60 protein-coding genes (2 of these 60 cut by a window edge) are annotated in these 53,821 nt (G+C 71.8%); 30 read left to right on the forward strand and 30 right to left on the reverse strand.

The annotated features are described in order from the left end of the window. Positions 1–1,965, forward strand: partial view of a TOMM precursor leader peptide-binding protein gene (locus AA23TX_RS30985; protein WP_155546300.1) — the 3' portion only. Its footprint begins 288 nt before the window's first position; only the last 1,965 of its 2,253 coding nucleotides appear in the window; the start codon falls outside the window, past its left edge; the stop codon is at positions 1,963–1,965. On the opposite strand, the gene AA23TX_RS30990 is transcribed toward AA23TX_RS30985, so the two are convergent. Then, entirely contained in the window at positions 1,962–3,161 is a 1,200-nt protein-coding gene (locus AA23TX_RS30990) for an extracellular catalytic domain type 1 short-chain-length polyhydroxyalkanoate depolymerase (RefSeq protein WP_155546301.1), read from the reverse strand. The two genes, AA23TX_RS30985 and AA23TX_RS30990, sit on opposite strands and share 4 nt — an antisense overlap. A 189-nt stretch (positions 3,162–3,350) precedes the next feature. Between AA23TX_RS30990 and AA23TX_RS30995 the strand changes: the two genes are divergently transcribed. Beyond that, positions 3,351–4,688, forward strand: coding sequence for a 3-hydroxybutyrate oligomer hydrolase family protein (locus AA23TX_RS30995; protein WP_155547422.1), 1,338 nt, complete (start codon positions 3,351–3,353; stop codon positions 4,686–4,688). Here AA23TX_RS30995 and AA23TX_RS31000 read toward each other — a convergent pair. Then, on the reverse strand, positions 4,675–5,625 hold the full coding sequence (locus AA23TX_RS31000) for a glycoside hydrolase family 6 protein (protein WP_155546302.1): 951 nt from the start codon (positions 5,623–5,625) through the stop codon (positions 4,675–4,677). The two genes, AA23TX_RS30995 and AA23TX_RS31000, sit on opposite strands and share 14 nt — an antisense overlap. A 312-nt stretch (positions 5,626–5,937) precedes the next feature. Between AA23TX_RS31000 and AA23TX_RS31005 the strand changes: the two genes are divergently transcribed. After that, on the forward strand, positions 5,938–6,345 hold the full coding sequence (locus AA23TX_RS31005; RefSeq protein WP_155546303.1) for a hypothetical protein: 408 nt from the start codon (positions 5,938–5,940) through the stop codon (positions 6,343–6,345). Between the two features lie 68 nt (positions 6,346–6,413). Further along, a complete protein-coding gene (locus AA23TX_RS31010; protein WP_155546304.1) occupies positions 6,414–6,998 on the forward strand; it encodes a dihydrofolate reductase family protein in 585 nt (194 codons plus the stop codon). Here AA23TX_RS31010 and AA23TX_RS31015 read toward each other — a convergent pair. Genes AA23TX_RS31015 through AA23TX_RS31025 form a run of 3 tightly spaced genes read right to left on the reverse strand, consistent with a single transcriptional unit; the run spans position 6,973 to position 10,099 of the window. Then, positions 6,973–7,977: a TolB family protein gene (locus AA23TX_RS31015; protein WP_155546305.1), complete on the reverse strand. Its 1,005-nt coding sequence runs from the start codon at positions 7,975–7,977 to the stop codon at positions 6,973–6,975. The genes AA23TX_RS31010 and AA23TX_RS31015 overlap by 26 nt on opposite strands. Beyond that, positions 7,974–9,218, reverse strand: a complete 1,245-nt coding sequence (locus tag AA23TX_RS31020) for an MFS transporter (RefSeq protein ID WP_196425600.1) — start codon at positions 9,216–9,218, stop codon at positions 7,974–7,976. Before AA23TX_RS31020 ends, AA23TX_RS31015 begins: the two co-directional genes overlap by 4 nt. 5 nt (positions 9,219–9,223) lie before the next feature. After that, complete coding sequence (locus AA23TX_RS31025) at positions 9,224–10,099, reverse strand: alkaline phosphatase family protein (RefSeq protein WP_155546306.1); 876 nt, start codon at positions 10,097–10,099, stop codon at positions 9,224–9,226. 236 nt (positions 10,100–10,335) lie between these two features. Here AA23TX_RS31025 and AA23TX_RS31030 point away from each other — a divergent pair, with 236 nt between their 5' ends. From AA23TX_RS31030 to AA23TX_RS31055, 6 genes are read left to right on the forward strand one after another with little or no spacing between them, the layout of a single operon-like run. Continuing rightward, a complete protein-coding gene (locus AA23TX_RS31030; protein WP_155546307.1) occupies positions 10,336–10,587 on the forward strand; it encodes a hypothetical protein in 252 nt (83 codons plus the stop codon). After that, complete coding sequence (locus AA23TX_RS31035) at positions 10,584–11,561, forward strand: FAD:protein FMN transferase (protein WP_155546308.1); 978 nt, start codon at positions 10,584–10,586, stop codon at positions 11,559–11,561. Before AA23TX_RS31030 ends, AA23TX_RS31035 begins: the two co-directional genes overlap by 4 nt. Then, positions 11,558–12,127: a ferric reductase-like transmembrane domain-containing protein gene (locus tag AA23TX_RS31040; RefSeq protein WP_155546309.1), complete on the forward strand. Its 570-nt coding sequence runs from the start codon at positions 11,558–11,560 to the stop codon at positions 12,125–12,127. Before AA23TX_RS31035 ends, AA23TX_RS31040 begins: the two co-directional genes overlap by 4 nt. After that, complete coding sequence (locus tag AA23TX_RS31045) at positions 12,124–13,254, forward strand: NADH-ubiquinone oxidoreductase-F iron-sulfur binding region domain-containing protein (protein WP_155546310.1); 1,131 nt, start codon at positions 12,124–12,126, stop codon at positions 13,252–13,254. The genes AA23TX_RS31040 and AA23TX_RS31045 overlap by 4 nt, the downstream gene beginning before the upstream one ends. Beyond that, the gene (locus tag AA23TX_RS31050; protein WP_230862774.1) at positions 13,251–13,445 is read left to right on the forward strand and encodes a ferredoxin; all 195 of its coding nucleotides are present in this window, start codon (positions 13,251–13,253) and stop codon (positions 13,443–13,445) included. Before AA23TX_RS31045 ends, AA23TX_RS31050 begins: the two co-directional genes overlap by 4 nt. Positions 13,446–13,499: 54 nt before the next feature. Further along, complete coding sequence (locus AA23TX_RS31055; RefSeq protein ID WP_155546312.1) at positions 13,500–14,237, forward strand: SIR2 family NAD-dependent protein deacylase; 738 nt, start codon at positions 13,500–13,502, stop codon at positions 14,235–14,237. Positions 14,238–14,291: 54 nt separating this feature from the next. Here AA23TX_RS31055 and AA23TX_RS31060 read toward each other — a convergent pair whose 3' ends face one another. Then, on the reverse strand, positions 14,292–14,864 hold the full coding sequence (locus tag AA23TX_RS31060) for a TetR/AcrR family transcriptional regulator (RefSeq protein WP_196425601.1): 573 nt from the start codon (positions 14,862–14,864) through the stop codon (positions 14,292–14,294). Between the two features lie 50 nt (positions 14,865–14,914). Between AA23TX_RS31060 and AA23TX_RS31065 the strand changes: the two genes are divergently transcribed. Then, positions 14,915–15,775 carry an SDR family oxidoreductase gene (locus AA23TX_RS31065; RefSeq protein ID WP_155546313.1) on the forward strand — a complete coding sequence of 287 codons (861 nt, stop codon included), beginning with the start codon at positions 14,915–14,917 and terminating at the stop codon, positions 15,773–15,775. A 48-nt stretch (positions 15,776–15,823) separates the two neighbouring features. Here AA23TX_RS31065 and AA23TX_RS31070 read toward each other — a convergent pair whose 3' ends face one another. Next, a complete protein-coding gene (locus AA23TX_RS31070) occupies positions 15,824–17,029 on the reverse strand; it encodes a glycosyltransferase (protein WP_155546314.1) in 1,206 nt (401 codons plus the stop codon). Between the two features lie 295 nt (positions 17,030–17,324). Between AA23TX_RS31070 and AA23TX_RS31075 the strand changes: the two genes are divergently transcribed. Then, positions 17,325–17,648 (forward strand): STAS domain-containing protein, encoded by a 324-nt coding sequence (locus AA23TX_RS31075; RefSeq protein ID WP_155546315.1) that lies wholly within the window; start codon positions 17,325–17,327, stop codon positions 17,646–17,648. A gap of 5 nt (positions 17,649–17,653) precedes the next feature. Here the strand turns inward: AA23TX_RS31075 and AA23TX_RS49695 are convergent, their stop codons facing one another. The 6 genes from AA23TX_RS49695 to AA23TX_RS31100 form a co-directional block, all read right to left on the reverse strand. After that, positions 17,654–17,962 (reverse strand): protease inhibitor I42 family protein, encoded by a 309-nt coding sequence (locus tag AA23TX_RS49695; RefSeq protein ID WP_196425602.1) that lies wholly within the window; start codon positions 17,960–17,962, stop codon positions 17,654–17,656. Then, positions 17,959–18,372, reverse strand: coding sequence for a hypothetical protein (locus AA23TX_RS49700; protein ID WP_196425603.1), 414 nt, complete (start codon positions 18,370–18,372; stop codon positions 17,959–17,961). The genes AA23TX_RS49695 and AA23TX_RS49700 overlap by 4 nt, the downstream gene beginning before the upstream one ends. Positions 18,373–18,382: 10 nt before the next feature. Continuing rightward, positions 18,383–19,513 (reverse strand): C1 family peptidase, encoded by a 1,131-nt coding sequence (locus AA23TX_RS31085; protein ID WP_155546317.1) that lies wholly within the window; start codon positions 19,511–19,513, stop codon positions 18,383–18,385. A 143-nt stretch (positions 19,514–19,656) separates the two neighbouring features. Then, complete coding sequence (locus AA23TX_RS31090; protein WP_230862775.1) at positions 19,657–19,884, reverse strand: hypothetical protein; 228 nt, start codon at positions 19,882–19,884, stop codon at positions 19,657–19,659. Positions 19,885–20,205: 321 nt separating this feature from the next. After that, the gene (locus AA23TX_RS31095) at positions 20,206–21,993 is read right to left on the reverse strand and encodes a serine/threonine-protein kinase (protein ID WP_155546319.1); all 1,788 of its coding nucleotides are present in this window, start codon (positions 21,991–21,993) and stop codon (positions 20,206–20,208) included. Positions 21,994–22,073: 80 nt separating this feature from the next. Continuing rightward, positions 22,074–23,021, reverse strand: coding sequence for an SDR family NAD(P)-dependent oxidoreductase (locus AA23TX_RS31100; protein ID WP_155546320.1), 948 nt, complete (start codon positions 23,019–23,021; stop codon positions 22,074–22,076). A gap of 106 nt (positions 23,022–23,127) precedes the next feature. Here AA23TX_RS31100 and AA23TX_RS31105 point away from each other — a divergent pair, with 106 nt between their 5' ends. Next, positions 23,128–23,667 (forward strand): DUF6069 family protein, encoded by a 540-nt coding sequence (locus AA23TX_RS31105; RefSeq protein ID WP_155546321.1) that lies wholly within the window; start codon positions 23,128–23,130, stop codon positions 23,665–23,667. A 2-nt stretch (positions 23,668–23,669) separates the two neighbouring features. Further along, on the forward strand, positions 23,670–24,101 hold the full coding sequence (locus AA23TX_RS31110; protein WP_155546322.1) for a nitroreductase/quinone reductase family protein: 432 nt from the start codon (positions 23,670–23,672) through the stop codon (positions 24,099–24,101). Positions 24,102–24,120: 19 nt separating this feature from the next. On the opposite strand, the gene AA23TX_RS31115 is transcribed toward AA23TX_RS31110, so the two are convergent. The 6 genes from AA23TX_RS31115 to AA23TX_RS31140 form a co-directional block, all read right to left on the reverse strand. Next, entirely contained in the window at positions 24,121–24,924 is an 804-nt protein-coding gene (locus AA23TX_RS31115; RefSeq protein ID WP_155546323.1) for an ABC transporter permease, read from the reverse strand. Next, on the reverse strand, positions 24,921–25,892 hold the full coding sequence (locus tag AA23TX_RS31120) for an ATP-binding cassette domain-containing protein (protein ID WP_155546324.1): 972 nt from the start codon (positions 25,890–25,892) through the stop codon (positions 24,921–24,923). Before AA23TX_RS31120 ends, AA23TX_RS31115 begins: the two co-directional genes overlap by 4 nt. Positions 25,893–25,954: 62 nt before the next feature. Continuing rightward, positions 25,955–26,470 carry an OsmC family protein gene (locus AA23TX_RS31125; protein ID WP_155546325.1) on the reverse strand — a complete coding sequence of 172 codons (516 nt, stop codon included), beginning with the start codon at positions 26,468–26,470 and terminating at the stop codon, positions 25,955–25,957. 93 nt (positions 26,471–26,563) lie between these two features. Next, positions 26,564–28,849 carry a M4 family metallopeptidase gene (locus AA23TX_RS31130; protein WP_155546326.1) on the reverse strand — a complete coding sequence of 762 codons (2,286 nt, stop codon included), beginning with the start codon at positions 28,847–28,849 and terminating at the stop codon, positions 26,564–26,566. A 319-nt stretch (positions 28,850–29,168) separates the two neighbouring features. Further along, on the reverse strand, positions 29,169–29,684 hold the full coding sequence (msrA, locus tag AA23TX_RS31135; protein ID WP_155546327.1) for a peptide-methionine (S)-S-oxide reductase MsrA: 516 nt from the start codon (positions 29,682–29,684) through the stop codon (positions 29,169–29,171). Between the two features lie 91 nt (positions 29,685–29,775). Further along, entirely contained in the window at positions 29,776–29,982 is a 207-nt protein-coding gene (locus tag AA23TX_RS31140; protein WP_155546328.1) for a tautomerase family protein, read from the reverse strand. Between the two features lie 117 nt (positions 29,983–30,099). Between AA23TX_RS31140 and AA23TX_RS31145 the strand changes: the two genes are divergently transcribed. Both AA23TX_RS31145 and AA23TX_RS31150 read left to right on the forward strand, forming a co-directional pair. Next, a complete protein-coding gene (locus AA23TX_RS31145; protein WP_155546329.1) occupies positions 30,100–30,777 on the forward strand; it encodes a TetR/AcrR family transcriptional regulator in 678 nt (225 codons plus the stop codon). 111 nt (positions 30,778–30,888) lie between these two features. Further along, the gene (locus AA23TX_RS31150; protein WP_155546330.1) at positions 30,889–31,272 is read left to right on the forward strand and encodes an STAS domain-containing protein; all 384 of its coding nucleotides are present in this window, start codon (positions 30,889–30,891) and stop codon (positions 31,270–31,272) included. Positions 31,273–31,373: 101 nt separating this feature from the next. Here the strand turns inward: AA23TX_RS31150 and AA23TX_RS31155 are convergent, their stop codons facing one another. Continuing rightward, complete coding sequence (locus AA23TX_RS31155) at positions 31,374–31,676, reverse strand: hypothetical protein (RefSeq protein WP_155546331.1); 303 nt, start codon at positions 31,674–31,676, stop codon at positions 31,374–31,376. Positions 31,677–31,685: 9 nt separating this feature from the next. Next, positions 31,686–31,922 carry a three-helix bundle dimerization domain-containing protein gene (locus tag AA23TX_RS31160; protein ID WP_155546332.1) on the reverse strand — a complete coding sequence of 79 codons (237 nt, stop codon included), beginning with the start codon at positions 31,920–31,922 and terminating at the stop codon, positions 31,686–31,688. A gap of 149 nt (positions 31,923–32,071) precedes the next feature. Here AA23TX_RS31160 and AA23TX_RS31165 point away from each other — a divergent pair, with 149 nt between their 5' ends. Continuing rightward, on the forward strand, positions 32,072–32,992 hold the full coding sequence (locus tag AA23TX_RS31165) for a hypothetical protein (protein WP_155546333.1): 921 nt from the start codon (positions 32,072–32,074) through the stop codon (positions 32,990–32,992). Positions 32,993–33,061: 69 nt separating this feature from the next. Further along, positions 33,062–33,502, forward strand: a complete 441-nt coding sequence (locus AA23TX_RS31170; RefSeq protein WP_155546334.1) for a L,D-transpeptidase — start codon at positions 33,062–33,064, stop codon at positions 33,500–33,502. Here AA23TX_RS31170 and AA23TX_RS31175 read toward each other — a convergent pair. After that, positions 33,457–33,927, reverse strand: a complete 471-nt coding sequence (locus AA23TX_RS31175) for a hypothetical protein (RefSeq protein ID WP_155546335.1) — start codon at positions 33,925–33,927, stop codon at positions 33,457–33,459. The two genes, AA23TX_RS31170 and AA23TX_RS31175, sit on opposite strands and share 46 nt — an antisense overlap. A gap of 13 nt (positions 33,928–33,940) precedes the next feature. After that, positions 33,941–34,381: a hypothetical protein gene (locus tag AA23TX_RS31180; RefSeq protein ID WP_155546336.1), complete on the reverse strand. Its 441-nt coding sequence runs from the start codon at positions 34,379–34,381 to the stop codon at positions 33,941–33,943. Between the two features lie 110 nt (positions 34,382–34,491). On the opposite strand from AA23TX_RS31180, the gene AA23TX_RS31185 reads away from it, so the two are divergent. After that, on the forward strand, positions 34,492–35,853 hold the full coding sequence (locus AA23TX_RS31185) for an NAD-dependent succinate-semialdehyde dehydrogenase (protein WP_155546337.1): 1,362 nt from the start codon (positions 34,492–34,494) through the stop codon (positions 35,851–35,853). A 73-nt stretch (positions 35,854–35,926) separates the two neighbouring features. Here the strand turns inward: AA23TX_RS31185 and AA23TX_RS31190 are convergent, their stop codons facing one another. Beyond that, on the reverse strand, positions 35,927–37,213 hold the full coding sequence (locus AA23TX_RS31190) for an ABC transporter substrate-binding protein (RefSeq protein ID WP_155546338.1): 1,287 nt from the start codon (positions 37,211–37,213) through the stop codon (positions 35,927–35,929). Between the two features lie 127 nt (positions 37,214–37,340). Between AA23TX_RS31190 and AA23TX_RS31195 the strand changes: the two genes are divergently transcribed. Together AA23TX_RS31195 and AA23TX_RS31200 are read left to right on the forward strand one after the other, a co-directional pair. After that, positions 37,341–38,363 (forward strand): LacI family DNA-binding transcriptional regulator, encoded by a 1,023-nt coding sequence (locus AA23TX_RS31195; protein ID WP_155546339.1) that lies wholly within the window; start codon positions 37,341–37,343, stop codon positions 38,361–38,363. A 102-nt stretch (positions 38,364–38,465) separates the two neighbouring features. After that, positions 38,466–38,840 carry a DUF742 domain-containing protein gene (locus AA23TX_RS31200; protein WP_155546340.1) on the forward strand — a complete coding sequence of 125 codons (375 nt, stop codon included), beginning with the start codon at positions 38,466–38,468 and terminating at the stop codon, positions 38,838–38,840. Here AA23TX_RS31200 and AA23TX_RS31205 read toward each other — a convergent pair. Beyond that, a complete protein-coding gene (locus AA23TX_RS31205; RefSeq protein ID WP_155546341.1) occupies positions 38,827–39,657 on the reverse strand; it encodes an alpha/beta fold hydrolase in 831 nt (276 codons plus the stop codon). The genes AA23TX_RS31200 and AA23TX_RS31205 overlap by 14 nt on opposite strands. Before the next feature lie 39 nt (positions 39,658–39,696). Further along, positions 39,697–40,302, reverse strand: coding sequence for a TetR/AcrR family transcriptional regulator (locus AA23TX_RS31210; RefSeq protein WP_155546342.1), 606 nt, complete (start codon positions 40,300–40,302; stop codon positions 39,697–39,699). Between the two features lie 32 nt (positions 40,303–40,334). On the opposite strand from AA23TX_RS31210, the gene AA23TX_RS31215 reads away from it, so the two are divergent. The 8 genes from AA23TX_RS31215 (at position 40,335) to AA23TX_RS31250 (ending at position 49,911) form a co-directional block, all read left to right on the forward strand. Further along, positions 40,335–41,198, forward strand: coding sequence for an SDR family NAD(P)-dependent oxidoreductase (locus AA23TX_RS31215; RefSeq protein WP_155546343.1), 864 nt, complete (start codon positions 40,335–40,337; stop codon positions 41,196–41,198). A 103-nt stretch (positions 41,199–41,301) separates the two neighbouring features. Next, a complete protein-coding gene (locus AA23TX_RS31220; protein ID WP_155546344.1) occupies positions 41,302–42,630 on the forward strand; it encodes a purine-cytosine permease family protein in 1,329 nt (442 codons plus the stop codon). 12 nt (positions 42,631–42,642) lie between these two features. Further along, positions 42,643–44,193 carry a hydantoinase/oxoprolinase N-terminal domain-containing protein gene (locus AA23TX_RS31225; RefSeq protein WP_155546345.1) on the forward strand — a complete coding sequence of 517 codons (1,551 nt, stop codon included), beginning with the start codon at positions 42,643–42,645 and terminating at the stop codon, positions 44,191–44,193. Next, the gene (locus AA23TX_RS31230) at positions 44,193–45,263 is read left to right on the forward strand and encodes an S-methyl thiohydantoin desulfurase family protein (protein WP_155546346.1); all 1,071 of its coding nucleotides are present in this window, start codon (positions 44,193–44,195) and stop codon (positions 45,261–45,263) included. The genes AA23TX_RS31225 and AA23TX_RS31230 overlap by 1 nt, the downstream gene beginning before the upstream one ends. Then, positions 45,260–46,354 carry an S-methyl thiohydantoin desulfurase family protein gene (locus AA23TX_RS31235; protein ID WP_155546347.1) on the forward strand — a complete coding sequence of 365 codons (1,095 nt, stop codon included), beginning with the start codon at positions 45,260–45,262 and terminating at the stop codon, positions 46,352–46,354. The genes AA23TX_RS31230 and AA23TX_RS31235 overlap by 4 nt, the downstream gene beginning before the upstream one ends. Beyond that, complete coding sequence (locus AA23TX_RS31240) at positions 46,351–47,061, forward strand: SDR family oxidoreductase (RefSeq protein ID WP_155546348.1); 711 nt, start codon at positions 46,351–46,353, stop codon at positions 47,059–47,061. Before AA23TX_RS31235 ends, AA23TX_RS31240 begins: the two co-directional genes overlap by 4 nt. A gap of 21 nt (positions 47,062–47,082) precedes the next feature. Then, a complete protein-coding gene (locus AA23TX_RS31245) occupies positions 47,083–48,150 on the forward strand; it encodes an S-methyl thiohydantoin desulfurase family protein (protein WP_155546349.1) in 1,068 nt (355 codons plus the stop codon). A gap of 282 nt (positions 48,151–48,432) precedes the next feature. Next, the gene (locus AA23TX_RS31250; protein ID WP_155546350.1) at positions 48,433–49,911 is read left to right on the forward strand and encodes a PucR family transcriptional regulator; all 1,479 of its coding nucleotides are present in this window, start codon (positions 48,433–48,435) and stop codon (positions 49,909–49,911) included. On the opposite strand, the gene AA23TX_RS49705 is transcribed toward AA23TX_RS31250, so the two are convergent. The 3 genes from AA23TX_RS49705 to AA23TX_RS31265 are packed head-to-tail and all read right to left on the reverse strand — an operon-like array spanning position 49,912 to position 52,465. Next, positions 49,912–51,636, reverse strand: a complete 1,725-nt coding sequence (locus tag AA23TX_RS49705; RefSeq protein ID WP_196425604.1) for a hypothetical protein — start codon at positions 51,634–51,636, stop codon at positions 49,912–49,914. It abuts the gene before it with no gap. Next, positions 51,636–51,950: a hypothetical protein gene (locus AA23TX_RS31260; RefSeq protein WP_230862776.1), complete on the reverse strand. Its 315-nt coding sequence runs from the start codon at positions 51,948–51,950 to the stop codon at positions 51,636–51,638. Before AA23TX_RS31260 ends, AA23TX_RS49705 begins: the two co-directional genes overlap by 1 nt. Beyond that, complete coding sequence (locus tag AA23TX_RS31265; RefSeq protein WP_155546351.1) at positions 51,947–52,465, reverse strand: YbaB/EbfC family nucleoid-associated protein; 519 nt, start codon at positions 52,463–52,465, stop codon at positions 51,947–51,949. The genes AA23TX_RS31260 and AA23TX_RS31265 overlap by 4 nt, the downstream gene beginning before the upstream one ends. A gap of 185 nt (positions 52,466–52,650) precedes the next feature. Between AA23TX_RS31265 and AA23TX_RS31270 the strand changes: the two genes are divergently transcribed. Beyond that, positions 52,651–53,661, forward strand: coding sequence for an aldo/keto reductase (locus AA23TX_RS31270; RefSeq protein ID WP_155546352.1), 1,011 nt, complete (start codon positions 52,651–52,653; stop codon positions 53,659–53,661). Here the strand turns inward: AA23TX_RS31270 and AA23TX_RS31275 are convergent. Then, positions 53,658–53,821: the end of a hypothetical protein gene (locus tag AA23TX_RS31275; protein ID WP_155546353.1), read on the reverse strand. It continues 301 nt past the right edge of the window; the window shows 164 of its 465 coding nt (coding positions 302–465); its start codon lies off the right edge, out of view; its stop codon occupies positions 53,658–53,660. The genes AA23TX_RS31270 and AA23TX_RS31275 overlap by 4 nt on opposite strands.

Consider the following 53,821-nt stretch of genomic DNA (forward strand, 5'->3'; position numbering starts at 1 on the left):
GCGCTGGCCTACTGGGACGCCATCGGCGGCGACGGTGAAGCCGCGACGGCCGCCGTCGCGCGCGGCCGGGTCGCGCTGGCCGGTGCGGGTTCCACTCCGGCCGCGGCGGAAGCCTTGCGCGCGTCGGGCCTGACCGTGGTCGAGCGAGCCGAGGACGCGGACCTGTCCGTCGTGCTGTGCCGGGACTACCTCGAGGCCGGTCTGTCCGAAGTGGACGCACGGCAGCGGGCGGCCGGACGGCCCTGGCTGCTCGCCAAGCCGACCGGGTCACGGCTGTCGATCGGCCCGTTCTTCACCCCCGGCGACGGCCCCTGCTGGCACTGCCTGGCCACGCGGCTGTGGGGCAACCGGCCCGCCGAAGCGCACGTCCGGGACACCCTCGGCCTGCCGGGACCGCTTCCGCGCCCGGAGGTCACGCTCGCCCCGCTGGCTGCCCTCGCGGTGAACCTCGTCGCGTTGGAAGCGGTCAAATGGCTGGCCGGGCGGCGAAATCCCGGCCAGTGTGCACTGTGGACGTTCGACAGCGGTGACCTGACCGGGGAACGGCACGAGGTTCGCGCCCGTCCGCAGTGCGCCTCTTGCGGGAACCCGGAGCTGGTGCGTGAGCGGACCCGCCGGCCCGTGCGCCTGGAACCCAGGACGAAGACCGACACCGCGGGCGGCGGGCACCGCGCGGTAGCGCCGGAGCAGGTGCTCGGCACCTACCGGCACCTCGTCAGCCCGCTGACCGGCGTGGTCAAGGAGCTGCGACGCGACACACGCGGTCCGGCCCTGTTCGCCTCCTACCGCTCCGGGCCCAACATCGCGCTGGGCCGTCGTGGCGCCGACCGGTTGCGCACGGCCCTGCGGAGCCAGAACGGCGGCAAGGGCGTCACCCCGGTCCAGGCCGAGGTGGGAGCGCTGTGCGAGGCCCTCGAACGGCACAGCGGTCACTACGACGGCGACGAAGAACGCGTACGGGCCAGCTTCCGTTCGCTGGGCGAAGCGGCGGTGCACCCCGACACCTGCCAGCTGTTCCACGAGCGCCAGTACCCCGGCCGGGTGCGGGCCCGCGAGCGCCACGGCCCGTTCCAGTTCGTCTGCGACCCGTTCGACGACGACGCCGAGCTGGACTGGACGCCGGTGTGGTCGCTCACCCGCGGCGAGCACCGGTTGTTCCCGACCGCGTTGCTGTACTTCGGCGTGCCCGCCGGACCGGGGCCGGTGTCCGTGTTCGCCGACTCCAACGGCAACGCGGCGGGAAGCACGCTCGAAGACGCCGCGCTGCAGGGGATGCTCGAGGTCGTGGAGCGCGACGCCGTCGCGCTGTGGTGGTACAACCGCACCCGCCAGCGGGGCGTCGACCTCGACGCGTTCGGTGATCCGTGGCTCGGCGAGCTTCGCCGCACGTATGCCGGAGTGGGCCGGGACGTCTGGGTGCTGGACGTGACCTCCGACATCGGGATACCCGTGTTCGCCGCGCTGTCCCGGTGCGTCGGCGGGCCGTCCGAGAAGATCATGATGGGCTTCGGTGCGCACCTGGACCCGGCCGTCGCCCTGCGGCGCGCGCTGACCGAGCTGAACCAGATGATGCCCGCCGTCCTCGACGGGTGGGACGGCGGCGACGACCCGGACGCGGCCCGGTGGCTGCGCGAGGCCGCGGTGGCCGAGCAGCGGTACCTCCTCCCCGATCCGGCGCGACGGGCCGTCGGACCGGCGGACCACGGCTACGCGTACTCGGCCGACCTGCTGGCGGATCTGGGACTGGTGCGGGCGAAGATCGAGCGGGCCGGACTGGAGGTGTTCGTGCTCGATCAGACGCGCCCGGACATCGGCCTCCCCGTCGTGAAGGTGCTCGTCCCCGGGATGCGCGGGCTCTGGGCGCGGTTCGCGCCCGGCCGGCTCTACGACGTGCCCGTGCGGCTCGGCCGGCTGGCCGAGCCGCACGGCTACGACGATCTCAACCCGTTCCCGATCTTCCTCTAGCACTGCCCGTCGGCGAGGACCCAGTACCCCGGGGACGTCTCACGCAGGGCGTGCGTGGTGAACGTGTTCCACAGGCCCATGGCCTGGTCGGAGCCGTTCGCGTACGTCTGGCCGCCGCTCTGGTGCGCCCGGCCGGCCTGCGTGTGGGCGTAGTTGCTGGCGTTCACGCAGGTGCCCGACGGCTGGGTGGACGTCGGCGTGGTCGTGGTCGTCGTCGGTGGTGTGGTCGTGGTGCCGCCGGAAGCCAGGCCCCAGAACACGCCCGTGTAGTAGCTGGAGCAGATGCCCGCCAGGAAGTACGCGCCGGTGCTGCCGCACTGCGTCGTGCCGGTGCCCGGGTCGACCGCGGTGCCGTGGCCCATGCCGGCGATCGAGTACAGCTGGACCTTGTCGGCGTAGGTCGTCAACGTCGTGCCGCCGGGCAGGGACTGCGTGCTCGTCGGCGTCTGGGAGACGCCGTGGACCGCGGTCCACTGGTCGCGCAGCTCGGTGCCGTTGACCGGGTAGACCGTGTAGTCGCCGGTGCCCTGCCAGATCGCGACGCGCGGCCACGGCCCGCTGTAGCCCGGGTTCTGCGCTGTCACCTTCGACGCCCACTGTGCGGGTGTCAGGTTCTGGTTGTTCTGCTGGCAGCTCGTCGCCTGCGTGACGCTCGTGGCGCACTGCGCGGGCAGCCCGGCGTCGATGCCACCGCCGGCGAAGACGTCCGGGTACGCGGCCAGCAGGTCCGCCGTCATGCCGCCACCGGCCGACAGGCCCGTCACGAACACGCGGGAGCGGTCCGAGCCGTGGTCGCCGATCGCCTTGTCCACCATGGACTTGACGGACGCGGCCTCGCCGTTGCCCCGGGTGTCGTCGGCCGTGGAGAACCAGTTGAAGCACTTCAGCGAGTTGTTCGCGGTCGACTGCTGCGGGAACACGACCTCGAAGCGCCACCGGTCGGCCAGTTCGGGCCAGCCGGAGTGGGCGTAGTAGTCGGAGGCGCTCTGCGTGCAGCCGTGCAGGGCGACGACCACCGGGCGGCCGGCTTCGAGCCCGGACGGCGTGTAGGTGTACATCGCGAGGGCACCCGGGTTGGCGCCGAAGTTCGCGACCTGGACCAGGGACGACGGTGGCGGGTCGGCGGCGGCCACGCCGACGGTGGTGAGCACGGCGGCGGTGATCGCGGCGAGTCCGGCGAGGGCGAGCTTGCGCATGGGCGAGTCCTTCTCGTCGTTGAGAGGGTTTCCAGCGACGCTAAATCGGCCCGCTGGTTCGGACCATGTGGCCGTCCACCACATCCCCGCGGCGATTCATGGTGACCGGCGGGATGGCTCTCCCCGGGCGCACGCGCTTGGGTTCTGGTGCATCGAGACCGGAGGTGGACCGTGCGCAGATGGCTGGTTGTGGTTCTGGCGGGGGCGCTCGCGGCGGCGCTGCCCGCGTCGGCGTCGGCTTCGGCCGGGAGCTGCCGGGTGGACGTGCCCGGGGCCCAACGTCAGGTCGCCGTGTGCCTGGACGACCTGACGACGACCGGCACGCTCGCGTCCGGGCACACCGTCGAGGCGGACTGGGCCGGGCTGACGTCGGCCGGGCTGCCGACGTACGGCCGGGTGCCCGGCGTCCAGGTCGACGGGTACTTCCCGGACACCTCGACGGCGAACACCAACCACGGCTGGAACCACGACTCGCAGTTCGTGCTGCGCCTGCCCGCGCGGTGGAACGGCGGGCTGGTCGTCTCCGGTTCGCCGGGTGTGCGGCGGCAGTACGCGAACGACCGCGCGATCGGCGACCAGGCCCTGGCCGAGGGCTACGCGTTCGCCGCGACCGACAAGGGCAACACCGGCGCCGCGTTCTACGACGACGGCGTCCGGCCGGGCGACGCGCCGGCCGAGTGGAACACGCGCGTCACGCAGCTGACGCTGGCCGCTCGTTCGGCGGCGGCCCGGCACTACCACCGTCCGGTCACGCGGACGCTGGCCGCCGGGCTGTCCAACGGCGGGTACCTCGTGCGGTGGCAGCTGGAGAACCGGCCGTGGCTCTACGACGGGGGCGTCGACTGGGAGGGGACGCTGTGGCGTGCCGATGGACCGAACTTGCTGACGTTCCTGCCACCGGCTCTGCGCGCGTACCCGGCTTACGCGGCGGGGTCGTCCTCGGCGCACCAGTCCATTTTGGACGCCGGGTTCGCGCCGGGGTCGGAGTTCTTGTGGGACTACCACTACCGCGTCTACTGGGACCTGACCCAGCGGATCTACCGGGAAGAGGTGGATCCCTCGTTCGACGGTGCTCTTTCGGCCGGAACTCCTTTCTGCGCTTCGGGAACGCCGTCGTGTGACGCGGACTACGCGTACGCGTCGCGCCCCGCTTCGGTGACGCGGGCGGTGGAGCGGATCTCGCTGACCGGGCGGATCGGCAAGCCGCTGCTCACGCTGCACGGGACGTTGGACACGCTGCTGCCGATCACGCGGGACTCCGACGTGTACGAGAAGATGATCGATTCCGCGGGACGCGGGTCGCTGCACCGGTACTACCGGGTGGTCGACGGCAACCACGTCGACGGGCTGGCCGACGTCTACCCGGACCGGCTGCGGCCGCTGGGGCCGTGCTTCCGGACGGCGTTCGACGCGCTGGGCGGGTGGCTGCGCGGGGTGCGTCCGCCGGCTTCGGGGACGATCGCGCGGCCGGCCGGCGCGACTCCCGCGGAACTGGCCACCACCTGCTCGCTGGTCAGTCGCCCTTGATCAGGTGGTCGGCCAGGGCCGGGCTGAACGTGCCCGCCGGGATGCCCGTGCCGTAGCCGCAGCTGCCGTCCGAATCGCCCGGAACCTTGATCCACAGCTGCATCTCCGGGCCGCCGCCGAGCTGGGAGGGTGCTCCCAGCTTGCGCGCCGGCGGGTTGCACCACTCCGAGTCCGTCCCGTGGCCGCTCCCGTTGCGGCTGGTGTCCACGACGAACGGCGCCGCGTAGCCCAGGGCCGCGTCGACCGCCTTGCCGTAGGTCGTCGAGTCGGCGGTCGTGTGAAAATTCGACACGTTCAGCACGAACCCGTGGATCGACTGCACGCCCGCCGACTTCAGGCGCGAAGCCATCGTCGGCGCCGGGATCCACGTCGCGTTGCCGCCGTCCAGGTAGGCCCATGTGGTGGGTGCCTTGGCCGCGAACTGCGCCGCCGCGTAGTTCAGCAGGTCGAGGCGGGTCTGGCGGGCGTCGCCGGGGAGGCAGTCGAGCTGGGCGAGCACGTCCGGCTCGATGATCACCACCGCCGGCTTGCCGCCGATGCCGTCGGCGAACGCCGAGATCCAGTCGCGGTAGGCCTCGGGGCTGCCCGCGCCGCCGGTCGACTCGCCGCCGCAGTCGCGGCCCGGGATGTTGTACGCCACGAGCACCGGCAGCTTGTCGGCGACGTCGGCGGCGTAGGTGTACTCGTCGACCGCCGCGCGGACGTCCCCGCTCCAGCTGCCGAACCAGCGGGCGCCCGGCTTGGTCGCGATGGCCGTCCGGATCGGGCCGGCGAGGCTGTCGTCCGGGTGGTCGCGGACCCACGCCGCCGGGTTGGAGCCCGGGTCGACGTAGAAGCCGTTCGTCTTCTCGAGCGGGTTGCCGCCGGCGGCGAGCGCCGGGGACGCGAGCCCGGCGAGCGCCAGCGTCGCGGCCACGAGGATGGTCGGAATACGCATTTCGCGAGTTTGCCGCGGAGGCGTACAGGGAACGTACAAAAAGAAAAGTGAACCGGACGCGGCCGGCGCCCGTACTACTGGGTGAGGGGCCCCGTCGCTGCTACCCTGAAACCGGTTCCCACCTGCGGTTTCACCGTCCGGACGGACCACCCCGTTCGGCCGCTTGCGGGAGCGTTGCCCGTCGTTCATGATGGGGTTCCGGGGTCCGCGAAACATTCGTTCACGTCGAATATCCAGGTGTCGGCCATGCTTCGGAAGAACCGCAAGTCCGGAAGTGAACGCCATGCTGCTACCCGTCGCCGAGGCCTCCTGATGGCCGCGGCCCTGTCCGGTTTCGCCATCATCGCGGGCCTGCTGCTGCCCGCGCTCGCCGCGGCGGCCTGGGCCATCACGCTCGAACGCCGGCCCCGCCGGGCGACCGTCGGCTCGGAGCCGGACCCCGAGCCGGACTGGACCGTCGCCGGGATCCAGGCCCGCCTCCGCTTCGAGCAGGCGGCCCGGCGGTTCGCCGAGGCGGGCACGATCGCGCTGCCGACCCTCCCGATCCCGGAACAGACCGGGCGCGACACGTCCCCGGACCGGCTGCCGTGGCGCGTGCCGCGCACGATCCCGCCGGCCAGTCCGTCCTCGGGCCGCTTCCCGGCGCCCCGGCTGGCGTTCGCGGCCCCGGACGGCGAGCTGATGCGGCGCATCCTCGAGGGCCTGCGCAAGCTGGACTGACTCGCTGTCGATCCGCGGCGTCGCCGTTCGTTCAGGAGGGGAACCACCCCTGGACGAAAGGACACCCGATGCGTTCGATCAGCGTCACCATGAGCGTCACCCTCGACGGCGTCGTGCAGGGCCTCGGCCGGCCCGACGAAGACACCCGCGGCGGCTTCGCCCACGGCGGCTGGGGCAACCGCTACCAGGACGAGGTCATGGCCCGCGAGATGGGCCAGGGCATGAGCCGCCCCGGTGACATGCTCTTCGGGCGGCGGACCTGGGAAGACTTCATCGGCGCCTGGGCCGGGCGCGACGACGGCAACCCCTTCACCACCCACATGAACGCCGTCACCAAGTACGTCGCCTCGACCACCCTCGAGGGGGCCGATGCCTGGCAGAACTCCGTGCTGCTCGCCGGCGACGCCGAGAAGACCGTCGCCGAGCTGAAGAGCCGTCCCGGGAACGACCTGTCCGTCATCGGCAGCGCCTCGCTCGTGCACTCGCTGCACGCCGCCGGCCTGGTCGACCGCTACACGCTGCTGATCCACCCCCTGACGCTCGGCGGCGGCCGGCGCCTGTTCGAGGGGCCGGCGCCGCTGACCGAGTTCACGCTCACCAGCAGCGTCACCACCACGAAGGGCGTGATCATCGCCCGGTACGAGCGTCGCTGAGTGCCGCGGGGGACTCCGCCTCCGGGATCAGCAGCCGGGCCGCGCCGGACCCGTCGGCCGGGACCGACCACACGTCCGCGTGGCCCGGCCCGCGGGGCACGCCGTAGCCGATGGTGCGGTCGTCGAGCCACGCCGGCTGGTCGTCGACGCTGCGGGTCTCGGCCAGCGGCGTCACCTTCGACGTCGCCAGGTCCACGACGGACAGCCGCCAGCCCTTCGCCGGATCGTCGTCCACAGCGGACTTGAACGCCACGCGGGTTCCGTCCGGGGAAAGGGACGGGCATTCGACGTTTTCCCGCAGCGCCCGGATCGTGTGCGCGGCTAAGTCGCCCGCGACGAGGTAGCGGTGCCCGGCCGTCGACATCGTCGCGTAGAAGTGACGGTCGTCGCGGGTGAACGTGACGCCCCAGAAGTTGAGGTCCGCGGCCTGGTACGGCTTCCCGTCGAGCGTCACCGCGTAGTCCTCGAGGGTGCCGGCCAGGTCACCGGTCGCCGTGTCGAGGATGCCGGCGCGGGTGGAGAACATGCCGCCGTTGTAGGAGTCGCCGGTGACGAACACCGTCCACGCGAGCATCCGGCCGCTCGCCGACACCCGCGCCCGGTTCGGCAGCCCGACCAACGGGATCTCCCGGCTCACCGCGAGGCCCGCGTCGAGCACCGCCAGCTGGTAGGTGGTCAGGTCGCCGTCCTGGCGCAGGCAGAGCCCCGTGCCGCCGGCGGCGTACACCCGTGCGCACGACAGCGGCGACACCGTCCGCGGGCCGCCGGGGTCGGTGACGGACACCGTCGCGACGTGGCCGCGGTCGGCGTCGGCGGTGCTGCGGAACAGCAGCCGCGGGCCGGGGGAGAGGCTCACCGCGCCGGTGGCGGCGGTGTTGGCGGCGCCGTGGCTGCGCGCGCTCGCGAACCCGACGTAGGCGACCGCCACCCCCGCCAGCACGAGGACACCGGCGACGGCGATCAGGATCCGGGTTTTCACGCGGCGACCTTCCTGGGGGAGAGCACCACGAACGTCACGGCGATCGCGACCAGCGCCCCGCCCGCGGCGACGCCGACCGCGAGCCCGGCGCCCCAGAACTGCCAGGCCAGTCCGAAGAGGACGGACGAGGCGAAGTACGCAAGCGCTTGCGCCGTCTGGACCAGGGAAATCCCCGTGGTGCGCAACGACTCCGGCAGCAGCGGACCGGCCAGCGCCATCAGGACGCCGTCGGTCGCCGCGTAGAACGCGCCGTACAGCGCGAGCGCCAGCACGAACAGCGGCCAGCCGGACACCGGGCCGGCCAGCAGCAGGTAGACGACCGCGAGCGCGCCGTAGCCGCCGAGCACGACCGGCAGCCGTCCGACGCGGTCGGCCAGTGCGCCCAGCGGCGCGGCCAGCAGCAGGTAGCTCAGGTTGGTGCCGACCGCGAGCAGCGGGAACCAGCCGGTCGCGATGTCCTCCTTGTGCTGCAGCAGGAGGTAGACGAACCCGTCCCCGACCGTCGCGAGCCCGAGCACGCACGCCGCTACGAGCAGGCGCCGGACGCCGCTGCCGCGCAGGAGGGCGGCCGCGGCGCGGGGCGAGACCGTGTTCGCCGCGGCTTTCGGCGTCCGGTGGTCGCGGACGAACAGCACGAGCAGCAGCACGCCGATGGCGGCGATGCAGAAGCTGACGACGAACACCGCGTCGAACGCCTCGGGGTCCGTCGCGCCGACCGCGGCCAGCACGGCGAGCGCGACCAGCGGCCCGGCGAACGCGCCCATGCTGTCCATCGCCCGGTGCACGCCGAAGGCGCGGCCGAGCAGCGGTTCCGGCGCCGAGAGGGTGATCAGCGCGTCGCGCGGCGCCGTCCGCAGGCCCTTGCCGGTGCGGTCGATGGTGATCGCGGCGCCGATCGCGGCCGCCGACGCCCCGGCCGCGAGCAGGCCGAGCTTCGCCACCGCGGACAGCGCGTAGCCCGCCCCGGCGACGACCTTGCGGCGGCGGACCCGGTCGGCGACGTACCCGCCGACGATCCGCAGCAACGCCGTCGCGCCGGTGTAGAGGCCGTCGACCAGGCCGTACGCGGCGGGGCCGAGGTGCAGGCCGAGCACGAGGTAGACCGGCAGGACCGCGGTGACCATCTCCGACGAGACGTCGGTGACCAGGCTGACCGCGCCGAGCGCGAAGACGTTCGCGCCGACCGCCGAGAGCTTGCCCTTCGCGGCGTGCTCTCGGCGGCCGATGGTGGAGAGGTACACGCGGGTTACTGCCAGACGTCGAGGATCGGCGACTTGCTCGCGGCGCCGCCGATGCCCGGCAGGCCGTAGGACGCCTCGATCGTGCGCAGCACGGTGTAGTGGTTGATGGACTCGCTGTAGCTGCCGACCTTGACGTGCGCGCCGGTGAAGCTGGTGAAGATCTGGTTCACCGACGTGCCGCTGTCCTCGTCGAAGGTGGTGATCAGCAGGCTGTTGTGCGTCTTGGCCCACTGGGCGTAGGCGTCGAGGTGGTTCTTCAGCCAGGTGTCGCCGGTGCCGATCGAGCAGTCGTGCATGTCGTTGCACATGTCGGGCGTCACGAAGGCGACGGTCGGCAACTGGGTGAAGTCGGTGGGGAAGCTCGAGTAGCGGACGTTGCTCGCGGCCGGGACGTTGGAGAAGTCGACCCAGCTGTTGTGCTTGCGGCGGTAGGTGCCGCTGGAGCAGCCGGTGTAGCCGTCCGAGGGCATGGCCTCGGAGTAGCCCGTGAAGGTCTTGCCCGCGCCGATCAGCTGCTGGCCGAGGTTGGCCTTGGCGCCGAGGTTGGCCGGGCAGGAGTCGTCGGTGACGCCCTGCGTGGCGCCCGAGAAGAGGGCGACGTAGTTGGGCTGGCTCGGGTGGGTGATCGCGAAGGCGTTGGTGAACTTCGCGCTCTGCGAGGCGAGGGTGTTGAAGTAGGGCGCGCTGGAGCTGCCGTTGATCGACGAGTACTTCTTGTTCTCGAACATCACGAGGACGATGTGGTCGAACGCCGGCACGGCCGAAGCGGTGGGCTTGACCGCGGTCGGCTCGTCCGTTCCGGTGACGACGGCTGCCGTGACGACACCGGCTGTGACCAGGGTGGCGGCGGCGAACGCGGCGAAGATCCGCTTGCGGATCATGGGTCCTCCAACGGTGGCGGGTGAGGGCGCCTCATGGTGCCCACTCCACGAGGCCGGAACGTGGGCGTGTCGTGGTCCGGTTCGTGAACACCAGGAAACCTCCGGCGGACAACGGAAAGAGTGGGTTAATGGCTTTCCGCTGTCAACCTCCTAAGGTAGGTGTCTACTGTGGACAGCCAGGGACTTGACAGGTCGCTCCCAGGTCGTTCAAAGGAACGGCGCCGAGACTCGGTCCCATGGAACCCACCACGACAGGCGGAGCGGCTCGCCGCGAGCACGGCAGGCGCAAGGCCGCGCTGGTCACGGCGACGGTGGCGGTGCTGGGCGCGGCCACCGCCGGCGCGATCGGCTTCGGCCTTTCGACGGCGTCCGCCACCACTTCGACCAGCACTTCCGACTCCACCGGTACCCAGGACCAGCTCCAGTCGTCGGACAGCGGCGTGAGCGCCGGCTCGGGCAGCGCGCACACGGGCTCGGGCGCGTCGTGACCACGGCGGCGAGGACGTTCCCCGCGCTGGGCACGACGGCGTCGGTGGTCGTCACCGACCCGGGGCAGGTGGCGGAGGCGGCTTCGCTCCTGCGGGCGGAAGTCGACGCGATCGACCTGGCGTGCAGCCGGTTCCGCGCGGACTCGGAGATTTCCCGGCTGCACGAGCGGGCCGGGCGTCAGGTCCGGGTCGGGGTGCTGCTGGCGGAGGCGCTGGGAGCGGCGTTGCGCGCGGCTCGGCTGAGCGGGGGATTGGTGGACCCGACGGTCGGGGCCGCGGTGCGGGCACTCGGGTACGACCGGGACTTCGCGCTGGTCGCGGGGGTCGTGAGTGAGAAACAGTGTTCTAACCCTGTTTCCCACTCACGACCTGCCGCGGCAGACCGCTCGACCGCCGGCCTGGTTCCCGCGCCCGGGTGGCATCGCGTGCTCTTCGATCCCGCTCTCCGCCTGGTCGTCCTCCCGCGCGGCGTCCACCTCGACCTCGGCGCCACCGCCAAAGCCCTCACCGCCGATCGGGCCGCGCGCCGGATTCACCTCGCTCTCGGGTGCGGTGTTCTCGTCAACCTCGGTGGTGACCTCCGCGTCGCCGGGCCGGAACCCGCCGGGGGCTGGCAGGTCGCGCTCGGCGACGACCACGCCGACGCCGTCACCCACCCGGCCGCGAGTGTTGCCCTCAACACCGGCGGTCTCGCCACCTCCGGGACCACCCTCCGGCGCTGGCGCCACCGCGGGCGCGCCGTGCACCACATCGTCGACCCGCGCACCGGTGATGCCGCGGAACCGCTGTGGCGCACCGTCACCGTCGTCGCGAAGTCCACTGTGGACGCCAACACCGCGAGCACCGCCGCCATCGTCCTCGGCGCGGAAGCGCCGGCCTGGCTGGAAGAACGACGGCTGCCCGCGCGACTCACGGCCGACGACGGCGACGTCGTCACCACGCCGGGCTGGCCCGCGGAAAGGAAAGCCGCATGAGCTCCGCCGTCTGGTACTTCAGCCGCGCGACCGGCCTCGTGTCGCTCGTGCTCTTCACCGGCGTCGTCGTCCTCGGCGCGCTCGGCGCCGGCCGGTTCGCGACCCCGGCGTGGCCGCGGTTCACCGTCGCCGCCCTGCACCGGAACCTCGCGCTGACCAGCCTCGCCTTCCTCGTCGCGCACATCGCGTCGGCGATCCTCGACGGCTACGTCTCGCTGAGCTGGCTCGACGTCGTCGTCCCGTTCGGCTCGGCCTACCAGCCGCTCTGGGTCGGCTTCGGTGCCGTCGCGATCGATCTGCTGCTCGCGATCGTCGTCACCAGCCTGCTGCGCACGCGCATCCCGCCGCGGGCCTGGCGCGCCGTCCACTGGCTGGCCTATCTCTGCTGGCCGGTCGCGCTGGTGCACGGCTTCGGCATGGCCGAGAACGACGCCGCGTACGGCTGGATCGTCGCCTTCGACGTGCTCTGCGTGCTGGCCGTCCTCGGCGCCGTCGCCTTCCGCGCGACCCGCCACGACGCCGACACCGCGACCCGCAAGCTTTCGCCGCTCGGAGGTACCCGATGACCATCCTGCCGCCCCACCGCCTCGACCTGGCCGGCCACCGGCGCCGCACCGGCGTCGTGCCGTGGGTCGCCTACCACGGTGACGACGGCCGCGACCGGCTGATCGAAGCGGTCGCCGCCGCGGACCTGCGCGGCCGCGGCGGCGCGGGCTTCCCGACCGCGGTCAAGCTGCGCTCGGCCCGGAAACCGCGCTCGGTCGTCGTCGCGAACGGCTGCGAAGGCGACCCGCTCAGCCACAAGGACGCCGCCCTGCTGACGTTGTCCCCGCACCTGGTGCTGGACGGCCTGCAGCTCGCCGCGCACGCCGTCGGCGCGGGCGAAGCCATCCTTTGCGTGCACGCCGGGAGCCCGGTGCTGCCGAGCGTCTTCGCGGCGCTCGCCGAACGCGACGATCTTGTGCCGGTGCGCGTCGAGGAGATCCCGCGCCGGTACGTCGCCAGCGAGGAGACCGCGCTCGTGCACCACCTGACGTCCGGGGACGCGCGGCCGCTCGGCAAGTCGCCGCGGCCCGGAGAACGCGGGGTGCGCGGCCGTCCGACGCTCGTGGACAACGTCGAAACGCTGGCCCAGCTGGCTTTGGTGATCCTGCTGGGCCCGCAGCACTACCGCGCGGCGCGGGCCGAGCTGGTCACCGTGACCGGCGCGGTCCGGCGGCCCGGGGTCGTGGAGACGCCGCCCGGCGCGTCGCTCGCGGCGGTGCTCGCCACGGCGGGCGGCGAGGCCGAGCCGGTCCAAGCGGTGCTGGCCGGCGGCTACGGCGGGAACTGGACGTCGGACCTGACGGCCGGCGTGTCCGGGATTCCGGCGGTGTACGCGCTTCCGGCCCGGGCGTGCGGGCTCGAGTACACCGCGAAGGTGCTGGCGTTCCTGGCGGCGGAGTCGGCCCGGCAGTGCGGGCCGTGCATGTTCGGCCTCCCGGCGATCGCGGCGGACTTCGCGGAGCTGGTGCGTGGCGGCCCGTCGACGGCCCGGCTCGCGCGTCGTCTCCCGTTGCTCACCGGCCGCGGGGCCTGCGCGCACCCGGACGGCGCGGCCCGGCTCGCGACGAGCGCGTTGCGGGTGTTCGGCGCCGATGTGGCGGCGCACGCGGCCGGTGGCCGGTGCCGGGTCCCGGAGCGTGTGGCGTGAAGGTGACGGTGGACCCGATCGGGTGCCGCGCGCACGGGCTGTGCGCGGACCTGCTGCCGGAGGTCGTGCGTTTGGACGAGTGGGGCTACCCGATCGTGGCGTCCGGCCCGGTGCCGCCGGGGCTGGTGGCGGAGGCCCGGCGCGCGGCGGCCGCGTGCCCGGCGCTGGCGTTGCGGCTGCGGAAGGACTGAGCGGCGAGGGAAATCCGGTCGTCGCGTCGCGGGCGGGCCGTTAACCTCGCGGGTATGAAGCTCCACGACCGGATCCGCGGTGCCCGGCTGATCGGCGTGCTGACCGGCGCCGGGATCTCCACGGCGTCCGGCATTCCCGACTACCGCGGGCCCGACGGCGTCTGGACGCGCTCACCGGATGCGGTGAACGCTTTCACGCTCGAGAACTTCATGGCCGATGCCGCTGTGCGCCGCGAGTTCTGGCGCGGCTACGCCGGGCACGCCGCGTGGCGAGCCGAGCCGAACGCGGCTCATCGCGCCCTCGCGGAGCTGGACGGTTCGGGGGCCGCGGTCCGCGTGCTCACCCAGAACGTCGACGGCCTGCACCAGAAAGCCGGCCTCGCCGCGCGGAAAGTCCTCGAGCTGCACGGAACCATGCACATGACGCGGTGCACGTCCTGCCCGCTGCGGGTGCCGACCACCGAGGTGCTGGAGCGCGGCGAGGAAGAACCGCGGTGCCCGGAGTGCGGCGGCGTTCTCCAGCTCGACATCATCCTTTTCGGACAGAAGCTGGACGGCGAGGTTCTCGGGCGGGCACGCCACGTCGCCGCGGCCGCCGAGGTCTTCCTGGCCATCGGCAGCTCGCTGCAGGTGGAGCCGGCCGCGTCGCTGTGCGCGATCGCGGTGCAGGCCCGGGCGACGCTGGTGATCGTCAACCACCAGCCGACACCGTACGACGAGGACGCTGATTTCGTGCTGCGCGGTGACATCGAGACGGTGGTCCCGGAACTCTGCGCGGCGATCAGCGCTTAGGGCGGTGGTCATGCGGGTCCCGCCCGCCCGCGGCGTGGCTGCTGCCCGGGGTGATCAGCCGGCCTGGATGGCGTCGACCAGCAGGCGCACGACCTCGTCGCCGCCGATCGTCCACTTCTCCTTGGCCAGGTGGCCGCTGAGCTCCAGTCCGGCGATGCCGTGCGCGCTCGACATCAGCAGCGCGCCGTAGCGGCGGGCGTCGGACTCGCCGACCACGTCGGCCACGAGGGTGAGGAACTCGTTCTCCACACGGGTGGCGGCCGCGGCGGCCACCGGGTCGCCGCCCACCGGGGTGCTGAACATCAGCGCGTACAGGTGCGGCTGACGGCGGCCGACCCCGATCAGGGCCAGCAGGCCGCGCTTGAGCCGGGCGGCCGGCGTCGCGTCGAGGTCGGCCCGGAGCTGCTGCACCTCGTCCGCCACCGAGTTCCATGCGTCGATGGCGAGCGCGGTCAGCAGGTGCTGCTTGTCCTCGAAGTGCCCGTACGGCGCGCCGCGTGAGACGCCCGCGCGAGCCCCGACCGCGCGGAGCGTCACCGCTTCGGGGCCGCCCTCGTCGAGCAGTTCGGACGCGGCTCGCACGAGGGCGCTCCGGGTCGCGGCGGCGGTTTCGGCTCGCGTCACCATGGCGCCCAGCATAGTTGACAGTGTCATATGAACTACGCATAGTGGTTCATATGACACTGTCACATAAAAACGAGACCATGGTCGTCACCGGCGCCTCGACCGGCATGGGCGCCGCGACCGCCCGTCAGCTGGCCGCCCGCGGCTACCACGTGCTCGCCGGCGTCCGCCGCGAAGCCGACGGCGACGCGATCCGGGCCGCCGGCGTCGAGCCGGTGATCCTCGACATCACGCGACCCGAGCACGTCGAGGCCCTCGTCGAGCGCGTCACCGCCGACGCGGACCGACGCCCGCTGCGCGCCCTCGTCAACAACGCGGGCATCTCGGTCAACGCGCCGGTCGAAACGCTTCCCCTGGACGAATGGCGGCGGCTGTTCGACGTCAACCTGTTCGGGCACATCGCCGTCACCCAGGCGCTGCTGCCCTTCCTGCACCGCAGCCGCGGCCGGATCGTGAACATCAGCTCGGTCGGCGGGAAGGTCGCGATGGCCACGTACGGGCCGTACGCGGGGACGAAGTTCGCGCTCGAAGCGGTCAGCGATTCGCTTCGCCGAGAACTCGCCCCGCACGGCGTGCAGGTCGTGGTCGTCGAGCCCGGTGCGGTGCGGACCGAGATGGGCGACCGCGGCGCCGCCACCGCCACCGGTCTCGCCGAGAAGATGAGTCCCGAACACCGGCAGCGGTACGGCGGGCTCGTCCACGCCGTCGTCGCGCATTCGCAGCGCTTCACCCGGGCGGGCCTGCCGGCGGAGAAGGCCGGAGCCGTCATCGTCGAGGCCGCCACCGCGAGGCGCCCGCGCACGCGCTACACGATCGGCCGGGACGCCGCGTTCCTGACCCGCCTCACGCGCGTCCTGCCCGACCGGATCCTCGACCGGGTGACCGCGGCGACGCTCCGGCCGTACCTGCCGTAGCTCAGCTTTCGTCGAACGGGCCGCCGGCACCCCGGGAAACCGGCCCGCTCAGGCCGGCGCGAGCGGGACCGTCGTCAGCAGGTTCTGTGCCGCGACGCTCGCGCCGTCCGCGCGCACCTGCCCCGCGAACGCCCGCGCCCGCGTCGCCACCTCGGGCCGCAGCGCGACGTCGAGTGCCGACGTCAGCGCTTCAGCCGTCGGCACGCCCGGCTCGGTCGCCGCGCCGAGCCCCAGGTCGCGGACCCGGCCGGCGAAGTAGTGCTGGTCGTACATCTGCGGCACGACCACCTGCGGCGCGCCCGCGCGGGCCGCCGTCGTCGCCGTGCCCGCGCCGCCGTGGTGGACGACGGCCGCCACGCGCCGGAACAGGGCCTGCTGGTTGATCTCGCCGATGCCGAGGCAGTCCGGCTCGTCGCCGGCGACGAGGTCCGCCCACCCCCGGGCGACGACCGCCCGCCGTCCGTGTGCCCGGGCCGCGGCGAGCGCGGCCACGGCGACCTCGCCCGGCGCGCGCATGCTGCCGAACCCGAAGTACACCGGCGGCTCGCCGGCGTCGAGGAACTCGAGCAGCTCGTCCGGCAGCGACCGCTCGTCCGGCCAGATCCAGGCCCCCGTCCGGACGACCCGCGGATCGCCCGGCTCGGGCCACGGCGCGAGGGCGGCATCGGCGGCGAGCCACGGCCGGTCACCGAAGACGTGGCTCGGCAGGTCGTCGACCGGGTCCTGCCCGGCCGCCACCCGGTATTCGTTGACCTTGCCGCCGAAAAAGGCGTTCCAGCGCCGCGCGTCTTCGTCCCAAAGGGCGCGGTTTCCCGCTTTTCCGGGCGTCCGCCAGGGCATCGGCGGCGGCGCGTGCGAATCGGACGGCAAGGTGATGGGGCAGAAGCTCGCGTAGACGTAGGCGGCGCCGGTCCGTTCGGCGATCGAGCGGGTGGCGAACTGCAGGGCACCGCAGGCGACGAGGACATCGCACCCCTCGGCGGCGACGGTGATCGTCTCGAACTGGGTGGTGACGGTGTCCTCGGTGGACTTCCGGATCTGTTCCAGCGTCGGCTTTCCGCGGTGGTTCGACGCGGTCCCCCGCAGTTCGGGACCGATCGGCACGACGTCGAAACCCAGGTCCTCGAGCCACTCCCGGAAATCGGGCGGCACGCACAGGCGGACGTCCTGCCCGAGCGCTCTCAGCTCCGAGGCCAGTGCCAGCACCGGCTGCACTTCGCCCCGCGAGCCGATCGTGGACAGCAGCACACGCATGAAGGAATCCCCTCGGCAGGAAAAGGTGAGCCCGAATTGTGGACCCGCACCCGGGTCTTGCCACAAGCCCCGGGGTCCGCTATATCTTGGAATGGGGAGAGGGAAACTTTCAGCGCTTCGTCACGTCTTCGGCCCAGGTGAACGGATCCCGTGGGCGGCCGTACGTGGTGATCCACACCGCTCCGTCTCGACGTCGAGCCGTGACGCTCTCAGCCTGCGGCCGCCCGGAGGCGTGACGTAACCTTTTACGAAGAACCCGGACCGGTGGGAAAAACCCGGTCGGCAGGAGGTCGGGATGACACTTCGCAGCGTTCTCCTGGAAGACGAGGTCATCCTGACCGTCGACGGACTCTTCGACGGCGGCCTGGCCCCCGCGTACCACCAAGCGGTCGAAGACGCCTACGCCGCCGGAGTCCGCCGCCTGGTGGTGGACCTGACGATGGCCACGGCGGTCGACGGCGGTGGAGCGGCGGTCCTGGCCGCGACGGCGGCCGGTTGCGCGGCGCGCGGCACCCACCTGATCATCGCGATGCCGGGCGGCGTCGAGGCGGAGATCCGGGACCCGGCGCAGGTCAGGCTGCTGTTGCGCAGCTTCGAACCCTGGCAGGACGCCGGCTGAGGCCCTCAGCGCACCCGGACCGTCAGCCGGAACCGGCTCAGCTCGCTCCCCGGCTCCCACGGGCGGGCGTGGCGCGCCACCAGCGTCGTCTCGCCCGGGGCGTCCGCGTGCAGGACGAAGCGGTGCTCACCGGTGCCGCCGGCCCGGTCCGTCGCCGGGTGGAGAGTCTCCTCGACCACCCGCAGCGGCGGCTCCGGACCGTCCAGCACCCACTGGTAGCCGGTGCCCGCGTTCTCGGGCAACCGCAGCTCCAGCCGCTCGCCGGGCGCGACGTCGGCCGCCGCGCCGTCGGCTTCGAGTGTCAGCACCTTCACCAGAGGTAGATCTCGTGGATCAGCCCGTCGGTGGCCTCGGGATACGTGATCGAACCGGCCAGCCGTCCCGACGAGGCGAGGGCCAGCAGGGCTTCGTGCACGCTGTCGCTGTTCGTCGCGAGGCGCTTCCAGCCGATGCCGTCGACGTAGGCGTACCCGTTGCGGTCGGCGTTGTTCGTCCAGAGCGCGAGCACCTTCTTGGTCGACTGCCAGGCCGCGGCGGTCGTGGCCTGGGCGGCGGCCTGCGGCGCGCCCGGCGGGCTGAGCACCGGGGCGGCGCTCGGCTCGGTGGTCACGGTCGTCGTCGCGGCGTTCAGCTGGTCGAGGCTGAGGGGCTGGGGAGCGTTGTCCGGGCTGGCGGTCGGCGCCACCGCCGCGGGCGCGCTGGACGGGCTCTTCGATGCGGCCATCTCACGGCTCCTAGAAGACGTAGGTCTCGATGATCGTGCCGTTGTTGTTGAACGCGTTGACCGGACGGCCACCCTGCTTCGCGGTGACGAGCTCGGTGAGCATCGCCTTGTTGATCACTTCGTCGTCCGAAGCGAGGTGGAGCCAGCCCAGGTCCTTGAGGTAGGCCCACGTGTTGCGGTCCTGGTCGTTGCTCCACAGGCCCAGCACCGACGTCGTGCCGGTCCACGAGCGCAGGTTCACCGCGCCGACCTGCTCGACCTGCCAGGTCTCGATGCCGCACTCGCCGTAGCCGATCCGGAAGAAACCGCCATCGCCCCAGCTGGTGTTCCAGCTGTTCTTCGCGATCCAGCAGCCCTGGGCGTCGTCGTAGCCGACCAGCGTGACGCAGTGGCCGCCGGCGAGCGCGCCGGTGACGTGGCGGTACACGCCCGTCTGGTAGGAGAAGAAGTCCTGGTAGACGAGGAAGCACGCGATCAGCGCGCCGCAGGCGGCCAGCTTCTCCTTCATCGCCGCCGGGTCGCCGGTCAGCGCGGCGTAGGACGGCGTGGTCGCGAGCCGGTTCGGCCAGTCGGCGTTCAGCTTCGCGCCGGAGCGGTTGCGGGCGCTGTACGGGAAGTAGTCCTCGTAGGTGATGCCGACGTCGTGGCAGGCCTTCAGCGCCCGGTCGGGCATCCAGCCGGTGTCGCAAGTCGCGTTGTCGTTCGCGCCGTGGGTGTAGAACAAGTGCGCCTCGGACAGGTCGAGCTTCAGGCCCGGCTGCCCGCGGGTGAACGCGGCGACCGTCTCCATCGTGGCCACCGTGCCGAACGAGACGCACGAGCCGCAGTCGCCCTGATCCTTGATCGGTGTGACGTAATTGGCGCCGCCCGCGTTGCGGCTGTCGAACTGAGCGGGGGCGCCGGCCCCGGAAACGGCGGTCGCACGGGCGGCTTCGCCCGCGGCGAGGGACTTCGCTCGCGACTCCAGGTCCCGCCGGTCGCTCTCCGGCGGCAGGGGCACACCCAGGCGGTGCCGGCGCTGCTCTTCTTCGAGGATGGTCATGGAGTTCTCGCCCATGACCCAGGGATGGCCTTGTGCGGCCAGTTCGGTGCGGACCCGGTCGAGCTCGACCGGCGACGCGGGGGTACCGGGATCGGCCATGGTGACTCCCTGATTCGGACGCCTCATGCGGCGCTTCGGTGACCGTGCCCGACCGTTGTACTCTCGCGCCGGTCGAGGTCACCAGAGTCGTCATCCCTTTGCCGAGGAGCAGTTTTGTGGCGCGGGGAAAAGATCTTTTCCGGTCAGGAGATCTCGATGCTCTCGCCGATTTCGGCAGGCGTTTCCCGCGTCAGTTCTTCGGCGAAGATGGTGTCGATCTTCCGGGCCGCGGTCCGCAGTTTCACGGCACCGGCGACGAGCAGCAGGAGCGCGGCGACGGGGACGACGAGCAGCACCGGCGGCCAGTCGGCCCCGACGACAGCACCGGTGGAGATCGCCGCGCACAAGAGGAAGAGCGTCCTGACGGCCATGCGCGGCCACGCGGAGCGGGGCTTGGCGTGCCGCCCGCGCGGTGTTCCGAAAACCGGCCGCACGAGGGCAGCGTGGACACTCATCAAGACCTCCGGAAAGTCGTCGAGCCGGCCGGAAGGGGATTCCCGGCGGTGGTGCCCGTGGCCGGAACGCGGCCGGTGCGGACACGTGGTGTGTGTCGGGCCGCAACGGGTTCCGGTTACCGGTCGTTATTGCTTCGAGTCCGAATTCGGGGAAACAATTCGAGACGGCTTACGTTCTATTGCGAATGGGTGTCCGACGCTAGGGCCGTTGGGCCCGGATCGGCCCGGCCGCTGGTCCTAGTCGTGGCCGAGGCCCTTGCCTTTCCCCTTGCCGGTGCCGTGGGATCCGGGGTTCGGCGGTTTGCCGGGTTTCGTGGTCTTCGAGGGGCTTTCGTGGGTGACGGCGGCGGGTTCGAGCGCGGCGGTCTCGGTGGCGCCGGGACGCGGATCCGGAGTCCCGGACCCGGCGAGCGGCGCCTGGGCCGGAGCGACGGAACTGGGCGCGGGCGGCTGGGCCGGCGTCGTGGGCGCGGTCCCGGGCTCCTGAGCGGAGAGCAGCATGGCGGAGACGGCGGCAACGGCCGCGGCGGTAAGCCCGGCGGCCGCGGTGAACCGGCGGCGCTGGGCCGGGAGGCTCGCCGGAGAGAGCCCGACGGCGGCGAGGATTTTTCGGGGTCCGGTGGGGGCGGTTCGGTGGGGGATGCCGGTGTCGGCCACGGTGGGGTCGAAGGGGCCGAGACGGCCGGAGCGGTCTGACCTGGGGTCGCGTCGGCCGGGGTTGTCCGCGGCGAGGTCGGTCGCGGTGGGTTCGAGCGGGCTGTGGCCACTCACGCCGGTGCCGGGTCGGCTTGGGTGGCTTGGCGCGGCGTCGAGTGGGCTGGGGTTGTTCGCGGCGAGGTTGCTCGCGGTGGGTTCGAGCGGGCTGTGGCCACTCACGCCGGTGCCGGGTCGGCTTGGGTGGCTTGGCGCGGCGTCGAGTGGGCTGGGGTTGATCGCGGCGAGGTCGCCCGAGGTGGGTTCGAGCGAGCCGTGGCCGCCGGTGCCTGGGCCCAGGTTGCCTGCCGCAGCACCGAGCGAACCGGACTCGCCGATCCGCCCGCCGTCATCCGCCGCGCCACGACCTCCGACCGCACCTGACCGGCCACGCCCCCTGCGGTCGGCCGGGGCCGCTCGGTGCCATCTCCGCAGCACCCCCGCCGCGGCGGAGCGTCCCGTCGTCCAAGGCGGTGCCGGGGTGTGCAGCAGCTGCCGGACCTCCGCCGCCGTCGGGCGGTCGGCCGGTTCGCGGTGCGTCATCCGGCGGATCGTGTGGGCCAGCGATGGGGGCAGTCCCTCCGGGATTCGCGGCGGCCTCGTCAGCCTCGCCATCGCCGCCTCGATCATCGTGCCCGGGTACTCGCGCCGGCCCGTCAAGCATTCCAGCAGGATCAGCCCCAGCGCGTACACGTCCGCCGGCGGGCCCGCCGGCTCGCCGCCGACCTGCTCGGGGGCCAGGTACGCCGCCGTTCCCGGGACCACGCCCGTTCCCGTGATGTGCGTCGTGTCGAGGGCGTGCGCTATCCCGAAGTCACCGATCAGCGGGCCGTGCGCGGACAGGAACACGTTGGCGGGCTTCAGATCCCGGTGCACCACCCGCCGCGCGTGCACGTGGGCCAGCGCGTCGGTGAGCCCGTCCGCCAGTGCCGTCACCTCGGCCGCGGGCATCGGTCCGCCCAGGAGCCGCTCCGCCAGGTTCTCCCCCTCGACCAGCTGCATCACCAGGTACGTCCGGCCGTGCGTGGCACCGCTGTCGAGCAGCGCCACCACGCCCGGGTGGGTGATGCTGCCCTGGATGCTCATCTCGCGCAGCCGGCGGCGCTGGTCCAGCGCGACCACTTCGCGGTCGTAGATCTTGACCGCGACTTCCCGCGCGAGCCGCACGTCGTAGGCGCGGTACACGCGCGCCGTGCCGCCGCTGCCGATCAGCCGGCCGACCTCGTAGCGTCCGGCCAGCAGCTCCGGCGGACGGTCGGGAAGAGAGCGTGGGTGGAGGGCGAACTCGCCGAGAGCGAAACGAGCACACGTGACGTCGTCCGCGTCGCTCATCGGCGCGTTCCCCGTTCCACCGGCGTCGTCGGCCACGGCCGCCATGTACCCCGAACGCGTGGCCGGCAAACGTCAGAAGATCACGCGAAAGCGTCCACACCGGTCAGCTCCGCCGACAGCGTCCACAGGCGACGGGCCTCGTCGCGGTCCACGGCGTACCGGCGGACGCCCGATTCGGTCATGCCCACGGCGTCCACGGGCGACAGCTCGGCGACGTCGCAGTCCTCGAGGTACAGCCCGCCGAGCCCGGCCAGCTGCGGCGACGTCGCCGCCCAGACCGTGGTCGCCGCGCCCTGCTCCGGGGTCTTGAACTGCACGAGGTAGTTCCCGGCCTCGTCGATCCAGCCGCGTTCGATCTTCTCGGCCTCCGACAGGTGCCGCTGCAGCGGCGTCATGATGCCGCCGGGGTGCAGCGCGAACGCGTGGACGCCGCGGGAAGCGCCCAGCTCGTCGAGCCGGACGGCGAAGAGCACGTTGGCCGTCTTGGCCTGCCCGTAGGCCGTCCACTTGTCGTAGCCACGGGTGAACTGGACGTCGTCCCAGCGGATGGGGGAGTAGTGGTGGCCGCGCGAGGACAGCGAGACGACGCGGGCACCCTCGGCGACGGCCGGCCACAGCCGGTTGACCAGCGCGAAGTGACCGAGGTGGTTGGTGGCGAACTGGGCTTCCCAGCCCGGGCCGACGCGCGTTTCGGGGCAGGCCATCACGCCCGCGTTGGCGATGAGGAGGTCGATCGACCGCCCGGTGGCCAGGAACCGGTCCGCGAAGTCGCGGACGCTGTCGAGATCGCCCAGGTCCAGGCGGTCGACCTCGACGCCGGCACGGTCGAGGACGACCTCGGGGCGGCGGGCCGGGATGACGACGTGGGCGCCGGCGCCGACGAGCGCGCGGGTGGTTTCGAGGCCGATCCCGGAGTAGCCGCCGGTGACGACGGCGAGCTTCCCGGTGAGGTCGGTGCCCGCGATGGCCTCGGCGGCCGTGGTGGTGGCGCCGAAGCCCGATCCGATCTTGTGCTGTGCGGTGCTCATGTCCCGACCGTAAGAGCTGGAGCGCACTCCAGCGCAAGTCGCGCGGCCGGAGCCGAAACAGGGGACAATCGACGCCGAGAGGCGCCGCCGACCTAGGAAGGCTCTGATGGCCGACTACTACGGGAACCAGCCCCAGGACGTCCGCCCGGGGATCGACGCGCGCAGGCTGTGGGCGGGCGGCGTGGCGACGGCGGTGATCGCGGCCCTGCTCGCGGTGGTCGGGCTGCTGATCGCGCGCGGGGTCTTCGAGGTCGAAGTGCTGGCCCCAAAAGGCGAGGGCGTCTGGGGCAACGCGAGCACCACGACGTACGCCCTGGTCGCCGCCGCGGTGGCCCTGCTCGCCACCGGGCTGATGCACCTGCTCAGCGTCGCCACGCCCGCGCCGTCGCAGTTCTTCGGCTGGATCATGGTGCTGGTGACGCTGATCGCGGTGGTCCTGCCGCTGACGCTGACCGTCGCCCCGAGCGCGAAGATCGCCACGGCCGCGATCAACCTCGTCATCGGGCTGGTGATCGCCACGGTGGTCAACAGCATGGCGGCCAGCGCCCGGACGCTGCACCGGCGCCGCAGCCAGCAGCAACCCGCGCCGCCGACGCGCCAGTACCCGCAACAGCCGCCGCCGACGACCCGCTACTACGACCAGTGAGCGTGGACACCGCCGACGTGCGGACGACGAACCGCCGCGTGATCGAGCAGTTCCGGGCGGGTGGCGAGGTCGAGGGCATGCACCGCGAGCGGCTGGTGCTGCTGACGACGACGGGCCGGCGCTCCGGTAAGCGGCGCACGGTGCCGATGATGTACCACCGCGACGGCGAGAGACTGCTGGTCGTGGCTTCGAACATGGGAGCCGCGAAGCACCCGGGCTGGTACCTGAACCTGATCGCGGATTCCCGGGTGAAGGTGGAGGTGGACGGCGCGACGTTCGACGGGGAAGCGCTGCCGCTGCTGGGGGCGGACTACGTGCGGACGTGGACGGAGCTGGAGAAGCACTACCCGTTCCTGGCTGACCACCAGGCGAAGGCCCGGAAGGCCAAGCGGGTGATCCCGATCGTGGAACTGTCCGAAGAGGACCTCGGCTGAAGTCCTCTTCGGACCGGGACTACTTGCTCGCCACCCGCCGGTACTTCGCCGTGGCCAGCGGGGCGAACACCGCGATGATCGCCACGCAGCACAGGATCGCGTACAGCGCCGCGTTCTCGGCCGGCCACCCCGTCGGCGCCGGCCCGAACCGGTTGCCGAACAGGTCGCGCGTCGCGTTGATCACCGCCGTGAACGGGTTCCAGTCCGCGATCGCCTTGAGGAACGCCGGCAGCGTCTGCGTCGGGACGAACGCCGACGAGATGAAGCTCAGCGGGAACATCCAGACCAGCCCCAGGCTCTGCGCCACCTCCACGCTGCGCGCCGCCAGGCCGATCAGCGCGCCGACCCACGACAGGGCCCACGCGAACATCAGCATCACCAGGTACCCCAGCAGCGCGTCCCAGAAGCTGCCGCGGATCCGCCAGCCCACGATCAGGCCGCACGCCGACATCACGACCAGCGCCACCACGCTGACCACCAGGTCGGACGTCGTCCGGCCGAGGACCACCGCGATGCGGGACATCGGCAGCGAGCGGAACCGGTCGATGATGCCCTTCTGCAGGTCGTTCGCGAAGCCGATCACGGTGAACGCCGAGTTGAACGCCACCGTCTGGGCGAAGATGCCCGCGATGAGGAACTCGCGGTAGGCCGCGCCGCCCGACTCGCCGCCGATCGCGTTGCCGAAGACGTAGGCGAACAGCAGCACGAACATGATCGGCTGCAAGGTCGCGGCCATCAGCCAGTCGGGGTTGCGGCGGACGTTCATCAGGTTGCGCCACGTGATGATGCGGCCGTCCGAGATTCCCTTCGCGATCGCGTTCACTTCGCCACCTCCTCGGCGGGTTCGGCGCCGTGGCCGGTCAGGGACAGGAACACGTCGTCGAGCGTCGGCCGGTGCAGGGCGACGTCCTGGACGGCGATGCCGTGGGAATCGAGCCGGCGCAAGGCTTCGATGAGCGCCTTCGGCCCGGTGTCGACGAAGATCTCGGCGCGCCGCGTGTGGTCGTCGCCGGACGGCTCGCCGGTGCCCACCTCGCGCAGCACCTCCAGGGTGGCCGGCAGGTCGGCGGCCGAGGCGACGACCAGTTCCAGCCGTTCGCCGCCGATCTGCGCCTTGAGCTCGTCGGCCGTGCCGCGCGCGATCACCCGGCCGTGGTCGATCACCACGATCGAGTCGGCGAGCTGGTCGGCCTCTTCGAGGTACTGGGTGGTCAGCAGCACGGTCGTGCCGTCCGCGACCAGCTCCTTGATGACGCCCCAGGTGTCGAGGCGCCCGCCCGGGTCGAGGCCGGTGGTCGGCTCGTCGAGGACGACGACGGTCGGCTCGGCGACCAGCGCGCCGGCCAGGTCGAGCCGCCGCCGCATGCCGCCCGAATAGCCCTTCGCCGGCCGGTCCGCGGCATCTTCGAGCGCGAACCGGGCCAGCAGCTCCCGGGCGCGCGACCGGGCGGCGGACTTCCGCCTGCCGTACAACCGCCCGACCATGTAAAGGTTTTCGAACCCGGTGAGGTTCTCGTCGACGGCCGCGTACTGGCCGGACAGCCCGATCCGCTGCCGCACCTCGTCGGGCTGGGTCAAGACGTCGTACCCGGCCACCCGCGCCGACCCCGAGTCCGGCCGCAGCAGCGTCGTCAGGATGCGGACCGTGGTCGTCTTCCCGGCGCCGTTCGGGCCGAGCAGGCCGAGCACGCGCCCGGCCGGGATGTCGAGGTCGACGCCGTCGAGCGCGCGGGTCGACCCGTAGGTCTTGACGAGTCCGCGCACCTGGACGGCACAGTCCGGTTCGGGCATGGCGGTTCCCCTCTCGGTGACCCCGCCAAGCTAGGCCACGGCGCCCGCTTTGTCGTCCGGGTTTATCCCTGAGCCGCCGCGAGCGTGACGGCCAGTTCCGGCGGCGTCCGGAGCGTCTGGAACACGACGCAATAGCGCTCGGTCAGCTTTTCGAGCGTGGCGAGCTGCTCTCCGGAAGCGTCGGTGTCGAGGGCGAACGACAGCCGGATCGCGCGGAAGCCCACCGGCGCGTCCTTCGCGACGGCGAGGGTGCCGCGGAAGTCCAGTTCGCCTTCGGCGCGGACCCGGCCGCCGCGCACCTCCAGGCCCAGCGACGTCGCCACCGCCCGCAGCGTCACGCCGGCGCACGCGACGAGCGCCTCCAGCAGCATGTCGCCGGAACACGCGAGGGTGCCGTCGCCGCCGGTCGCCGGGTGCAGGCCGGCTTCCACGACCGCGCGGCCCGTTTCGACCTTGCAGGAGATCCCGAGGCCGTCGAGCTCGGCGTCGGCGTGCAGCGTGACGACCGCGCTCTCCGGCTGCTCGCGGTACTTGTCCTTCAACGGGGCCTGGGTCGCGCGCAGCTCTTCGGTGTCCATGGGCCGATTCTGCCCCCGCGGACGGCGGAAAGCGAAAAGGCGGGGAGCCGGATTTCCCGGCCTCCCCGCCTTTTCAGTGCGGATTCAGCGGTTTCAGCTCAGCGTCACCGCGACGTCGTCGATCACGAACGACGTCTGCAGGGAGCTGTCCTCGGTGCCGGTGAACTTCAGCGCCAGGGTGCCGCCGGCGGCCGACGAAACGTCGATCGTCTTGAGCGCGTACCCGGACGCCTTGTTCAGGTTGGAGTAGCTGCCCAGCGTCGCGCTGCCGTTGGTGACGGTCAGCTTGTCGTAGGCGGTGGTGGTGGTCGTTTCCGCGGTGTCGATGTGCACGTAGAACGTCAGGCTGGCGTGGCAGCCCGCCGGGATGCTGACCGACTGCGCGACCGACTCCGTGTGCGTGGAGCCGTAGCCGTCGAGCCAAGCGCTGTACGTGCCGCCGTGCGCGGCTTCACCCGAGGACGCCCACTGGCCGATGGCACCGGTGGTGCCGGTCCAGCTGCCGCTGCCCGATTCGAAGCCGCCGTTGACGATCTTCTGGCCGGAGCAGCCGGTGGTGGTGCCGACGGTCCAGGAGAACGACGCCGTGCCGGTCTTGTTGGCCGCGTCCTTCGCCGTCACCGTGACGCTCGAGGTGCCCGCGGTGGTCGCGGTGCCCGAGATCGTGCCGGTGGAGGCGTTGATCGACAGGCCGGCCGGCAGGCCGGTGGCGGTCCAGGAGTACGGCGCGGTGCCACCGCTGGCCGACAGCGGCAGGTTCACCGCGGTGCCGGTGACGGTCGACTGGTTGCCCGGGTTCGAAACGGTGACCGTGCCGGTCGCCGAGCAGGTCGGGTCGGCCGACTGCGCCGGCACGCTGATCGCGTCCCACGCCGCCTTGACGGTGTTGAACTCGGTGCAGCTGCCCGGGAAGAGGTTCTTCGCCGCGGTCAGCGTCCAGGTGCGGTACTTCAGGTACGAGCTGCTGGTGGTCTTGAGCAGCATCGCGTTGTAGAAGATCTTCACCGCGGTCTGGACACCGAGGCCGGTGACCGTCGAGCTGTTGCAGGTCGAGCTGGTCGGCTGCCCGTTGGTCGGGTTGGTGCCTTCGGCCAGCAGGTAGAACCAGTGGTTGCCGGGGCCGGCGGCCGCGTGCACCTCACCGTTGGGGACGGAGCTGTCGTAGCAGTTCTTGTCGCCCAGCGCCGACGGGTTGTACATGTTGCGGATCGGGCCGGAACCGACGAGGTTGACCTGCTCGCCGACGAGGAAGTCCGGCTGGTCGTAGGGAGCGGGCTCGTTCGCGAACCACTCGGTCGAGGCGCCGAAGACGTCCGCGACGAACTCCTGCGTGCCCGCACCGGAGATGCCACCCGGGGTGTGGTCGTCGATGCCGTGGCCGTGCTCGTGCGCGACGACGTCGATCGAGCCGATCCAGCCACCGGCGGTGTTCTTGCCGATCTGGACCTGGCTGCCGTCGTAGTAGGCGTTCTGGTCGTTCAGGCCGACGCGGATCGGCCAGCCGCCGCCGCTGCCGTCGAAGCTGTTGCGGCCCAGCCACTGCGAGAGCATCTTGTTCTCGGTCTGGGCGGCGAACAGCGCGTCGACGCAGCCGGTTTCGCGGTTGCTGGCGGTGCCGTTGCCCCAGAGGTCGTCCGGCCCGCTGAAGGTGGTGTTGTTGGCCGCGTCCTGGCAGGACGTGTTGGTGATCGTCGGGTCCTTCAGCGAGTACGTGCTGCCCGAGTGCGTCGTGTCGAGGTGCACCGGGTTCGGCCCGTTCCACGCGCTGGTGCCGTCACCGTTGAGGACGTGCTCCTGCGTCTTGAGCACCTTGCCGGTGGTGGCGTCGACGATGACGTCGAGCCGGCTCGGGCCTTCGGCGTCGCGGCCGACGACCGTGCTCTTCCAGGCCAGCGTCGGCGAGCCGAGCGCGTAGACGACCTGCTGGGCGGGGCTCACGCTGTCCACGGCGGACAGCTGCTGCCGCGCGGTCGCCTCGGCCGCGGCCTTCGTCACCTTGCCGGTGGTCGAGGCGAGGTTGATGGTCTGGTCCTGCGCGACGGAGGTGCCGAGCACCTGGCCCGTCGAGTTGGTCGCCACGACGAAGTCGCCGCCGACGACGGGCAGGCCCTTGTAGCTGCGCTCGTAGGGGATGTACTGGAGGCCGTTCGTCGAGGAAATCGCTTTCTGGGCCTGGAAAACGTCGTCCGCGCTGGCGTGCAGCGCGGCGGGCCTGCTCGCCACGAGGCCGGCGGCCGCGGTCGTGGCCTGGGCCAGGGCGCTCGGAGCCGCGTCCGGGGTGGCGTTCGGGGTGGGTTGCGCCTGTGCGGTACCGGTGATGCAGAGCGCGCCGACGAGTATGCCGGTTGCTGCCAAGACGACTGGACGTCTCAGTTCCATCGAGGGATCTCCTCCGGGCAGGGTGAACCAGACCCGGGTTCGAGACCGGGCCGGATCAAGGGGACGAGAGGTGGTGCTGTGGAACGGAAATCAGAATCCGGTGCCGGAGCCTCGTGAACAAGCGACTAACGTACGGTCTTATCTACCGGACGCAATAACTCCCAAAAAGGACATATCCCGCTATTGGGATTCGATCGGCTGACCGTCCACTCAGGACGGGAGCCGGATCACCGCCGTTCGGGTGATCTTTCCCGCGTCCGAAACGACGAAGGCCCCCTCGCCGGTGGATCGGCGAAGGGGCCTTCGTGGTACGAGTGTGTCAGGCGGTCTTCTCGCGCTTCGGGAGCTTCCAGCCCGGGCGCACGAAGTGGCACGTATACCCGTTCGGAATGCGCTGCAGGTAGTCCTGGTGCTCCGGCTCGGCCTCCCAGAAGTCGCCCACCGGGCTGACTTCGGTGACGACCTTGCCCGGCCACAGCCCGGACGCTTCGACGTCGGCGATCGTGTCCTCGGCGACGCGCTTCTGCTCGTCGTTTTCGAAGAAGATCGCGGAGCGGTAGCTCACGCCGATGTCGTTGCCCTGACGGTTCTTCGTCGTCGGGTCGTGCACCTGGAAGAAGAACTCGAGCAGATCGCGGAACGTGGTCCGGGTGGGGTCGTAGACCACCTCGATGGCCTCGGCGTGCGTGCCGTGGTTGCGGTAGGTCGCGTTCGGGACGTCGCCGCCGCTGTAACCGACCCGGGTCGAGATGACCCCGGGCTGACGGCGGAACAGCTCCTGCATGCCCCAGAAGCAGCCGCCGGCCAGGACGGCCCTTTCGGTTGACGTGCTCACGGCGTCACTCCTTCTCCTCGTCTGGTGCTGCCACCTGTACAACTTCGGCGGTACACCGATGATTCCACGAGAGGGTTACGGAAGCCTGACGTCACCCGGCCTGCAGCTTCGCCAGGGTGAGGACGTCGCCGCCGATGCCCCAGCCGCCGTCGGAGACCTCTTCGACCAGCACCATCGTGTTCGCGCGGGCGCGGTCGCCGTAGATCTCGGAGTACAGGTCGGTCGTGCGGGTGACGATCAGCTCCTTCTGCTCCGGGGTGAGGGTGCCGGCGGGGACCTTGAAGTTGGCGAACGGCATCGTGAGCGTCCTTTGTTATCGATGGTGTCGTGCTTGCGTAATCGACGCTAACACGGTTGGTGAATCGACGCTACCCTCTGCTTGATATCGATGATACTCGCTGGTAGCGTCGGTGAGGTGGACGTGAGAACGCGGATCCTGGAGGCGGCGGCCGACCTGCTGGCGCACTCCGGCGACTTCTCCACGCGGGCGGTCTGCGAGGCGGCCGGCGTCGGGGCGCCGGCGCTGTACCGGCAGTTCGGCGACAAGGAAGGCCTGCTCGCCGCCGTCGTCGACCACGGGTTCGAGCGGTACCTCGCCGGCAAGCGGGCCGCGAAGCCGTCCGGCGACCCGGTGCGCGACCTGCGCGACGGCTGGGACAACCACGTCGCGTTCGCGCTCGCCCACCCCAACCACTACCGCCTGATGTACTCGGGCCTGTCGACACCACCGGGGGCGGCCGCCGAGGCGCACGGCCTGCTGCTCGCGGTCCTGGAGCGCTGCGCGGCGGCGGGACGACTGACGCTGCCGCCGCCGCTCGCCGCGCAGATGGTCATGGCCGCCAACGCCGGTGTCGCGCTGTCGATGATCACGCGGCCGGAGCTCTACCCGGACGCCGGGTTTTCCGTCCGGGTGCGCGAAAGCGTGCTGGCCGGGGTCCTCGCGGCGGCGCGGCCGGAGCCGGACGACGTCGCCGCGACGGCGACGACGCTCGCCGCTCAGCTGCCTTCCGCGGTACCGGGGGACCTGACGGCCGCCGAAGTGACGTTGCTGCGGGAGTGGCTGGCGCGGTTGAGCGTCCACAGTGGACGCTGAGCCGGACGGCCGCGCCGGTTGGGCCGTCCGCGAGCAACTTTTCCTTCGGGGCGGCGGGGGTGGGACGATGAGCCGGGGCCGGTCCCCGATCCGGTTCCGGGGAGGCGCGCGATGCGCGACCACGACGTGACGCTCTCGGAGCGGACCAGCGGTGCGCTGGTCGTCGAAATCCAAGGCGAGCTGGACATCGGCACCGTGCTGCGGTGGACGACGTTGATCGAAGCCGCCATCTGCGAACTGCCGGAGCCGCACCTGCTGGTCCTCGACCTGACGGCGCTGCGGTTCCTGTCGGTGCGCGGGGCCCGGGGGTTGCTCGAGGCGGTGGAGAGCTGCCGGGACCGCGGCATCACCGGCTGTCTGATCGTCCCGCCGGGCGGCGCGGCCGCCCGGGTGGTGCGGCTGACGGGGCTGGCCGCCCGGGTCCGGGTCTTCCCGAGCCGGCTGACGGCGATCGCCGCCTGCCAGCCGGTGGAGATGCGGTGGCTGCCGGGCTGACCCGCACGGGGACGTCGGCCGGCCGCACCTCGCGGCCGGGCGCCCGCCGCCGGAGCAGCCCGGCCGCGGCTGCCCGCCCGCGGTGTCTTCGGCCGAGGCGGCTATTCGCCCCGCATCGAGCGGCGGATCTGGGCGAGCCGGTCCTTGGCCGCCTGGTCGCGGTCGGCGATCTGCTTGTCGAGGGCTTCGGCGGTGTTCTCCGTGCCCAGCCCCGCGACGTCGGCGGCGCCCAGCGACGTCGTGTAGCGGTTCTCGATCTTGTCGCGGACGAAGTCGAAGCTGGGCACCCCGCCCTCGCTGTAGTCCGGGTCGGGGAGCGGCGGCGAGGGGATCGCCAGCGCGGCGGTCGGTGTCTCGTCGACGATCTCACCTTCGACGATGTTCTCGTCCTCGGGTTTGCTCACGCTCCGAGTTTAGCGCCGGTGGCGGCCCGCCGGGTCCGCCAGCGTCTCGCGGACGGCCCGCTCGACGAGGATCGGGACGAACGCGTGGATCCGCGCGGCGGCGAACCGGGTCCGTTCGCGTTCGACGAGGCTGTGGGCGGACGTCGGGTCCAGGTCCGCGTAGTCCTGACGCAGCCGGTCCTCGACCACGTGCAGCTGGAGGTCGAGCTGTTCGGAGGCGATCGTGTCGAGCGTCTGAGTGGTCATGGAGTTCTAGTACCGCGCCAGAAGAATCCCGCGTGAACGGAAGATGAACGACAGGTGAGGCTCGGCCAGTGGGTAATTCGGCCGTGGGGCGGTGCGGCCCGGTGGGGAATTCTCGACCGCGCACAGCCGGTATCCGGAGGGAGCAGACCATGAGTGCCGGGGCCTACCGCGCCGAGACCACCGAAATGGGGACGGTCGCCAAGGCGGTCGAGGAAGTCGGGTCGTCCTTCCTCTCGACCACCCGCGACCTGGAAGGCCTGGTGCTGGACGCGATGTCGTTCGCCGGCATCGGCAGCGGGGTCGCCGCCGCGAACTCGGCGTTGCACTCCTCGCTGAGCAGCGCGCTCCAGAAGTTCCTGAGCCTGATCACGAACGTCAACCAGAACGTCCAGACGGCCGCGAACGGCTACAACGCCGCCGACTCCGACGTCGCGCAGGCCTACGGCGGTGGTCGGAACGCCGCTGCTCAGGGTGGCGGGGGAGCGGCGGCCGCGGCGGCACCGCCGCAGCTCGACGCGCGGGTCGTCGACTCGATCATGCGCTCCGAAGGGGCGACCGGTGAGCAGGGCGGCGTGCCGGAGGCGTACGGCTTCCGGCAGAACATGCACAACGGCTACGACCGGATCATCGCCGCGCGCGAGCAGTACGGCATCGGCAGCGCCGAAGAACGCGCCGTCGTCTCGGACCTGATGACCGCGAACGCGCGCACCGCGGGCGCGCTCAACTTCACCGACCCCGGCGCGCAGGCCGCGGTCATGTCCGGGGCGCACATGCGGGGCGCCGGCGGCGTCCGCGCGATCCTCAACCACATGGCGGGCGACGACATCGTCCGCAGCTCGGGCGCGATCAGCGACGCGGCCGTGCAGCACGCGCAGGGCCTCACGCCGGAGCAGTTCCAGCAGGAGTTCCACGACGCGCGCATCGAGTACGACCGCCAGATCTACGGGGACACGACCACCCGTCAGGGCGGGCACACGGCGAACTGGTGGGACCGCTACGGCAACGGCCTGACCCAGCGCTACGACCGCGAGCAGAACGAGTTCCTCCGGCTGTCGCAACCTCAGGAGTGATCGCCGGTTCGAAGATCGGAAAACGGGGCACCCTACATCGTGTAGCCGAACGACAACGGGAGGCACGCGATGAACCGGAGGATGATCGCACTACTGGGCGGGGTCGCCGCGATGGCGGGGACCTTGGCGTTCGCGGGAACGGCCGAAGCGGCGTCGTCGACGCCGTGCGGTGCCGCCGCGAAGGCCTGTGTCCAGCGCAGTTCGAATACGGCGTGGCTGACGGACGGTGCCGGCCACGTCACCTACGGCGGAGTCCCGATCACGGTCGGGCTCGCGAAGTACCCGACACCGCTCGGGACGTTCCACGTGCAGTACAAGGACATCGACCACTACAGCAAGCAGTTCAACGGGCCGATGCCGTACTCGGTGTTCTTCACGAACACCGGCGTGGCGTTCCACCAGGGCAGCCTGAAGGTCAAGTCGCACGGGTGCGTGCACCTTTCGCACGCGGCCGCGGTGACGTTCTACAACTCGCTGCACCCGGGTGACGTCGTCCAGGTCGTGCCCTGATCCGTCCCGTGTGGACGGTCGAGGAGCGCGCCGGTGACGGCGCCGAAGACCAGGTGGTCCAGGACCTGCGGGACGCGGGGAAGCGTCCGCACGGCCGGGTAGGCCCGGCCGGCTACGCCAAGGTCCAGCGCCGCGATCGCCAGCCCGGCAGCCGCGCCTCGGAGCGGTCCGAGGCGGTGCCGCCGGGCGGTCGCGGCGAGGACCCCGGTCCAGGCGGCCGAGACGACGACGTGCGCGATCAGCCCGGCGGCGACGCCGGGCCGGTCGCGCCGCCCGGGCAGCAGGGTGCCCGCGGCGCGGGTGGCGGTCAGCGGGTCGCGCCCGGTGAAGAGAGCGTGGGCCGTGGACGGGATCCCGCTCACGACCGCGGCGACGGCTCCGGCGCGGAAAGCCCGGCGAGCCGACGCCGTGAACGGCTCTTTCACCCCGGCGTCCGGCTCACCCGGCCGCCAGGTACGCGGCGACGCGGACGCGCAGGCCGCGGACGTGCGGCAGCGCGATCGTGAAGCTGCGCGCCGGCCGGTACCCGGGCCACGGATCGCCGTGGGTGCACGGTCCGGTGAAGTACACGAAGCCGTCTTCGTCGTCGTAACGGCCTGGTGACCAGCGCGTGGCGTCGCCCGCCCGGCGGTCCCGGCACCCGGCCCGCGCCAGCCAGTACGCCTCGTGCTTCATCACGCGCCTGAGCTGCGCGGCGAAGGCCGTCAGTTCGTCTTCGGGCAGGCCCAGACCGCGCCCGCCCCACACCCGCGGTGCGCGTTCATAGGTGCGCCCGGGACAACCGAACGTGACCGCGCCCTCTGCGCAGCGACGGGTCCAGTGACCGGTTTCCCTTGTCAGGGCGGAGAAAGAGGATCCGCCGGTGATCTCCAGCGTCATGGGGGAACGATAGTCGATCACGTGCCGACGGGTACCGCCGCGCGGGTGTCGATCGGTGATCTCATGGTGTATACAGTATGCAGTAGCCTGCCTGGGCAGAGGAGACCGCCATGTATTCCGTCACGAACCCCGCCACCGGTGAACTCGTGGAGGAGATCCCGAACTCGACCGACGAGGAGGTCCGCGCCGCGATCGACCGCGTCCACGGGGGGTTCGCGGCCTGGCGCGCCCGGCCGGTCGCCGAGCGGGCCGCGATCGTGCTGCGCGCGGCGGAGCTGTTCGCCGAACGCGCCGACGAGCTGGCGGCGATCATGACCCTTGAAATGGGCAAGCGGATCAACGAGGGGCGCGGCGAGGTCGGCGTCGTCGTCGACATCTTCCGGTACTACGGCGAGCGCGGCCCGGAGCTGCTGGCCGACGAGCCCCTCCCGATCCGCGGCGGCGAAGCGGTGCTGACGAAGGAGCCGATCGGGGCACTGCTCGGCGTCATGCCGTGGAACTTCCCGGCCTACCAGGTCGCCCGGTTCGTGGCGCCGAACCTGGTACTGGGCAACACGATCCTCCTCAAGCACGCGTCGATCTGCCCGCGCTCGGCGATGGCCATCGAGAGCGTGCTGCGCGACGCGGGGGTGCCGCCGGACGCGTACGTGAACGTGTTCGCGTCGAGCCGCCAGGTCCCGTGGATGCTCGCCGACCCGCGCCTGGTCGGGGTCTCGCTGACGGGCAGCGAGCAGGCGGGGATCTCCGTCGCGGCCGAGGCCGGGCGGAACCTCAAGAAGTGCGTCCTGGAGCTGGGCGGGTCCGACCCCCTGATCGTGCTGGACACCGACGACCTGGACGAGACGGTCAAGATCACCGCGACGGCCCGGATGCGCAACTGCGGGCAGTCGTGCAACGCGCCGAAGCGGATGATCGTTTTGGGTGAGCTTTACGACGAGTTCGTGGACCGGTTGGCCAAGCGCGTGGCGGAGTACTACGTACCGGGCGACCCCGCTGATCCGGCGACGACGCTGCCGCCGTTGGCTTCCATCGCGGCGGCGGAGGAGGTGGCTGGTCAGGTCTCGACGGCTGTCCGGGAGGGCGCGAAGTTGCGCGCCGGCGGGCGGCGGGTGCCCGGACCCGGGGCTTATCTGGAAGCGACCGTCTTGACCGATGTGGCTCCGGGGATGGCCGCTTATCACGAGGAGATCTTCGGGCCCGTCGTGCTGGTTTTCCGGGCTGAGACCGAGGATGAGGCGGTCGCCCTGGCCAATGACACGCCGTTCGGGTTGGGGGCCAGCGTTTTCGGTACTGATCGGGAACGGGCTTTGCGGGTGGCTCGGCGGATCGAGGCTGGGATGGTTTATCTCAACAAGTCGGGTGGGTCGGAGGCGGATTTGCCCTTTGGTGGGATCAAGCGGTCGGGGATTGGGCGGGAACTGGGGGCTTTGGGGATTGAGGAGTTCATGAACAAGAAACCGATCCGGCTTTGAGTTTTTGTGGTGACGAGGAAGCCGGAGGGGTCTGTCACCCCTCCGCCCCTCGCCGCCGGTCCTGCGGCGATCGCTACGGGATGATGCCCTTCGAGTTCAGCGCATCCGTCAGCCGCTCGCGCAGTTCCTGGGCCGTTGCCTGGACGTCGATCTCCGCCGGGGGTGACAGCACCTTCGAAATCACCGTCGACAGGTTCTGGTACGCCGGGGTCAGCGGGCGGACCGCCGCGTCCGTCAGGGCCGCCTGGATGTCGCCCTTCATCGGGTACTGGTCGGCCATGGTGGGGTTTTCCTTCGGGTCCGCCGGTTTCGCCGGATCCAACGGCGCGTTGTCGCGGTAGATCGACGCGATGCTCGGGGGAATGCCGTCCACCAGGGCCTGGTACTTCTGCGAAGTCGCGTTGCGCAGGCACAGCGCCGCTTCGAACGCCTCCGGCTTGTGCTGGGAATACGTCGAGACCGCCAGGTTGAAGCCGCCGATCGTGACGCGGCTCGGCTGGCCGGCGACCACCGACGGGTAGCGCGTCCACTTGAAGTGGGCCAGGTCCTGGGGCTTTTCCTTCGCGTAGGACGCATACACGAACGGCCAGTTCAGCTCGGTCGCCGCCTGGCCGCGCTGGAAGGCCTGGCGGATGTCGTCCTCCTTCTGGTTCGTCAGGGACGGGTCCGTGATCCCCGCTGTCGTGAGCGTCTTCAGCAGCGAAAGCGCCTTCACCGCGCCGTCGTCCATCACCACGGACTTGCCGTCGTCGGACAGGATGTGCCCGCCCGCGGACGCCACCAGCGTGTTGTAGAAGACGACCAGCCCTTCGTACTGCGCACCTGTGAACACGACCTGGTACGGCTTCCCGGCGGCCTTCAGCTGCTGCGCCTGCGTCATGAGCTCGTCGAACGTCTTCGGCGGCGACGGCGTGATCCGGTCGTCGTACCAGAGCAGCTGGACGTTGGTGTTCTTCGTCGCGCCGTAGAGCTTGCCGTTCCACTTCGCGGTGGCCAGCGGCCCCGGCAGCACGTCCTGCGTGGCCGCCGCCGCGCTCGCGCCGGTCCACTCCTCGGCCCAGCCCGCTTCGGCGAACTCCGGCACCCACGTGACGTCGAGGCCGAGCACGTCCAGCGACGTGTCGCCCGCGGCGAGCCGGCGGACCATCTGCTCGCGCTGGCCGTCCGCGCCGCGCGGCAGCTTGTTGTAGACGATCTTGTACCGGCCGCCGGCCTCCTGCGTGCACCGGTCGACCACGTTCTGGAGGTGGTCCTCCGGCGAGATGTACAGGTTGATCGTCAGCCCGCCGGCGGAAGAGCACGCACTGAGCGCGGTGGCGGCCAGCAGGGCCGCGCCGGTGAGGGGGAGGAACAGGCGCATGTCGGCCTCCTTGCCGGGCAGGCGACGCCATTGCAAGCGCTTGCATCGATGATTAGCCTTGATCAAGGGCACTGTCAATGCCTGGAACTCGTCCGGTTGCAAGCGCTTGCAACGAATGGGGCAGGGGATGCCGGAGAAGCTCGACGACGTGGCGCGGCTGGCGGGAGTCTCGGCGGCCACCGTGTCGCGGGCGCTGCGCGGGGTGCCCGGCGTCGCCGACCGCACGCGGACGCGGGTGCTCGCGGCCGCCGCCGAGCTCGGGTACGCCGTCTCGCCCGCCGCGTCGAGCCTGGCCACGGGCCGGACCGGGACCGTCGGGGTGATCGTGCCCTACGTCGACCGCTGGTACTTCTCGCGCCTCATCTCCGGCGTCGAGCGGGTGCTGCGCGACGCCGGGACCAGCCTGCTGCTCTACAACCTCGGCGACGACCCGGGCCGCGCGCGGTTCTTCGCCGGCCTCCCGCTGCGCCGCCGGGTCGACGCCGTGCTCGTGCTTTCCCTGCCGCTGAAGGACGCCGAACGCGAGCAGGTGCTGGGCCTCGGCGTCCCGCTCGTCACGATCGGCACCGAGGAACCCGGCGGGGACTCCGTCGGGATCGACGACCACGGCGCCGCGGTGACCGCGATGCGCCACCTCGTCCAGCTCGGTCACCGCGAGATCGCGTTCATCGGCGAGAGCGCCCCGATCCCGCTCGGGTTCTCGACGCCGTTGCGGCGGCTGGCCGCGTATCGCGAGGTCTACCACGCGGTGTGCCGCGAAGACGGCCGCGAACCGGAGGCTGCGTTCGAGACCGGGGGCGGGTTCACCGTCTCGGGTGGGGAGCGGGCGATGGGCGCCCTCCTCGGCTTGCCCCGCCGGCCGACCGCGGTGTTCGCCGCCTCCGACGAGATGGCCTTCGGGGCGCTGCGGACGCTGCGCCGGGCGGGACTGCGGGTACCCGGCGACGTCTCGGTGATGGGGTTCGACGATCACGAACTGGCCGGCCTGCTCGAGCTGAGCACCGTCTCGCAGCCCGTCACCGAGCTGGGCGAGCGGGCCGGCCGGCTGCTCCTGGCGCGATTGTCCGGTGGAAAAATCGCGACATCTCCGGTGATTCTCGGGACACAACTAGTCCTTAGGGGCAGTACTGCGCCGCCCGCGCGCCGCTGACCTGCTGTTTTTCCGGCGTTGCTCTGTTCGGTCGATTGCGGCCTACTCGATCTTTAGGTCAAATAATCGCCGACAAGGATTAATCGCCGTGAGGAGCTGGCTGTGCACTGGGGGTCCGTGCTCGAACTCGAAGACAGCGGGGCGGGGATGGTCCGCCCGTACTTCCGCACCCACGGCAGGACCCGGCCGACCCGGGACCTCCCGATCGAGACACTGGTGTCGATCACCCAGCGGGGGCGGGCCGTGGTGCGGGGCAGCACGCAGGAGGAGACGGAGATCTGCGCGCTGCTGCGGACTTCGCAGTCGGTCGCCGAGGTCGCCGCGCGCCGGCGGATCCCGCTGGGGGTGGCGCGGGTCCTGCTGTCCGATCTGGCGGACCGGGGGATCGTCGCCGTGCACACCGCCCGCAAGGGATCCGGGAACCGGCCGAGCCTCGAGCTGATGGAACGCATCCTCCACGGCCTCAGCCGGCTGTGAACTCCCTGATCAGCCGGGCGAACTCGGTCGGCTGGTCCAGCGGGAGCAACGTGTAGCTGTCGGCCACCTCCACGAGCTTCCCCTTCGGTAGCAACGCTTCCAGCCGCCGGGCGTGGTCGAGCGGCATGACGCGGTCCTCGGTCGCCCAGGCCAGGAGCACCGGCCGGTCGAAGCTCGGCAGCCGTTCGGCCGCCTCGAGCAGGAAGCCCGGCGAAGCGGCCGCCGCCCGCAGGACGCGGACCGTGTCGCGGCGGATCGCCGCGTCGGCCAGGAGCGGGCGGATCCAGCGGGCCGTCGCCGCGTCACCGCGCTTGGTCAGCCAGCCGAACGCGATCGGGAGCCGCCGTACCGCGCGCAGCCGCATCTGCTGCATGAACACGCCGAACAGGCCCGGGGACAGCTTGCCGGTGGCGACCAGCGTCTTGCCGGTGAGCCCGGGCGGGAAGTTGTCGAACGCGTCGCACGAGCCGAGGACCACGCCGCTCACCCGAGGCGCGCCGTTCGCCATCAGCAGCTGCACCAGCGCGCCGCCGGTGTCGACGCCGACGAGGGTGACGTCCCGCAGGTCGAGGCGCTCGAGGAACTCCGTGAGCAGCGCGGCGATGCCGCTCATCGAAAGGTCGGCGTCCTCGTGCATCGGCTGCCGGTGCGCGCCCAGCGGCAGCGTCGGGACGACGCACCGGTGGCCGGTCAGCTCGGCGACCGTCTCGTCCCACAGGGTGCCGTCCATCAGCAGGCCGTGGACGAAGACGACGACCGGGCCCGGCCCGCCCGTGTCGGTGTACTCGACGGTTCCCGCAGTCAGCTCGATCCGCATGCCGAAAGTGAACCATGTGGTTCGCAAACTGTCGAGACGTCAGGGAGCCGCTTCCTCCCGTTCGACCGCCCGCAGCAGCGCCTCGAACCCGGCGGCCGCGCTGTCGCCGTCCGCGCTGGTCAGCAGGTCCACGAGGAAGCCGCGCAGCGTCGCGAGGATCATCGACGCGACCTCGAACTTCCGCTGCTCCGGCCAGTCGGGCGGGCAGAACGACACCAGCGTCGGCAGGTACTGCTGGGACGCGCCCCGCCCGAGCGCCGCGTACCGGCCCGGGTCGTACATCGCCAGGCCCATCGCCTGGTCGAGGACCCGCCGCAGTGCGGACTCCTCGTCGCGCAGGCTCACCCAGGCGGCGCGGACCCGGTCGGTCAGCGATGCCGACGACGCGGCGACCGCGGTCAGCGCGTTGCCGATCCGCCGCTCGCGCAACGAAAAGACCACTTGGCGGAGCAGGTCTTCGGCGCTTTCGAAGTGGTAGAGCAGCACCTTGTGCGTGGTCCCGGCCGACTTCGCCGCACGCCGCAGCGAGAAGTCGACGAGACCGTTCTCGGCGACGTCGTCGGTGATCGTCGCCAGCAGCTCCCGGCGTCGTGTCTCGCCGCGGGCCGAGCCGGCCGAGCGCCGGTAGCCGGTAGCGTTCTCCATGCGGGACAGCTTGGCACGGGGAGGGGACGTTCATGCGGGTGCTGGTGACCGGGGGCAACGCCGGGATCGGCTACTTCGCCGCCGAACAGCTGGCTTCGGCCGGCGCGGAAGTGGTGATCGGCAGCCGGGATCCGGCGAAGGCGGAAAGCGCGCGGACCGCCATCCGGTCGCGGGTCGCCGGGGCGAAGGTCGAGCACGTCCGGATCGACCTCGCCGACCTGGCCTCGCTCGAAGCGGTCGACGCCGGAGAGCTCGACGCCGTCGTCTGCAACGCGGGAGTGGCGCTCGACAACCCGCCGCGGCGCGAGACCGCGGGCGGTCACGAGCTGATGTTCGGCACCAACCACCTCGGGCACTTCGCCCTGGTCGCCCGGCTGATGCCGCGGCTGGCGCCGGACGCGCGCATCGTCACCACCGGCAGCTTCGCCGCGAAGTCCGCGAAGCTCGACTTCGCCGATCTTCAGTGTGAGCGCGATTATCAGCCGAAGCGAGCCTATGAACGGTCGAAGCTGGCCCAGATGCTCTTCGCCTTCGAACTGGACCGGCGGCTCCGCGAGGCCGGTTCGAAGCGGCTGAGCGTGGTGGCCCATCCCGGCGGCGCACTCGATGCGCTGACCCCGTCGCGGCCGCCGGTGCACGTCCGCGGCGCGGGTCAATGGCTGCGCGGCCTGCCCATGCGTGCGCTGGTGCACGGCAAGGACGCCGGTGCGCGGCCCGCCGTCCGCGCGGTGCTCGGCCCGGACGTCACCGGCGGGCAGCTGTGGGGCCCGCGCGTGTTCGGCCTGCGCGGCCGTCCCCGCCTCGAGGAGCGCTGGACGAACCTGACCGACGACGCGGCCGCCGAGCGGCTTTGGGCGGAAAGTGTCACGCTGACCGGGCTGGACCCCCTGGGCTGAATGCACAGTCATCAGGCGGGCACTGTGCACATCGCACGGTGACGTCGCCGGGACCGCTGCTTACGGTGCGGGGAACCAATCCCCGTCCCCTTAGGAGGTCGGCGTGGCCTCAACAGTCGGTGTCGATGACTATGCCCTCACCAGAGTGCCGGACCACGCCCGGTACTCGTGGTGGTCGGTCGCCGTCCAGCGGTTCGGCCAGGTGTCCGCCCTGTCCCAGTTCCTCCTCGGAGCCACCGTCGGCTTCGGGATGAGCTTCTGGAACGCGGTACTGGCGTTCACGCTCGGCTCGGTCATCCTGGAGCTCATCACGATCCTCGTCGGCGTCATCGGCGTCCGCGAAGGTCTGTCCACGTCCATGATCGCCCGCTGGACCGGCTTCGGCCGCGGCGGCTCGGCGCTCATCGGGCTCGCCATCGGGATCAGCCTCATCGGCTGGTTCGGCATCCAGTCCGCCGTGTCCGCGCAAGGTCTCGTCGCGCTCATCGGCGGCCTGCCGGAATGGGGCTGGGCGCTGCTGTTCGGCCTGCTCGTCACCGCGATCGTGGTGCGCGGCTTCCACTCCATGGCCTGGACGGCGTACCTGACCGTGCCGGCCTTCCTGATCCTCGTCGGCTGGTCGATCATCTCCGAACTGACCCGCCACGACCTCGGCGCGCTCGTGTCCTCGGCCCCGCCCGGGCCGTCGCTGAGCCTGCTGCAGGGCACCACGCTGGTCGCCGGCGGCTTCATCGTCGGCGCCGTCATCACCCCGGACATGACCCGCTTCAACCGCACCACCGCCGACGTCGTCAAGCAGACGCTCGTCGGGATCACCCTCGGCGAGTACGTCATCGGCCTGTCCGGCGTCCTGCTCGCGCACGCCGTCGGCAGCGCGGGCATCACCACCATCGTGACGTCGTCGGTCGGCTGGATCGGGCTGCTGATCGTCATCGCCGGCACGATCAAGATCAACGACTGGAACCTGTACTCCTCGGGCCTCGGCGTCGTGAACTTCATCGGCACGGTGTCGGGGCGCAAGGCCCACCGCGGGGTCGTCACGGCGGTGCTCGGCCTGGCCGGCAGCGTGCTCGCCGCGGCCGGGATCCTGGCGAAGTTCACCGACTTCCTCACCGTGCTGGGCGTCGCTTTCCCGCCGATCGCCGGGATCATGGTCGCCGAGTACTTCGTCGTGAAGAAGTGGCGCGGCGACCTGGAATCCGCCCGGGCGCGCGGCACCGTGCCCGAGGACGCGCCGGTGTGGGTGCCCGCGACGCTCGTCGTCTGGGTCGCCGCCGCGTTGTTCGGGGAGTTCGTCGAATGGGGCCTGCCGAGCATCAACTCGCTCGTCGTGGCCTTCGTCCTGTACGTCGTCGCCGGGAAGCTCGGCCTGGTGCGGGGGATCGGCAGCAGCCGGACCGCCGAGGCCGCTCCCGCCGTCCAGTCTGCTTAAGGAGAGATCTTCGTGCGCATCGGCATCGACGTCGGCGGCACCAACACCGACGCTGTCCTGCTCGACGGCCGTCAGGTGCTCGCCTCGGTCAAGACCAGCACGACCGCGGACGTCACCTCGGGCATCGTCGCCGCGATCGACGGCCTGCAGCGGCAACGCGCGTTCGACCCGGCGGCGGTGCGGGCGGTGATGATCGGCACCACGCACTTCATCAACGCCCTCGTCGAGGCCCACCGGCTCGCGCCGACCGCGGCCGTGCGGCTGAGCCTGCCGGCCGGGGCGTCGCTGCCGCCGATGGTCGACTGGCCGCAGCGGCTCGTCGACGCGGTGTCGGGGCGCAGTTACCTGGTCCACGGTGGACACGAGTTCGACGGGCGGCACATCGCGGAGCTCGACGAGAGCGAGCTGCGCAAGGCCGCCGACGACATGGGGGAGGCCGGGGTGCGCAGCGTCGCCATCACCTCGGTCTTCTCCCCGGTCAACGCCGAGTTCGAGGCCCGCGCGGCGGAGATCATCGGCGCGCAGCTGCCGGACGTCGCGATCTCGCTGTCCCACGAGATCGGCCGGATCGGCTTGCTGGAAAGGGAAAACGCGACGGTGATCAACGCGGCGCTGCGGGAGCTGGCCGCGCACATCGTCGACGGGCTGTCCGCTTCGGTCACCGGCGCGGGCATCACCGCGCCGCTGTACCTGAGCCAGAACGACGGCACGCTGATGGACGTCGACTTCGCCCGCCGCTACCCGGTGGCGACCTTCGCTTCGGGGCCGACGAACTCGATGCGCGGCGCGGCCGTGCTGTCCGGTTTGGACACCTGCGCGGTGGTCGACGTCGGTGGTACGACGTCGGACGTCGGGGTGCTGCGGCAAGGCTTCCCGCGGGAAGCGACCACGGACGTCAGCGTCGCGGGGATCCGGACCAACTTCCGGATGCCGGACGTGCTGTCGATCGGCATCGGCGGCGGCAGCCGGGTGCGCGGCGACGCCGGGAACGTCACCGTCGGCCCGGACTCCGTCGGCTACGAGCTGACGTCGAAGGCGCTCGTCTTCGGCGGGGACACGCTCACCGCGACCGACATCGCGGTCGCGGCGGGACGGGCCGACATCGGGGACGCTTCGCTCGTGGCGCATTTGGACAAGGCGCTGGTCCGGGCGGCGCTCGACAAGATCGCCGCCGATGTGTCCGATGTGGTCGAACGGATGCGGACGTCCGCGGAGCCGTTGCCGGTCGTCGCCGTCGGCGGCGGTTCGGTGCTGCTGCCGGACGCACTCGCCGGGTGCGGCGAGGTGCGCCGGCCGGAGAACTACGCCGTGGCCAACGCGATCGGCGCGGCGATCGCCCAGATCGGCGGCGAGGTCGACCGCGTCTACGTGATCGAGCCCGGCCGCCGCGAAGCCGTCGTCGAGGAGGCGAAGCAGGAGGCCATCGACCGCGCGGTCGCCGCCGGCGCGTCGCCGGCGTCGGTCGGCATCGTCGACTTCGACGAGGTGCCCATCCCGTACCTGCCCGGCAACGCCACGCGCATCCGCGCCAAGGCCGTCGGCGACCTGCAGCTGGGGGCGTGATGCGCGAGATCACTTCGGACGACCTCGGCGACATCGCGCGCGGCGCGGCGATCCTCGGCACCGGCGGCGGGGGCGACCCGTACATCGGCCGGTTGCTCGCGCTGTCCGCGGTCCGCTCGCACGGTTCGGTACCGCTGGTTCCCCTCTCCGAGGTGCCGGACGACGCCGTCGTGCTGCCTGTGGCGATGATGGGCGCACCCACGGTGATGGTCGAGAAGCTGCCGTCGGCCGAGCAGGTCGGGCTCGCGGCGCGCACGCTCGCCGCGTACCTCGGCAAGGAGCTGACGCACATCGCGTGCGCCGAGGCGGGCGGGGTCAACTCGCTCATCCCGGTCGTCGCGGCCGCCCAGCTGGGGCTTCCGCTGGTGGACGCGGATGGCATGGGCCGCGCGTTCCCCGAGCTGCAAATGGTTTTGCCGACTTTGTACGGCATCCGCGCGACCCCGATGTCCATCGCGGACGAGAAGGGCAACCGCGGGGTACTGGACACAGTGGACAACCGCTGGGCCGAGCGGCTGGCCCGGTCGGCGACCATCGACATGGGCTGCTCGGCGATGATCAGCAACTACGCGATGTCCGGGACGCAGGCCCGGGAGTCGCTGGTGCCCGGCACGCTGAGCCTGTGCGCCGAGCTGGGCGCACTGGTCCGGGCCGCTCGTTCGGAAAACGCCGATCCGGTCGAGCGGGTCGTCTCCCGCCTGGGTGGGCGACGGCTGTTCAGCGGCAAGGTCGTCGACGTCGCCCGCCGGACGGTGACCGGGTTCGCCCGTGGCGAGGCCCGCCTGTCCGGGATGGACGGTGACGAAGGAGCCGAGCTGGTGCTGCGGTTCCAGAACGAGCACCTGGTGGCCGAGCGCGACGGCGTCGTCGAGGCGTCGGTGCCCGACCTGATCTGCACGCTGGAACGCGAGACCGGGGAAGCCGTCACGACCGAAGGCCTGCGGTTCGGCCAGCGCGTCACGGTCATCGCCGCGCCCGCCGACCCGCGCTGGCACACGCCGGAGGGGATCGCGCTCGCCGGGCCGCGGTACTTCGGCTACGACATCGACCCGATCGGAGTCGCCGGGTGAGCTGGACCCTGACCGAGGCCGATCTGCCCGACCTCGCCCGCGGCGCCGCCGTGCTCGGTACCGGCGGCGGCGGTGACCCGTACGTCGGCCGGCTGCTCGTGCGCGAGGCGATCCGCGAGCACGGGCCGATCACGATCCTCGACCCGTCCGAAGTGGACGACGACGCGCTCGTGATCCCGACCGCCCAGATGGGCGCGCCGACCGTCGTGCACGAGAAGCTGCCCAACGGGTCCGAGCCCGTGCTGGCCCTGCGGACGCTGGAGAAGCACCTCGGTCGGCGCGCCGACGCGACCATGCCGATCGAGTGCGGGGGCATCAACTCGATGATCCCGCTGGTGGTCGGCGCGCGGCTCGGGCTGCCGGTCGTCGACGCCGACGGCATGGGCCGGGCGTTCCCGGAGCTGCAGATGGAGACGTTCGGCGTCTACGGCGTGACCGGGTCCCCGATGGCGATCGGCGGCGAACGCGGCGAGACGACGGTGATCGACACCGGCGCGGACAACAAGCGGATGGAGTGGCTGGCCCGCGGCGTCACCATCCGGCTGGGCGGCGTGGCGCACATCGCCGAGTACGCGATGAGCGGCGCCGACGTCAAGCGGACCGCCGTGCCGCAAACGCTTTCGCTGGCGCTGACCGTGGGCCGGACGATCCGGTCGGCTCGTGAACGCAACGAGGACCCGGTTTCCCGACTGGCCGCCGCGCTGGTCGAAACGCCGTACCAGCACCTGCGGGTGCTGTTCAGTGGCAAAGTGTCCGATGTGGAGCGGCGGACCGAGGCGGGCTTCGCCCGCGGACGCGCCGCGGCGGTGTCGTTCGACGGCTCGAGCAAGCTGGAGATCCTGTTCCAGAACGAGAACCTCCTGGCCACTGTGGACGGTTCCGTGCGGTGCGTGGTGCCCGACCTGATCTGCGTGCTGGAGGCGGCGACCGCCGAGCCGATCACCACCGAGACGCTGCGGTACGGCCAGCGCGTCACGGTCGTCGGCATTTCGACGCCGGCGCTGATGCGCACGCCGGAGGCCCTCGACATCTTCGGCCCCGGCGCGTTCGGGCTGCCTCATCCTTTCGTCCCGGTCGAGGAGATCGGATGAGCTTGGCCGGGAAGCACGTCGTGATCGTCGGTGGCGGGTCGGGCATCGGGCTGGAGGTGGCCCGGCGTTCGGCCGCGGCGGGCGCTTCGGTCCACCTAGGCGGGCGTACCCAGGCTCGGCTGGCCGCCGCGGCCGAGCCTCTCGGGGCGACGTGGCAGGTCGTCGACAGCACCGACCAGGACTCCCTGGCCGCGTTCTTCGGTGCCGTCGACCGCGTCGACCATCTCTTCACGCCCGGCGCGTCCTACACGGTCGGGCCGCTGCGGGAGCTGAGCGACGAGGACGCGGCCAGCCCGTTCGTGACGAAGTTCTGGGGCCAGTACCACGCCGTCAAGCATGCGGTGCCGCGACTGGCTCCCGACGCGTCCATCGTGCTGATGTCCGGGGCGGCGAGCGTCCGGCCGCCGGGCGCGGCGCCCGCGTACGTCGCCTGCAACGCGGCGGTCGAAGGTCTCGGGCGGGGGCTGGCGGTCGAGCTGGCGCCGGTCCGGGTGAACGTCGTCGCGCCGGGGACCATCGACGGGAACCTGTGGGCGGGGCGGCCGGCCGACGTGCGGGAGGCGAGTTTCGACCAGTACTCGCGGGACACGCTGCTGCACCGCGTCGGGAAGGAGTCCGAAGTGGCCGATGCCGTGCTGTACCTGTTCGGCAGCACCTACACGACCGGGTCGACGCTCTACCCCGACGGTGGCTACACCCTGCACTGAGCTCGTCTACTGTGGTCAGTCATGCGCATCACCGCTGGTGACGTGGCCGCCCTCGAACGCGGGGTGGCCCTGCTCGGGTCCGGCGGCGGCGGGGACACGGTCACCGCCGCCGTGCTGCTGCGCCGGTTGCTCTCCGACGGCCGCGCGCTGGAGGTTTCGGCGGTGGCCGAGCTGGCGCCGTCGGCCGGGGTGGTGCCGATCGGGGTCGTCGGCGCGACGGCGGCGTTCACCGAGAAGCTGCCGGGCGGCGGGGAGTTCTCGGCCGCGGTGGCCGCCGTCGAACGCTGGACCGGCGAACGCGCGGACGCGCTGATGTCCATCGAGATCGGCGGGCTCAACGGGCTGCTGCCCATGGTCGTGGCCGACCAGCTCGGGCTGGGGTACGTCGACGCGGACCTTTCGGGCCGGGGGCTGCCCCGGCTCGACCAGTTCTCGGTCGCCGCGACCGGCCGCGGGGTCGCGCCGGCGGCGCTGGCCGAGCCCGGCGGGCAGGTCGTGGTGCTGGCGGCCGGGTCGGACGCCGTGATCGAGCGGGGCACCCGGGCGTTCCTGGCCGGTTCCGGCGGCTGGGCGGCGTTCGCGCTGGCCCCGATCCCGGCCGGCGAGCTGGCCGGGTGCTCGGTGCCGGGCACGACGAGCGGCGCGTTGGACCTGGGCCGCCGCGTGCTGGCGGTGGGGGAGAGCCCGCCGCGAGACGCGCTCTCGGCGGCGCTGAAGGGCTCGGTGCTGGCGCGCGGGAGGGTCCTGGAGGTGGCGCGGCACCTCGGTCCGGGGCAGCACGGCAGCCCGGGGTTCGGCCGCGGCAGCGTCACCCTGGCCGACCACCGCGACGGCGCACTGCTCCGGCTGGAGATGGAGAACGAGTACCTGCTGGCGCTGCGCGACGGGGCGCCGGTGGCATCGACGCCGGACGTGCTGTCGGTGCTGGACCACCGCACGGGGGTCCCGGTGCCGTGCGACGCGATCCGCGCGGGGGTGGAGGTGGACGTGGTCCGGTTGACGGCGGCGCCGTTCTGGACGGACCCCCGGTGGCTTCCGGTGGTGCGGCCCAGGGCGTACGGCATCGACTGCGACCCGGTGGGGGCGTGATGGCCCGGCGGTGGCGGGTCGGTCCGGAGACCGCGGTGAGCCGGCTGTGGTGAGCCGGGCGCGGGTGCTTGCGCAGCGTGGAGTCTGGCCTCGCGCCTGGCGGCCTGTCGTGAGTCGGCGGGTGTTTGGGGAGGCCGGGTACCGCGCGATGCGTGGCCTCAGCCGGTTGGGTGGGGGTCCGGTGAGCGTGCGGTGGGTGCTTGTGCGGGTGGGGTGTGACCTCGCGACCGGCCGGGCCGCCCCGGGCCGGCCGGTGTGCGGCACCAACCGGGCGGGGCTCCCATGAGCCTGCGGCGGGTGCTCGCTCTTCCCGGGTGGGCGGAGCACGTCCGGCTCCTCGCCGGCTCGGCGGGGCTGGACCGTCCACTCGCGACGGTTCAGGCCACTTTGGACGCTTCGCACCTCCCCGCCGCCGGGGAGCTGACCGTTGTCGCCCGCCCGGTCGCCGGGACCGACTGGCAGATCGATGCCCTGCTGCGACGCTGTGCCGACGTCGGCGCCACCGGGGTGCTGCTGCCCAGCGCCGAGCCGCTCGCCGCGTCGCGGCTGCTTGCCGATCGGCTTGCCGTGCCGCTGCTGACCACCGGTGCGCCGCCGCTGGATCTGCTCGTCGAGGCCCGGCTGCTGCTCGCGGCCCCCGAACTCGACCGGGCCGACCTGCTGCTCGCCACCCACCGCGCCCTCGGGGACCGGCTGCGGCCGCCCGAAGAGGTCGTCGCCGTGCTGCGGCGGCTGCTGCGGTCGTCCGTCGCGGTGCTCGACGACCGCGGGGTGCCGCTCGCCGGCGAGGTCACCGGGCACGTCCGGCTGGACGAGGCCGTGCCGCAGCGGACCGACACCGACGGCGCCGTCTTCCTGGCCCACCCCGTGCTGCTGCAGCGTCCGGCGATGTGGCTGGCGGCCGAGCTGCGGGGGACCGAAACCGCGCGGGCCGACGTCGTGCCGCCCGCGCTCGCCGTGGCCGCCGGGGCGCTGCAGCGCTGGCTGCTCGCCAACCGCCTCGAACTCGAACGGGACGCGCGGTCGCGCACGGCGTTGCTCGGCGACCTGCTGCGCCTGGACACCGAGCCGGGCGCGGACCTGCGCCGTCGCGTCGCCGACGCCGGGTGGCGGCTCGGCGGCTGGCACGTCGGGCTGCACATCGGCGTCCCGGCGACCGTCGACACCGTGGCGCGCACGCAGGAGGTCATGCGGGCGCTGGACGTCGAGGCGGTCGTCGTCGAGCACGGCGACGGCTGGACCGGCTGGGTCACCTTCGACCACGAACCCACGGCGGAACGCGTGCGCTCCCTCGCGACCCGGCTCCAGACGGCGCACCGGGCGCTGCGCCTGGGCGCGCACATGGGAGTGGGGCGGCCGCACCCGCGGCCGGACGGGCTCGCGGCGACCGTGGCGGAGGCACTCGACGCGGCCCGCCTCGCCGCGACCCGGCCCGAGACGGGCCACTTCCTCCACGTCGACCAGCTCGGCATGGCCCAGCTGCTGCTCGAATGGACCCGCACGGACACGTTCGAACCGGCGGCGCGGGCTTTGGTCGCACCGCTGCGCTCGGTGCCGGGTGACCTGGTCCGGACTCTCGCGGCCTACCTCGACGCGGAGTCGTCGATCGCCGAGACCGCCACGGTGCTGGGCGTGCACCGCAACACCGTGGCGGCCCGGATCGCGCGGATCGAGCAGCTGCTGGGGGTGGACCTGTCCCGCCCGGACGAGAGGCTGGCGCTGCACCTCGCGTCCCGGGCGGTCATCCTTTCCGACGAGTGACTAGTCGTCGTCCCCGCCGCCGGTCACGTTGCCGATGCTGGCGGGGACGCCCTTGATCATGTCGATGACGGTCTTCCCGGCCAGGCCCGACTTCCCGAACCACGGGTCGGTCATGATCTTGATGGCCGACTCGAACTTCTCGGCGCCTTCCTTGCCGAAGACCTTGCCGAGCTGCTCGACCGAGAAGTTGTTGATCTTGTCGAACTTCGCCATGATCTCGGGCGTGACCCCGTCCACCTTGGACAGCTTGTCCTTGATGACCGCGGTCATCTGATCGGTGAACGGCTTGTGCGGCTTGGGATCCGGAGTGGCCGACGTCGGCGTGGAGTCCGGCTTCGGCTCCGGCGTGGTGTCGGGCTTCGGTTCCGGCGTGGTCGAGGATGACGACGGCGCGGGTTCCGGCTTCGGCTCGGGCGTGGCCGAGGACGGCTTCGGCTCGGGGGTGGCGTCGGGCTTGGGCTCGGGCTTGGGCTCCGGGGTCGCCGAAGACGACGACGGTTCGGGCTTCGGCTCCGGTTTCGGGTCCGGCTTGGGCTCGGGGGTGGTGTCGGGCTTGGGCTCGGGCTTCGGTTCCGGTGTGGTCGAAGACGACGACGGCGCGGGTTCCGGCTTGGGCTCGGGCGTGGTGTCGGGCTTGGGTTCCGGTGTGGTGTCGGGCTTGGGCTCCGGCTTGGGTTCCGGGGTGGCCGACGACGGTGTGGTGTCGGGCTTCGGCTCCGGTGTGGTGTCCGGCTTGGGCTCGGGCTTCGGTTCCGGCGTCGTCGAGGAGGACGACGGCGCAGGTTCCGGTTTCGGTTCGGGCTTGGGTTCCGGTTTCGGTTCGGGCTTGGGCTCGGGCTTCGGCTCGGGCGTCGCCGAGGAGGGCTTCGGCTCGGGCGTCGCGTCCGGCTTCGGCAGGGGCATCGCGTCCGGCTTGGGGGTCGGGGTCGGGGTCAGGCTGCTCGTCGGGGGCTTCGCCGCCGCCAGGTCGTCGCCCGCCTTGCCCATCTTCGCCAGCGCCTGGACCAGGTCGCCCAGCTTGCGGCCCAGCTGGACCAGCTTCGCACCGATCTTGCCCAGCGCCGTGGCCACCGTGCCGATCGTCGTGCCGATGAAGATCGCGATCGACGCGCCGAACGTCACCGGGGCCAGGGCCGCCGCGATCAGGGCGCCCTTGATGATCGTCGCCAGCAGCATCGCGATCAGGTCGCGGAAGATGCCGCGGAACGCGCCGACGATGCCGCCGGCGATCTTCATGTTCTTGCCGGCCTGGTCGAGGTACCCGCCGAGGGAGTTCAGCTGCTCGGTGACCGCGTCCATGTCCTTCTTGAACTGGTCCGCGGCGTTGCCGGACCAGTCCTTCATGAGCGTTTCGATCGCCGTCTGGTGGTCCGTCGACCACTGTTCCAGCTTCTTCTTCTCGGCCGAGAGCGCCTCGGCGGCCGCGTTGATGCCGATGGGGTCGCCCATCAGGATGTCCAGCGGCCACCGCAGGATCGTGATGTGCTCGATGAGCCAGCCGATCCCGGCGGTCAGCAGGCTGCCGATGGGGTCCAGCACGAGACCGATGGTCTCCAGCGCCATGCCCGCCGAGCCGATGCCGATCGCGACCTTGTCGTTCTCCTTGCGCGCCTTGTCCAGGCCGACCGCGGCCTCGAAGAACCCGGCGCCGGCGGAGGCGTTGTCGCTGTTGAAGAGTTCGGAGCCGTGGAGGCTGACGTCCTTGCTCTTGTAGTCGTCGCCCACTATTCGAACCTCACGATCGAGTCGACGGCGTCTTCCTCGCCCGCCTGGTAGCGCTTCGCGGCCTCGGCGACCTTGTCGGAGAACTCGCCGATGGTCTTGGCGTAGTCGCCGAACTGGTGGTGCGCCTTGTCGGTCCACGTGCTCGCGCCCGCCGCCATCAGCTGGCACGCCGGGTTGATGCCGAACATGCCGGGGTCGCAGGTCATGCCGCCGACCAGGTCGGCCGTGCCCTGCAGGTTGCTCTGGAGCTCGTCGAGGTGCTTGCCGAAGTTGGCCAGGGGCTCGGAATTGACCCTGAAGCCGCCGCCGCTCACCAGGGGTTCGATTCGTCGTCGGGGTGGTCGTCGGCCGGGGGACGGCGACGCGGGGCAGGCCCGGCGGCCGGCGGTGCGGGCGGACGGGCCGGGGGAGCGGCCGGCGGCGGGGTCCGCTCGGGCTCGGCGCTCTCCGGGGCCGCGAAGTCGCCGTCGGGCGGCGGGTCCGGGGGCAGGAACGACCGGACCATGTCGGTCGACTCGCTGTCGCCGTTGATCGTGGCGAAGGAGTCCGCGACGGTGCGGGCGGTCTGGCGCTGGGCTTCGCGCACCGTGCCCATGATCGCCGCGGTCAGCCGCGCCGGGCCCAGGTCGCACGCCCGGAGCCCGAGCTCGAGGTTCGTGAGCGCGCCGTTCGGGGCGAGCGTCACGGTGACCGCGCCGTCGCGGGAGCGGACCGTGGCGCCCGCGGCGGAAAGCGCTTCACTCAGCGCCGCCGCCTTCGACTGCATGTCCCGGACCTGCCGTTCGAGCAGCAGCTCGAAGTCTTCACCTGGCCCCAGGTTCGGTTGCACGAAATCGACTCCTCGCCACGCCGGGGTACGGGGCCGCCGGGCCCCACGATCGGGCCAGATTAGCGCACCCCAGGAGTTCATTTCGGGCTAACCGGGAGGATGGCTCGTTTTCTCCCCGATGTTGCCCTCGAATGCCCTCGATCGGGTTTGACCCGGACCACGCTCCGGGTTGCACGATCGGGGACATGACACGACTGGACGACTACCGGCCGCTGGGCCGCTCCGGGCTGCGGGTCTCGCCGCTGGCGCTGGGCGCGATGACCTTCGGCACCGGCCCCTTCTGCGCCGACGACGACACCGCGCGCAAGACCTTCCACGCCTACGTCGAAGGCGGCGGCAACTTCGTCGACACCGCGGACAACTACAGCTCCGGCCGCAGCGAGGAGCTGGTCGGCGAGTTCCTGCGCGACGTCGGACGCGACGACGTCGTCCTCGCCACCAAGTACTCCGGGCCGGACTTCGCCGGCGGCGAGCCGCGGTCGGACCCCCGCCGGCGCAGCAACGGCCGCAAGAACATGGTCGCCTCGCTGGACGCGTCACTGCGGCGGCTGGGCGTCGACCACGTCGACCTGTACTGGCTGCACGTCTGGGACGGCTTCACCCCGGCCGAGGAGGTCATGGCGGCGTTCGGCGACCTCGTCGGGGCCGGGAAGATCCGCGCCGTGGGGCTCAGCGACGTCCCGGCCTGGTACGCGACGAAGGCCGCCATGCTCGGCGGCCCGCCGGTGACGGCGCTGCAGCTGGAGTACTCCCTGGTCGAGCGGGCCATCGAGGCCGAGTACGTGCCCCTGGCGCGGGAGTTCGGCATCGCCGTCCAGCCGTGGGGCGCGATCGGCGGCGGCTTCCTGTCCGGCAAGTACACCCGCGACGGCGGCGGCACCGGCCGGCTCGCCGAGGGCGCGCCCTACCGGTCGCTGCCGGAAACCCGCTGGGCCGTGCTGGACGTCGTCCGCGAGGTCGCGGCCGAGGCGGGCGCGACCCCGGCCCAGGTCGCACTGCACTGGGTGACGCGCCGGCCGGCGATGCCCGCGCCGCTGATCGGCGCCCGGTCACCGGAGCAGCTCGCCGAGACCCTCGGCGCGCTCGAGCTGGCCCTGACCGACGCCCAGCTGGACCGGCTGACCGCCGTCAGCGCGCCGGAACTGCCGTTCCCGCACGGCATCCTGGCGCGGCTCAACGCCGGGCTGCCGCGCTAGCCGCGGCCGTGGTGGCCGCCGCTCTCGTCGGCGACGGATTCCGCGTGCGGCTCGCCGTCACGGCAGTCGACGATCACCGTGTTCTCGGTCCCGCCGTTCTTGAACTTGACCGACGCGGTGGCGGCCGGGCCGCGGACGAAGTCGTCGATGCGGTAGCCGG

Source organism: Amycolatopsis camponoti, from assembly GCF_902497555.1.
GTDB lineage: Bacteria > Actinomycetota > Actinomycetes > Mycobacteriales > Pseudonocardiaceae > Amycolatopsis > Amycolatopsis camponoti.

Coding starts and splice junctions, on each gene's coding strand:
- AA23TX_RS31120 (WP_155546324.1), bottom strand. CDS start 25,892: ATGCCCGAACCGGACTGTGCCGTCCAGGTGCGCGGACTCGTCAAGACC.
- AA23TX_RS31000 (WP_155546302.1), bottom strand. CDS start 5,625: ATGCGTATTCCGACCATCCTCGTGGCCGCGACGCTGGCGCTCGCCGGG.
- AA23TX_RS31085 (WP_155546317.1), bottom strand. CDS start 19,513: ATGGCCGATCCCGGTACCCCCGCGTCGCCGGTCGAGCTCGACCGGGTC.
- AA23TX_RS30990 (WP_155546301.1), bottom strand. CDS start 3,161: ATGCGCAAGCTCGCCCTCGCCGGACTCGCCGCGATCACCGCCGCCGTG.
- AA23TX_RS31180 (WP_155546336.1), bottom strand. CDS start 34,381: ATGACGCTGGAGATCACCGGCGGATCCTCTTTCTCCGCCCTGACAAGG.
- AA23TX_RS31250 (WP_155546350.1), top strand. CDS start 48,433: ATGAGCCTGCGGCGGGTGCTCGCTCTTCCCGGGTGGGCGGAGCACGTC.
- AA23TX_RS31030 (WP_155546307.1), top strand. CDS start 10,336: ATGGAACCCACCACGACAGGCGGAGCGGCTCGCCGCGAGCACGGCAGG.
- AA23TX_RS31100 (WP_155546320.1), bottom strand. CDS start 23,021: ATGAGCACCGCACAGCACAAGATCGGATCGGGCTTCGGCGCCACCACC.
- AA23TX_RS31165 (WP_155546333.1), top strand. CDS start 32,072: ATGAGTGCCGGGGCCTACCGCGCCGAGACCACCGAAATGGGGACGGTC.
- AA23TX_RS31210 (WP_155546342.1), bottom strand. CDS start 40,302: ATGGAGAACGCTACCGGCTACCGGCGCTCGGCCGGCTCGGCCCGCGGC.
- AA23TX_RS31230 (WP_155546346.1), top strand. CDS start 44,193: ATGCGCGAGATCACTTCGGACGACCTCGGCGACATCGCGCGCGGCGCG.
- AA23TX_RS31090 (WP_230862775.1), bottom strand. CDS start 19,884: ATGGCCGTCAGGACGCTCTTCCTCTTGTGCGCGGCGATCTCCACCGGT.
- AA23TX_RS31240 (WP_155546348.1), top strand. CDS start 46,351: ATGAGCTTGGCCGGGAAGCACGTCGTGATCGTCGGTGGCGGGTCGGGC.
- AA23TX_RS31025 (WP_155546306.1), bottom strand. CDS start 10,099: ATGATCCGCAAGCGGATCTTCGCCGCGTTCGCCGCCGCCACCCTGGTC.
- AA23TX_RS31140 (WP_155546328.1), bottom strand. CDS start 29,982: ATGCCGTTCGCCAACTTCAAGGTCCCCGCCGGCACCCTCACCCCGGAG.
- AA23TX_RS31105 (WP_155546321.1), top strand. CDS start 23,128: ATGGCCGACTACTACGGGAACCAGCCCCAGGACGTCCGCCCGGGGATC.
- AA23TX_RS31095 (WP_155546319.1), bottom strand. CDS start 21,993: ATGAGCGACGCGGACGACGTCACGTGTGCTCGTTTCGCTCTCGGCGAG.
- AA23TX_RS31005 (WP_155546303.1), top strand. CDS start 5,938: ATGGCCGCGGCCCTGTCCGGTTTCGCCATCATCGCGGGCCTGCTGCTG.
- AA23TX_RS31270 (WP_155546352.1), top strand. CDS start 52,651: ATGACACGACTGGACGACTACCGGCCGCTGGGCCGCTCCGGGCTGCGG.
- AA23TX_RS31170 (WP_155546334.1), top strand. CDS start 33,062: ATGAACCGGAGGATGATCGCACTACTGGGCGGGGTCGCCGCGATGGCG.
- AA23TX_RS31185 (WP_155546337.1), top strand. CDS start 34,492: ATGTATTCCGTCACGAACCCCGCCACCGGTGAACTCGTGGAGGAGATC.
- AA23TX_RS31070 (WP_155546314.1), bottom strand. CDS start 17,029: ATGCGTGTGCTGCTGTCCACGATCGGCTCGCGGGGCGAAGTGCAGCCG.
- AA23TX_RS31215 (WP_155546343.1), top strand. CDS start 40,335: ATGCGGGTGCTGGTGACCGGGGGCAACGCCGGGATCGGCTACTTCGCC.
- AA23TX_RS31075 (WP_155546315.1), top strand. CDS start 17,325: ATGACACTTCGCAGCGTTCTCCTGGAAGACGAGGTCATCCTGACCGTC.
- AA23TX_RS31205 (WP_155546341.1), bottom strand. CDS start 39,657: ATGCGGATCGAGCTGACTGCGGGAACCGTCGAGTACACCGACACGGGC.
- AA23TX_RS31190 (WP_155546338.1), bottom strand. CDS start 37,213: ATGCGCCTGTTCCTCCCCCTCACCGGCGCGGCCCTGCTGGCCGCCACC.
- AA23TX_RS31195 (WP_155546339.1), top strand. CDS start 37,341: ATGCCGGAGAAGCTCGACGACGTGGCGCGGCTGGCGGGAGTCTCGGCG.
- AA23TX_RS31065 (WP_155546313.1), top strand. CDS start 14,915: ATGACACTGTCACATAAAAACGAGACCATGGTCGTCACCGGCGCCTCG.
- AA23TX_RS31150 (WP_155546330.1), top strand. CDS start 30,889: ATGCGCGACCACGACGTGACGCTCTCGGAGCGGACCAGCGGTGCGCTG.
- AA23TX_RS31045 (WP_155546310.1), top strand. CDS start 12,124: ATGACCATCCTGCCGCCCCACCGCCTCGACCTGGCCGGCCACCGGCGC.
- AA23TX_RS31010 (WP_155546304.1), top strand. CDS start 6,414: ATGCGTTCGATCAGCGTCACCATGAGCGTCACCCTCGACGGCGTCGTG.
- AA23TX_RS31160 (WP_155546332.1), bottom strand. CDS start 31,922: ATGACCACTCAGACGCTCGACACGATCGCCTCCGAACAGCTCGACCTC.
- AA23TX_RS31040 (WP_155546309.1), top strand. CDS start 11,558: ATGAGCTCCGCCGTCTGGTACTTCAGCCGCGCGACCGGCCTCGTGTCG.
- AA23TX_RS31055 (WP_155546312.1), top strand. CDS start 13,500: ATGAAGCTCCACGACCGGATCCGCGGTGCCCGGCTGATCGGCGTGCTG.
- AA23TX_RS31245 (WP_155546349.1), top strand. CDS start 47,083: ATGCGCATCACCGCTGGTGACGTGGCCGCCCTCGAACGCGGGGTGGCC.
- AA23TX_RS31130 (WP_155546326.1), bottom strand. CDS start 28,849: ATGGAACTGAGACGTCCAGTCGTCTTGGCAGCAACCGGCATACTCGTC.
- AA23TX_RS31125 (WP_155546325.1), bottom strand. CDS start 26,470: ATGGACACCGAAGAGCTGCGCGCGACCCAGGCCCCGTTGAAGGACAAG.
- AA23TX_RS49700 (WP_196425603.1), bottom strand. CDS start 18,372: ATGGCCGCATCGAAGAGCCCGTCCAGCGCGCCCGCGGCGGTGGCGCCG.
- AA23TX_RS31060 (WP_196425601.1), bottom strand. CDS start 14,864: ATGGTGACGCGAGCCGAAACCGCCGCCGCGACCCGGAGCGCCCTCGTG.